Annotated in this window: 55 protein-coding genes, 1 tRNA gene and 2 riboswitches (1 of these 58 only partly in view); of the genes, 24 read left to right on the top strand and 32 right to left on the bottom strand. The window is 70.7% G+C overall.

What is annotated here, in order from left to right:
• Window positions 1-215 carry the 5' portion of a P-II family nitrogen regulator gene (locus E1267_RS06355; protein ID WP_132330737.1) on the bottom strand. 124 nt of this gene lie to the left of the window's left edge, so the window shows 215 of its 339 coding nt (coding positions 1-215); it begins with the start codon at window positions 213-215; its stop codon lies off the left edge, out of view.
• The gene (locus E1267_RS06350) at window positions 212-1525 is read right to left on the bottom strand and encodes an ammonium transporter (protein ID WP_246063535.1); all 1314 of its coding nucleotides are present in this window, start codon (window positions 1523-1525) and stop codon (window positions 212-214) included. Before E1267_RS06350 ends, E1267_RS06355 begins: the two co-directional genes overlap by 4 nt.
• A 206-nt stretch (window positions 1526-1731) precedes the next feature.
• Here E1267_RS06350 and E1267_RS06345 point away from each other — a divergent pair, with 206 nt between their 5' ends.
• Window positions 1732-2655: an ABC transporter substrate-binding protein gene (locus E1267_RS06345; RefSeq protein WP_246063533.1), complete on the top strand. Its 924-nt coding sequence runs from the start codon at window positions 1732-1734 to the stop codon at window positions 2653-2655.
• 208 nt (window positions 2656-2863) lie between these two features.
• On the opposite strand, the gene E1267_RS06340 is transcribed toward E1267_RS06345, so the two are convergent.
• The 5 genes from E1267_RS06340 to E1267_RS06320 all read right to left on the bottom strand — a co-directional run bounded on the left by E1267_RS06340 (window position 2864) and on the right by E1267_RS06320 (window position 8388).
• Complete coding sequence (locus tag E1267_RS06340) at window positions 2864-3805, bottom strand: sigma-70 family RNA polymerase sigma factor (protein WP_132330733.1); 942 nt, start codon at window positions 3803-3805, stop codon at window positions 2864-2866.
• A gap of 68 nt (window positions 3806-3873) precedes the next feature.
• Window positions 3874-5061, bottom strand: a complete 1188-nt coding sequence (gene hutI / locus E1267_RS06335) for an imidazolonepropionase (protein WP_132330731.1) — start codon at window positions 5059-5061, stop codon at window positions 3874-3876.
• A gap of 39 nt (window positions 5062-5100) precedes the next feature.
• Window positions 5101-6414 carry a formimidoylglutamate deiminase gene (locus E1267_RS06330; RefSeq protein ID WP_246063531.1) on the bottom strand — a complete coding sequence of 438 codons (1314 nt, stop codon included), beginning with the start codon at window positions 6412-6414 and terminating at the stop codon, window positions 5101-5103.
• Window positions 6415-6514: 100 nt separating this feature from the next.
• Window positions 6515-7687: an allantoate amidohydrolase gene (locus E1267_RS06325; RefSeq protein ID WP_132330727.1), complete on the bottom strand. Its 1173-nt coding sequence runs from the start codon at window positions 7685-7687 to the stop codon at window positions 6515-6517.
• Between the two features lie 26 nt (window positions 7688-7713).
• Window positions 7714-8388 (bottom strand): SDR family oxidoreductase, encoded by a 675-nt coding sequence (locus tag E1267_RS06320; RefSeq protein ID WP_132330725.1) that lies wholly within the window; start codon window positions 8386-8388, stop codon window positions 7714-7716.
• Between the two features lie 25 nt (window positions 8389-8413).
• On the opposite strand from E1267_RS06320, the gene E1267_RS06315 reads away from it, so the two are divergent.
• From E1267_RS06315 to E1267_RS06305, 3 genes are read left to right on the top strand one after another with little or no spacing between them, the layout of a single operon-like run.
• The gene (locus E1267_RS06315; RefSeq protein ID WP_220449360.1) at window positions 8414-8974 is read left to right on the top strand and encodes a PadR family transcriptional regulator; all 561 of its coding nucleotides are present in this window, start codon (window positions 8414-8416) and stop codon (window positions 8972-8974) included.
• A 17-nt stretch (window positions 8975-8991) separates the two neighbouring features.
• Window positions 8992-9945 (top strand): ATP-binding cassette domain-containing protein, encoded by a 954-nt coding sequence (locus E1267_RS06310; protein ID WP_132330721.1) that lies wholly within the window; start codon window positions 8992-8994, stop codon window positions 9943-9945.
• The gene (locus E1267_RS06305; protein WP_132330719.1) at window positions 9942-10691 is read left to right on the top strand and encodes an ABC transporter permease; all 750 of its coding nucleotides are present in this window, start codon (window positions 9942-9944) and stop codon (window positions 10689-10691) included. The genes E1267_RS06310 and E1267_RS06305 overlap by 4 nt, the downstream gene beginning before the upstream one ends.
• On the opposite strand, the gene E1267_RS06300 is transcribed toward E1267_RS06305, so the two are convergent.
• From E1267_RS06300 to E1267_RS06275, 5 genes are all read right to left on the bottom strand, one after another.
• The gene (locus E1267_RS06300) at window positions 10671-11504 is read right to left on the bottom strand and encodes a MurR/RpiR family transcriptional regulator (RefSeq protein WP_132330718.1); all 834 of its coding nucleotides are present in this window, start codon (window positions 11502-11504) and stop codon (window positions 10671-10673) included. The genes E1267_RS06305 and E1267_RS06300 overlap by 21 nt on opposite strands.
• A gap of 57 nt (window positions 11505-11561) precedes the next feature.
• Complete coding sequence (gene hutU / locus E1267_RS06295) at window positions 11562-13211, bottom strand: urocanate hydratase (RefSeq protein WP_181957749.1); 1650 nt, start codon at window positions 13209-13211, stop codon at window positions 11562-11564.
• Between the two features lie 53 nt (window positions 13212-13264).
• Window positions 13265-14977, bottom strand: coding sequence for an ABC transporter ATP-binding protein (locus E1267_RS06290; RefSeq protein ID WP_246063529.1), 1713 nt, complete (start codon window positions 14975-14977; stop codon window positions 13265-13267).
• 780 nt (window positions 14978-15757) lie between these two features.
• Window positions 15758-16513, bottom strand: coding sequence for a hypothetical protein (locus E1267_RS06280; RefSeq protein WP_132330712.1), 756 nt, complete (start codon window positions 16511-16513; stop codon window positions 15758-15760).
• A gap of 58 nt (window positions 16514-16571) precedes the next feature.
• A complete protein-coding gene (locus tag E1267_RS06275) occupies window positions 16572-17276 on the bottom strand; it encodes a FadR/GntR family transcriptional regulator (RefSeq protein WP_132330776.1) in 705 nt (234 codons plus the stop codon).
• 124 nt (window positions 17277-17400) lie between these two features.
• Between E1267_RS06275 and E1267_RS06270 the strand changes: the two genes are divergently transcribed.
• From E1267_RS06270 to E1267_RS06240, 7 genes are all read left to right on the top strand, one after another.
• Window positions 17401-18771, top strand: coding sequence for a glutamine synthetase family protein (locus tag E1267_RS06270; RefSeq protein WP_132330710.1), 1371 nt, complete (start codon window positions 17401-17403; stop codon window positions 18769-18771).
• A 10-nt stretch (window positions 18772-18781) separates the two neighbouring features.
• Window positions 18782-20125, top strand: a complete 1344-nt coding sequence (locus tag E1267_RS06265) for an aldehyde dehydrogenase family protein (protein WP_132330708.1) — start codon at window positions 18782-18784, stop codon at window positions 20123-20125.
• A gap of 19 nt (window positions 20126-20144) precedes the next feature.
• Window positions 20145-20909 carry a 3-oxoacyl-ACP reductase gene (locus E1267_RS06260; RefSeq protein ID WP_132330706.1) on the top strand — a complete coding sequence of 255 codons (765 nt, stop codon included), beginning with the start codon at window positions 20145-20147 and terminating at the stop codon, window positions 20907-20909.
• Between the two features lie 12 nt (window positions 20910-20921).
• Window positions 20922-21614 (top strand): gamma-glutamyl-gamma-aminobutyrate hydrolase family protein, encoded by a 693-nt coding sequence (locus tag E1267_RS06255; RefSeq protein WP_132330704.1) that lies wholly within the window; start codon window positions 20922-20924, stop codon window positions 21612-21614.
• 53 nt (window positions 21615-21667) lie between these two features.
• A riboswitch (glycine riboswitch) is annotated at window positions 21668-21765 on the top strand.
• 19 nt (window positions 21766-21784) lie between these two features.
• Window positions 21785-21884: riboswitch (glycine riboswitch) on the top strand.
• Window positions 21885-21918: 34 nt separating this feature from the next.
• Window positions 21919-23004, top strand: a complete 1086-nt coding sequence (gene gcvT, locus E1267_RS06250) for a glycine cleavage system aminomethyltransferase GcvT (RefSeq protein ID WP_132330702.1) — start codon at window positions 21919-21921, stop codon at window positions 23002-23004.
• Complete coding sequence (gene gcvH / locus E1267_RS06245; protein ID WP_132330700.1) at window positions 23001-23390, top strand: glycine cleavage system protein GcvH; 390 nt, start codon at window positions 23001-23003, stop codon at window positions 23388-23390. Before gcvT ends, gcvH begins: the two co-directional genes overlap by 4 nt.
• Before the next feature lie 72 nt (window positions 23391-23462).
• Window positions 23463-24839, top strand: a complete 1377-nt coding sequence (locus E1267_RS06240; protein ID WP_132330698.1) for an L-serine ammonia-lyase — start codon at window positions 23463-23465, stop codon at window positions 24837-24839.
• Between the two features lie 59 nt (window positions 24840-24898).
• Here the strand turns inward: E1267_RS06240 and E1267_RS06235 are convergent.
• Together E1267_RS06235 and bcp are read right to left on the bottom strand one after the other, a co-directional pair.
• Window positions 24899-24981 (bottom strand) — tRNA-Leu (locus E1267_RS06235).
• 118 nt (window positions 24982-25099) lie between these two features.
• Window positions 25100-25573, bottom strand: coding sequence for a thioredoxin-dependent thiol peroxidase (bcp, locus tag E1267_RS06230; protein WP_132330696.1), 474 nt, complete (start codon window positions 25571-25573; stop codon window positions 25100-25102).
• Window positions 25574-25724: 151 nt separating this feature from the next.
• On the opposite strand from bcp, the gene E1267_RS06225 reads away from it, so the two are divergent.
• Window positions 25725-26054 carry a DUF3618 domain-containing protein gene (locus tag E1267_RS06225; RefSeq protein ID WP_132330694.1) on the top strand — a complete coding sequence of 110 codons (330 nt, stop codon included), beginning with the start codon at window positions 25725-25727 and terminating at the stop codon, window positions 26052-26054.
• Window positions 26055-26080: 26 nt separating this feature from the next.
• Here E1267_RS06225 and E1267_RS06220 read toward each other — a convergent pair whose 3' ends face one another.
• The gene (locus tag E1267_RS06220; RefSeq protein ID WP_132330692.1) at window positions 26081-27274 is read right to left on the bottom strand and encodes an amino acid deaminase/aldolase; all 1194 of its coding nucleotides are present in this window, start codon (window positions 27272-27274) and stop codon (window positions 26081-26083) included.
• A 198-nt stretch (window positions 27275-27472) separates the two neighbouring features.
• Between E1267_RS06220 and E1267_RS06215 the strand changes: the two genes are divergently transcribed.
• From E1267_RS06215 to E1267_RS06180, 8 genes are all read left to right on the top strand, one after another.
• Window positions 27473-28072 (top strand): DUF6286 domain-containing protein, encoded by a 600-nt coding sequence (locus tag E1267_RS06215; RefSeq protein WP_246063541.1) that lies wholly within the window; start codon window positions 27473-27475, stop codon window positions 28070-28072.
• Window positions 28072-28566 carry a hypothetical protein gene (locus E1267_RS06210; protein WP_132330688.1) on the top strand — a complete coding sequence of 165 codons (495 nt, stop codon included), beginning with the start codon at window positions 28072-28074 and terminating at the stop codon, window positions 28564-28566. Before E1267_RS06215 ends, E1267_RS06210 begins: the two co-directional genes overlap by 1 nt.
• A 241-nt stretch (window positions 28567-28807) precedes the next feature.
• Entirely contained in the window at window positions 28808-29977 is a 1170-nt protein-coding gene (locus E1267_RS06205) for a sensor histidine kinase (RefSeq protein ID WP_132330686.1), read from the top strand.
• A 13-nt stretch (window positions 29978-29990) separates the two neighbouring features.
• Window positions 29991-30641 carry a response regulator gene (locus tag E1267_RS06200; protein WP_212746131.1) on the top strand — a complete coding sequence of 217 codons (651 nt, stop codon included), beginning with the start codon at window positions 29991-29993 and terminating at the stop codon, window positions 30639-30641.
• A gap of 112 nt (window positions 30642-30753) precedes the next feature.
• Complete coding sequence (locus E1267_RS06195) at window positions 30754-31503, top strand: ABC transporter ATP-binding protein (protein WP_132330684.1); 750 nt, start codon at window positions 30754-30756, stop codon at window positions 31501-31503.
• 1 nt (window position 31504) lies between these two features.
• A complete protein-coding gene (locus tag E1267_RS06190) occupies window positions 31505-33994 on the top strand; it encodes an ABC transporter permease (RefSeq protein ID WP_132330682.1) in 2490 nt (829 codons plus the stop codon).
• 196 nt (window positions 33995-34190) lie between these two features.
• Window positions 34191-35153 carry an ATP-binding cassette domain-containing protein gene (locus E1267_RS06185; protein ID WP_132330680.1) on the top strand — a complete coding sequence of 321 codons (963 nt, stop codon included), beginning with the start codon at window positions 34191-34193 and terminating at the stop codon, window positions 35151-35153.
• Window positions 35150-37390: an alpha/beta fold hydrolase gene (locus E1267_RS06180; RefSeq protein WP_132330678.1), complete on the top strand. Its 2241-nt coding sequence runs from the start codon at window positions 35150-35152 to the stop codon at window positions 37388-37390. Before E1267_RS06185 ends, E1267_RS06180 begins: the two co-directional genes overlap by 4 nt.
• A 14-nt stretch (window positions 37391-37404) precedes the next feature.
• Here E1267_RS06180 and E1267_RS06175 read toward each other — a convergent pair whose 3' ends face one another.
• From E1267_RS06175 to rph, 5 genes are all read right to left on the bottom strand, one after another.
• Complete coding sequence (locus E1267_RS06175) at window positions 37405-37674, bottom strand: hypothetical protein (RefSeq protein ID WP_132330676.1); 270 nt, start codon at window positions 37672-37674, stop codon at window positions 37405-37407.
• On the bottom strand, window positions 37671-38642 hold the full coding sequence (locus tag E1267_RS06170) for a toxin glutamine deamidase domain-containing protein (protein WP_246063527.1): 972 nt from the start codon (window positions 38640-38642) through the stop codon (window positions 37671-37673). Before E1267_RS06170 ends, E1267_RS06175 begins: the two co-directional genes overlap by 4 nt.
• Window positions 38643-38725: 83 nt before the next feature.
• Window positions 38726-40441: a molybdopterin-dependent oxidoreductase gene (locus E1267_RS06165; protein WP_246063525.1), complete on the bottom strand. Its 1716-nt coding sequence runs from the start codon at window positions 40439-40441 to the stop codon at window positions 38726-38728.
• A gap of 46 nt (window positions 40442-40487) precedes the next feature.
• Complete coding sequence (gene rdgB, locus E1267_RS06160; RefSeq protein WP_132330674.1) at window positions 40488-41078, bottom strand: RdgB/HAM1 family non-canonical purine NTP pyrophosphatase; 591 nt, start codon at window positions 41076-41078, stop codon at window positions 40488-40490.
• Window positions 41075-41794 (bottom strand): ribonuclease PH, encoded by a 720-nt coding sequence (rph, locus tag E1267_RS06155; protein ID WP_132330672.1) that lies wholly within the window; start codon window positions 41792-41794, stop codon window positions 41075-41077. The genes rdgB and rph overlap by 4 nt, the downstream gene beginning before the upstream one ends.
• 53 nt (window positions 41795-41847) lie before the next feature.
• Between rph and E1267_RS06150 the strand changes: the two genes are divergently transcribed.
• Window positions 41848-43101 (top strand): MFS transporter, encoded by a 1254-nt coding sequence (locus tag E1267_RS06150; protein ID WP_132330670.1) that lies wholly within the window; start codon window positions 41848-41850, stop codon window positions 43099-43101.
• On the opposite strand, the gene E1267_RS06145 is transcribed toward E1267_RS06150, so the two are convergent.
• From E1267_RS06145 to E1267_RS46190, 4 genes are all read right to left on the bottom strand, one after another.
• The gene (locus E1267_RS06145; RefSeq protein ID WP_132330668.1) at window positions 43086-43838 is read right to left on the bottom strand and encodes an MBL fold metallo-hydrolase; all 753 of its coding nucleotides are present in this window, start codon (window positions 43836-43838) and stop codon (window positions 43086-43088) included. The genes E1267_RS06150 and E1267_RS06145 overlap by 16 nt on opposite strands.
• Window positions 43839-43986: 148 nt before the next feature.
• Window positions 43987-44910 carry a glutamate racemase gene (murI, locus tag E1267_RS06140; RefSeq protein ID WP_132330666.1) on the bottom strand — a complete coding sequence of 308 codons (924 nt, stop codon included), beginning with the start codon at window positions 44908-44910 and terminating at the stop codon, window positions 43987-43989.
• A gap of 123 nt (window positions 44911-45033) precedes the next feature.
• A complete protein-coding gene (locus E1267_RS06135) occupies window positions 45034-45825 on the bottom strand; it encodes a thioesterase family protein (RefSeq protein ID WP_132330664.1) in 792 nt (263 codons plus the stop codon).
• A 282-nt stretch (window positions 45826-46107) separates the two neighbouring features.
• Window positions 46108-46392, bottom strand: coding sequence for a hypothetical protein (locus tag E1267_RS46190; protein ID WP_246063524.1), 285 nt, complete (start codon window positions 46390-46392; stop codon window positions 46108-46110).
• 15 nt (window positions 46393-46407) lie between these two features.
• Between E1267_RS46190 and E1267_RS06130 the strand changes: the two genes are divergently transcribed.
• Window positions 46408-47805 (top strand): DUF3352 domain-containing protein, encoded by a 1398-nt coding sequence (locus E1267_RS06130; protein WP_246063522.1) that lies wholly within the window; start codon window positions 46408-46410, stop codon window positions 47803-47805.
• A gap of 86 nt (window positions 47806-47891) precedes the next feature.
• Here the strand turns inward: E1267_RS06130 and E1267_RS06125 are convergent, their stop codons facing one another.
• The 5 genes from E1267_RS06125 to clpS all read right to left on the bottom strand — a co-directional run bounded on the left by E1267_RS06125 (window position 47892) and on the right by clpS (window position 50567).
• Window positions 47892-48839: a PLP-dependent cysteine synthase family protein gene (locus E1267_RS06125; protein ID WP_132330662.1), complete on the bottom strand. Its 948-nt coding sequence runs from the start codon at window positions 48837-48839 to the stop codon at window positions 47892-47894.
• Between the two features lies 1 nt (window position 48840).
• Entirely contained in the window at window positions 48841-49113 is a 273-nt protein-coding gene (locus E1267_RS06120) for a MoaD/ThiS family protein (protein ID WP_132330660.1), read from the bottom strand.
• Window positions 49114-49326: 213 nt separating this feature from the next.
• A complete protein-coding gene (locus tag E1267_RS06115; protein ID WP_132330658.1) occupies window positions 49327-49728 on the bottom strand; it encodes a M67 family metallopeptidase in 402 nt (133 codons plus the stop codon).
• A gap of 10 nt (window positions 49729-49738) precedes the next feature.
• Window positions 49739-50263, bottom strand: coding sequence for a DUF2017 domain-containing protein (locus E1267_RS06110; RefSeq protein ID WP_132330656.1), 525 nt, complete (start codon window positions 50261-50263; stop codon window positions 49739-49741).
• 10 nt (window positions 50264-50273) lie between these two features.
• Window positions 50274-50567 (bottom strand): ATP-dependent Clp protease adapter ClpS, encoded by a 294-nt coding sequence (gene clpS, locus E1267_RS06105; protein ID WP_132330654.1) that lies wholly within the window; start codon window positions 50565-50567, stop codon window positions 50274-50276.
• Between the two features lie 46 nt (window positions 50568-50613).
• Here clpS and E1267_RS06100 point away from each other — a divergent pair, with 46 nt between their 5' ends.
• Together E1267_RS06100 and E1267_RS06095 are read left to right on the top strand one after the other, a co-directional pair.
• Window positions 50614-51897 carry a nicotinate phosphoribosyltransferase gene (locus E1267_RS06100; RefSeq protein ID WP_181957748.1) on the top strand — a complete coding sequence of 428 codons (1284 nt, stop codon included), beginning with the start codon at window positions 50614-50616 and terminating at the stop codon, window positions 51895-51897.
• A 14-nt stretch (window positions 51898-51911) separates the two neighbouring features.
• Window positions 51912-52481, top strand: coding sequence for an isochorismatase family protein (locus tag E1267_RS06095; RefSeq protein ID WP_132330648.1), 570 nt, complete (start codon window positions 51912-51914; stop codon window positions 52479-52481).
• Between the two features lie 443 nt (window positions 52482-52924).
• On the opposite strand, the gene E1267_RS06090 is transcribed toward E1267_RS06095, so the two are convergent.
• The 3 genes from E1267_RS06090 to E1267_RS44100 form a co-directional block, all read right to left on the bottom strand.
• Window positions 52925-53296: an STAS domain-containing protein gene (locus tag E1267_RS06090; RefSeq protein ID WP_132330646.1), complete on the bottom strand. Its 372-nt coding sequence runs from the start codon at window positions 53294-53296 to the stop codon at window positions 52925-52927.
• A 315-nt stretch (window positions 53297-53611) separates the two neighbouring features.
• Window positions 53612-55363 (bottom strand): DEAD/DEAH box helicase, encoded by a 1752-nt coding sequence (locus tag E1267_RS06085; RefSeq protein ID WP_171055285.1) that lies wholly within the window; start codon window positions 55361-55363, stop codon window positions 53612-53614.
• A 134-nt stretch (window positions 55364-55497) separates the two neighbouring features.
• Window positions 55498-55983, bottom strand: a 486-nt coding sequence (locus E1267_RS44100; RefSeq protein ID WP_165959479.1) for a hypothetical protein, incomplete at its 5' end; no start/stop codon positions are given.

Genomic DNA, 55983 nt, shown 5'->3' with positions numbered 1-55983 from the left:
TCCTCGGTGTCGTCCTCTTCGGCGAGGACCTCGATCCTGACCTTCGGCACCAGGTCGACCTGGTACTCGGCGCCGCGGTAGACCTCGGTGTGGCCGCGCTGCCGGCCGTAGCCGCTCGCCTCGCTGACCGTCATGCCCTTGATGCCGAACTGCTCGAGCGCCGCCTTGACGTCATCCAGCTTGAAGGGCTTGACGATCGCCGTGATGAGCCTCATGCGTCCACCTTCTTCGTGACAGGAGCGGTGACGGGGCCGTTGGACGAGCTCACGCCGGAGGCGTGAACGGTGCCGAGGTCGTAGCCCGTCTCGGCGTGGGTGGTGATGTCGACGCCGGTGACCTCGTCCTCGGAGGAGATGCGGAAGCCGAGGGTCTTGTGGATGATCGTGCCGATGATCCACGTGATGACGAAGGAGTAGGCGCCGACCGCGACCGGGCCGAGCACCTGCAGGCCGAGCTGCCCGAAGCCGCCTCCGTAGAACAGGCCCTCGCTCTGCTGGTCCGTGGCGGGGTAGGCGGCCAAAAAGCCGAGGGCGACGGCGCCGACCACGCCGCCCACCAGGTGCACGCCGACCACGTCGAGCGAGTCGTCGTAGCCGAGCCGGTACTTCAGGCCGACCGCGTAGGCGCAGGCCGCGCCGGCCAGCAGGCCGATCACCATCGCGGCCCAGGGGTCGACGAAACCACAGGCCGGGGTGATGGCGACCAGACCGGCGACCGCGCCGGAGGCGGCGCCCAGGCTGGTGGCGTGCCCGTCGCGCAGCTTCTCCACGAGGAGCCAGGCGCCTACGGCGACCGCGGTGGCGACCTGCGTGTTGATGAAGGCCAGACCGGTGATGCCGTCCACGGCGAGCTCGGAGCCGGCGTTGAAGCCGAACCAGCCGAACCACAGCAGGGCCGCGCCGAGCAGCACCAGCGTCAGGTTGTGCGGCCGCATCGGCTCCTTGCGCCAGCCCTGCCGCCTGCCGAGCACCAGGGCGAGCGCGAGCGCCGCCGCTCCTGCGTTGATGTGCACGACGGTGCCGCCGGCGAAGTCCTCGATGCCCATGGTGTTGAGCCAGCCGGTGCCCCACACCCAGTGCGCGACCGGGAAGTAGACGACCGTGGCCCAGATGACGGTGAAGAGCATCCACGCCCCGAACTTCGCCCGATCCGCGATCGCGCCGCTGATCAGCGCGACCGTGATGATGGCGAAGGTCATCTGGAACATGGAGAAGACGAGGCTCGGCATGCCGGTGCCGTCGTCCGCGGTGGCGGTGTCGACCAGGCCCTGCAGGCCCAGGGCGTCGAAACCGCCGACGAAGGTGTTGAGGGCCAAACTGGGGTTGTCGGTGAAGGCCAGCGAGTGCCCGAAGAGCATCCAGGTGATGGTGACGGTGACGATGGCGCCGAACGACATCATCATCATGTTCAGGACGCTCTTGGCCCTGGTCATGCCTCCGTAAAAGAACGCGAGGCCCGGAGTCATCAACAGCACCAGTGCGGCGGCCGTGAGCATCCAGGCAGTCGTGCCGCTATCGATCTCCACGACGCGACCCTCCTTACATGTGACGTGTGGCCACAGCGTGTTCGGCCGGGGTTTCGTGGCTCGACCAGGTGTGTTTCACATTCGTGAATCTCGCCGTACGGGTGTTTCGGGCGAGTTTCGGCCTTTTCACGGCAACGGTTACGGCACGGCACTATTGAGGCGTGGAATACTTAGGCTTGCCTTACCTAATCGATCAAGGAATGCCCATGCGTCTTCGCCTGGCCCTCGCCGCCACGCTCTCCTTCGCCCTCGTCGCCTGCGGTAGTTCCACCTCCTCCCAGGAGGCCGGTCCCACGCGGACCGTCAAGCACGCCATGGGCGAGACCGCCGTGCCCATGAACCCCAAGCGGGTGGTGGTGCTCGACACCGACAAGCTCGACACCATGGTCTCGCTCGGCCTCACGCCCGTGGGGGCCGCGCAGGCCTCCCAGAACCAGACCTGGCCCGACTACCTCGGCCCCACGCTCAACACCACCAAGGCCGTGGGCACCCTCCAGGAGCTGAACCTCGAAGCCATCATGGCGCTCCGGCCCGACCTCATCCTCGGCTCCAAGTTCCGGCAGGCCCCCTTCTACGACAAGCTCAGCAAGATCGCACCCACCGTCTTCACCGAGCGCGTCGGCATCACCTGGAAGGACAACTTCCTGCTCGACGCCGAAGCGCTCGGCAAGAAGGAACAGGCCGCGCGGCTGCTGTCGGACTACGAGAAGCGGGCCAAGGACGTCGGCGCCAAGTTCGCCAAACTCAAGGTGAGCATCGTGCGCTTCATGCCCACCGAGATCCGCATGTACGGGCCCGAGTCCTTCAGCGGCATCGTGCTGGGCGACGCCGCCATCCCGCGGCCCGAGACGCAACTGCTGAAGGACCAGGACGACAAACGGTTCGGCAAGCTCAGCCAGGAGAACATCGCCAGGGCCGACGGCGACGCGATCTTCTACAGCGCGTACGGCGAGGCCGCCGCCAAGTCACAGGCCACGGTCACCGCCGGCCCCCTGTGGAAGAACCTCAAGGCCGTCACCTCGGGCAACGCCCACAACGTGGACGACGAGGTCTGGATGACCGGCATCGGCGTCACCGCCGCCGGCAAGATCCTCGACGACCTCGACGAACACCTCACCCCGCTGGTGTGACCCGATCGCCCTTCCTTGACCGGACCGGGCCGCAGCACCCGCGCGCCAACCCCGACCTCACGATCTGCTGGGTGCGCGGGTGTCTGCCCGGCGTGCGGCGGTCTCTGAGACAAGCCTTCCGGGAATCCCCTCGGGCTGAGCGCCGCACTGCGTGCCCACGGCCCGCTCGACCCGCCGTGGACCACGTGGCCTGTCCACGGTGGGGACATCAGGCGGCGGCGGTGGCCATCTTGCGGAGGCGGGCCAGGGCGTCGCGCTCGATGCGGCGGGCGCGGTCGCGGCCGATGCCGTAACGTTCGCCGACCTCCGTGAGCGTGTGCTCGCGCCCGTCGAGCAGACCGTAGCGCCAGCGCAGCATCTCGCTCGTGACGCCCTCCAGCCCGGTCAGCCATTCGTCCAGCCGCTCGCGCTCCAGGATGTCGATGGCCTGCTGCTCCGGGTCGGCCCACGTCTCGTCGGCGATCATGTCACCCAGCTCGGTCTCGTCCTCGTCTCCCACCCCGAGCTGCAGCGAGACCGGGTCGGACGCCCACCGCCGCAGCTCACGCACCCGCTCGATCGGCAGGTCGAGAATCTCGGCCAGCTCGGCGTCGGTCGGCTCGGCGTCGAACTCCGCCAGGATGTCGCGCCGCACGCGCATCAACCGGGTCATCTGCTCGCCCGCGTGCGTGGGCAGCCGCACCGGCCGCGCCTGCTCGTGGATCGCCCGCCCCACCGACTGCCTGATCCACCACGTCGCGTAGGTGGAGAACTTGTAGCCCCGCCGGTAGTCGAACTTCTCCACGGCGCGGACCAGGCCGAGATTGCCCTCCTGCACCAGGTCGATGAGCGGCATCCCCCGGCCTGAGTATTTCCTGGCCACCGCCACCACCAGGCGCAGGTTGGCCTGGATGAACTCGTCTTTGGCCCGTTGGCCGGAAATGGCCAGGCGCTCCAGCTCCTCGTCCGCCGCGTCCCCGATGCGCGGCTCCGAGCCCCCGCTGTCGAGCAACTGCTCGGCGAAGAGACCCGCCTCTATCCGCTTGGCGAGCTCCACCTCTTCCTCCGCCGTGAGCAGGGGGACCCGGCCGATCTCGGCCAGATAGGTCCCCAGCAGGTCGCGATCGGCGACATGCTGCTCCTGCGTGCGACTCCCCGTAGGCCTTGCCATCCCCAGGCACCTCGTTCCCGCAGCTGCGTTCCCTACCGGGCCAACGTCCGGCCAGAAGCAAAGATTCCCTAAAGCACTACGTCGGAGGGAGGGTTCTGGATGTCCTCCTCAAGGAGGAGGCCACCGTGAAACACCTGGTGGACAAGGGGAACGCCAGGTCGGTAGGCCAGATGCACATAGGAGGGGGCGTCGAGGACGACGATGTCCGCGCGGGCTCCGCGCCGCAACCAGCCTACGTCCGTACGCCGCAACGCGCGCGCCCCGCCGTACGTGGCCGCCCTGATGGCCTCCAGCGGCGTCATCCGCATCTCGCGCACGGCCAGCGCCACGCAGAACGCCATCGACGACGTGAACGACGACCCCGGGTTGCAGTCGGTCGCCAGCGCCACCGTCGCGCCCGCGTCGAGCAGCCGCCGCGCGTCCGGGTACGGCAAGCGCGTGGAGAACTCCGCCCCCGGCAGCAGCGTCGCCACGGTGCCCGAGGAGGCCAACGCGTCCACGTCGGCCGCCGTGAGGTGGGTGCAGTGGTCGGCGGAGGCGGCCCCGAGCTCGCAGGCGATCCGCACGCCCGGCCCCTCGGTCAGCTGGTTGGCGTGCACCCGCGCCCCGAGCCCCGCTTTCACCCCCGCCGTGAGGATCTCCCGGGTCTGGTCGCCGTCGAAGGCCCCGCGCTCGCAGAACACGTCCACCCACTTCGCGTAGGGGGCGCACGCCTCGAGCATCTCCCCGGCGACCAGCCGCACGTACGCGTCGGCGTCCACGCCGGAAGGCACCACGTGCGCCCCGAGGAAGGTGGTCTCGTCGGTCAGCACGGTGGCGATCTCCAGACACCGGCGCTCGTCCCCGACGGACAGCCCGTAGCCGCTCTTGATCTCCACGGTGGTCGTGCCCTGCGCGAGCATCTCGTTGACCAGGCCGAAGGCGTGGGTGGCCAGCTCGGCGTCCCCCGCGTCGCGCGTGGCGGCGACCGTGGTCCTGATGCCGCCTCCCGTGTAGGGCTCGCCGGACATGCGGGCCTGGAACTCCGCGGTCCTGTCGCCGGCGAAGATCAGGTGGGCGTGGCTGTCGACGAAGCCGGGGATGACGGCCCTGCCTCCGGCGTCCACACGCGCGTCGGCGTCCGGCGCCCGGCTCGCGGGCCCGGCCCAGGCGACCAGGCCGTCCTCGATGACGAGCGCCGCGTCGGGAATCTCCTCGCGTTCCGGGTCGCCGGTGTACAGGAGCCCGATCCCGTCGATCAGCGTCGTGCCCGTCATGGGTTCCTCCTGGGTGTCGGTTGTCGCCGGCCCGAGCGGTCAGCGCAGGGCGGCGATCGCCTCGATGAGCATGGGACCGACGTCGCCGAGCACGTGGCGGCCCTCGGTGACCACGCGCCGGCCGCCGGAGACGACCGCGTGCACGTCGGCCGCCGTGGCCGCGTACACCACGGCCTCCAGCCCCCGCGCGCCCGCCGTGCGCACGGAGTCGAGGCGTACGGACACGAGGTCGGCCCACGCGCCCGGCACGAGCAGGCCCGCGCCGGGGAAGCCGAGCGAGGTGTGGCCCGTGACGGTGGCGGCGGTGAGCAGCTCGTCCGCGCGCCAGTGGCCGCGCGTGTGGGTGGCCAGCCGCTCGTCCAGCTCGACCGCCCTGGCCTCCTCGAACAGGTCGATCACGGCGTGGCTGTCGGAGCCGAGCGTGATCGAGGCTCCCCGGTCGGCCGCCGCCCTGGCCGGTCCGACGCCGTCGGCGAGGTCGCGTTCGGTGGTGGGGCACATGCAGACGTATGAGCCTGACTGGCCGAGCAGCTCGATGTCCACGTCGGTCAGGTGGGTGGCGTGCACGGCGGTCGAGCGCGGCCCCAGCACGCCCCGCTCGTGCAGCACCTGGACGGGCGTGGCCGCGTACATCTCGATGCAGGCCGTGTTCTCCGCCTGCTGCTCGGAGACGTGCACGTGCAGCGGCGCCGCGTTGCGGTGGGAGAACTCCGCCACGACCGGCATCTGCTCGGGCGGCACCGCGCGCACCGAGTGGATGGCCGCGCCGATCTCCACGTCTGGCTGCCCGTCGTACGCCGCCACCAGCTCCTCCGCCCTGGTCTCCCAGCCTTCGGCGTCGCCGTCGGTGAAGCGCCTCTGCGTGTCCGTCAGCGGCGCGCCGATGCCTCCCGACAGGTAGCAGGTGTCGAGCAGCGCGATGCGCAGACCGGCGTCGCGGGCCGCCTGGATCAGGGCGTGGCCCATCGCGTTCGGGTCGTCGTAGGGCCGGCCGTCCTCGCCGTGGTGCAGGTAGTGGAACTCGCCCACGCACGTCACCCCGGCCAGCGCCATCTCCGCGTATACGGCCCTCGCCAGGCGCAGGTAGGAGCCGGGGTCCAGCTTGCCGGCCACCGCGTACATCCGCTCGCGCCAGGTCCAGAAGTCGCCCTGGCCCTCCTGGGTGCTGCCGCGCAGCGCGCGGTGGAAGGCGTGGGAGTGGGCGTTGGCCAGGCCGGGGACGGTGAGCCCTGCCAGCCGCTCCGCCGATCCCGGCGGGCCCTGGCTGATGCGCGCGATCCTCCCACCCTCGATCTCGACGAGCACGCCGTCGGTGACGCCTTCGGGCAGCCAGGCCTGCTCACACCAGTACACGTGGGAGGCTCCGCCCCCCGCGACCCCCCTGAAAGCCTCCGTGGTCTTCCCGGAAGGCCCTCCGCTCCCCGCCCTCATCAGGACCTCGGCTTCGTCTCGGTCAGCGACACAGATCCTCCAGCACGTTCGCGAGTGCCTCGACTCCCGCCTCGCAGTCTGCCTGTTCGGCGTACTCGTCGGGCGAGTGGGACACGCCGGTGGGGTTCCTGACGAACACCATGGCGCTCGGGACGCCCGCCGTCGCGAGGATTCCCGCGTCGTGCCCGGCTCCTGTCGCCAGGATCGGCGCGGGCGTGTCGCCTCCGGCGGTCCTGGCCAGCCGGTCGCGCAGGGCCGCGTCGAAGTCGACGACCGGCGTCCACGACTCCTCCCGTACGTCGGCCGCGGCCTCGGCCGTCAGGTCCGCGACGAGGGCGCGTACGGCCCTCTCGTCGGCGCCGCGCGCGTCGAGCCAGGCCGAGACGAGACCGGGGATGGCGTTGGCGTTGCCGGGCGAGACGCGGACCTTGCCCACCGTGGCCACCACGCCGTGCCGCGCCGCCAGCTCGCGCGCGGCCAGCACCATGCGGGCGAACGGCAGCATCGGATCGTCGCGGTCGGCCAGCCGGGTGGTGCCCGCGTGGTCGGCCCGGCCGCGGAAGTCGAAGCGCCAGCGGCCGTGCGGCCAGATCGCCCCGGCCACGCCCACGGGGCGGCCCTCGGTGACGAGAGCGCGGCCCTGCTCCACGTGGAGCTCGACGAACGTGCCGATCATGGCGAGCGTCTCGTCGTCACGCCCCGCGGCGTGGGGTTCGCGGCCGGCCCTGGTCATGACGTCGGCCAGCGTGTCGCCGTCGTCGTCCTTGAGCGAGAGCGCCCGCTCGGGGTCGAGCAGGCCGGTGAGCAGCCGCGACCCCATGCAGGGGACGCCGAACCTCGCGCCCTCCTCGTCGGTGAAGCAGGCGACCCCGACGGGCACGGCCGGGGTGAGGCCGCGCGCTCTCAGCAGGTCGAGCGCGGCGAAGGCCGAGACGACGCCGAGCGGCCCGTCGTACGCGCCGCCCTGGCGCACCGAGTCGAGGTGGCTGCCCGTGACCACGCCGGGCCGCCGCGGCGAGGGGTCGCCCCACCATCCCCACAGGTTGCCGTTGCGGTCCTCCCGCAGGGCGAGGCCCCTTCGCCGCGCCTCGCCCGCGAACCATTCGCGGAGTTCGAGGTCCGCGGACGACCACGCGTCCCTGACGTAGCCGCCGGTCGCCGGATCGCGTCCTACGTGAGCGAGTGGTTCGAGCATGACCCCACTGTAGTGAATGGCTCCATTCAGGCCCGCGGGCGGATGGTCAGCTCGGTGAGGTGGGCGTCGGGACCAGCGGTGACGGCGGCCAGCACGGCCCGCGCCACGCTCGCCGGCGTCAGATATCGCTCCGGCTCGAACTCCCCGCCCTCGAACTCGCGCACGCCGCGCTGCATGTCGGTGGCCGTCCGGCCGGGATAGACCGTGGTGACCCGAAGCCCGGGCTCCTCCAGGCGCAGCGCGTCGGCGAGGGCCTTCAACGCGAACTTGCTGGCGGAGTAGGAGCCCCAGCTCGGGTTGACCCGCTGGCCGGAGCCCGAGTTGACACAGACGACGTGGCCGCCGGCCCGCCGGAGCGCGGGCAGGAGCAGCCTGGTCAGCTCGGCGACGGCGACGACGTTGACGTCCATCGTCCTGCGCCATACGTCGGCGGGCTGGTCGGCGATCCGGCCGAGCTCGCTGATCCCCGCGCTGTGCACGAGCACGTCGAGCCGCTCGACGTGCTCGACGTCGACCTGCGTGACACGGGTCAGCTCGACCGGCCACGGCCGCGCGCCTGGCAGCTCGGCCGCCATCGCGGCGAGCGCCGCCTCGTCACGGCCGCCCAGCATGACGTCGTGCGTCGGGGCCAGGGCTTCGGCGACGGCCGCGCCGACACCCCGGGAAGCGCCGGTGACCAGCGCCGTTGGTCGTTCACTCATGAGCCCAGCTTATTGACCTTGACGGATGCTCAAGTTTGTACTCAAATTTGACTGCATGTCCTCCACCCGCATCCTCATCCTCGGCGCGCTGCTCGACGAACCCATGAACGGTTACGGCGTGCGCCGGCGACTGGAAACCATGAACGTCGACCGCTGGGCCAACGTGGCCTTCGGCTCGATCTACCACGGACTGGCCAAGATGGCCGACGAGGGCCTGCTGGAGGTCGTCGAGGCCGGCAAGGGCGGCAAGGGCGTCTACGCGATCACCGATGTCGGCCGCGCGGAGTTCCACCGCCTGTTGCTGCATGCCTGGCACGAGGTGCGACCGATCATCGACCCCTTCCAGGTCGCGCTGACATTCATGGACCGGCTGGAAAAGCAGGAGATTCTGGACGCCCTGTATGGCAGGATGCGTCAGCTCACAACGAGCGTGGAAACCTTCGGACACATCTTCGGCTCCAAACAGCGTTTCTTCACCCCCCGGCATGTGGACGAGAACCTCCGCCTGACCCAAGCCATGCTGCAGACCCAGCTCGACTGGGTGGAGCAGGCGATCGGGCGGGTCGAGGCGGACGAGTTGCCCTAGAAAGAGCGGGAATTCTCATGATCATCCAGGCAGACGACCTGCGCAAAAGCTTCACCACCAAGAGCAGGAAGGGCACACAGACCGTCGAGGCCGTACGCGGCGTCGGTCTCGAGGTGGAGAAGGGCGAGATCTTCGGCGTGCTCGGCCCCAACGGCGCCGGCAAGACCACGACGATCCGCATGCTCTCCACGTTGATCGCCCCTGACGCGGGCACGGCCGTCATCGCGGGCCACGACCTGCTCAAGCACCCCGCCGCCGTACGCCGCAACCTCGGCTACGTGAGCCAGGCCGGCGGCGTGGAGGACACCACGAGCGCCAGGGCCCAGGTCGTGATGGCCGCCAGGATCCACGACGTGGCCGACCCGAAGCAGGCGGCCGCCGAGGTGCTGGAACGTTTCGATCTGACCGAGATGGCCGACCGCCCGGGCCGTACGCTCTCCGGCGGGCAGAAGCGGCGGGTGGCCATCGCGATCGGGCTGGTGCACAGCCCACCGCTGCTCTTTCTCGACGAGCCCACCACCGGCCTCGACCCGCAGAACCGCGCCAACCTGTGGGAGCGCATCAGGCAACTACGCGAGGCGGGCACGAGCGTGCTGCTCAGCACGCACTACCTCGACGAGGCCGACGCGCTGTGCGACCGGCTGATGATCGTCGACCACGGCGAGGTCGTGGCGGAGGGAACCCCCGGCGACCTCAAGCGGCAGGTGTCCGGCGACGTGATCACGCTCAGGGCCGACGACCTGGAGAAGGCCGCCGGCACACTCAAGCCGCTGGCCCGCGAGATCCGTGTCGACGAGGACGTGCTGCGCGTCTACGTCGACGACGGCGAGCACACGCTGCCCGCGCTGCTGCGGGCGCTGGAGGGGCAGGGCGTCGGGCTGAGCTCGATCGCGCTCGACAGATCCACCCTCGACGACGTGTTCCTGGCCAAGACCGGCCGCACCCTTCGTGACGCCGGAGCCGAATCATGATCCGCCACACCGTCCTGTTCACCGGCTACGAGTTGAAGAAGTCGTTCAGCAACCCCATCTGGCCGCTGTTCGGCATGATCCAGCCGGTGCTCTACCTCCTGATGTTCGCGCCGCTGCTCAAAACCATGACGCCGGGCGGCACGACCACCGACGCGCTGCGCATGTTCACCCCGGCGGCGATGATGATGATCGCGGTGTTCGGGTCGTTGTTCTCCGGGTTCGGCCTGATCGCCGAACTGCGCAACGGCTCGCTCGAACGTTACGCCGTCAGCCCCGCGTGGCGGCCGGCCATCGTGCTCGGCCGGGTGGCCAAGGACATGGTCGTGCTGGTGTGCCAGGCGATCCTGGTGCTGGTCGTGGCGATGGCGATGGGCGTGCGCATCGGGGCCGTCGAGCTGGTGCTGGTGTTGCTGCTCATGGCGGCCACGGGGTTGTTCGCCTCGGGGTTGTCGCAGGGGCTGGCGCTGACCGTTCGCGACGAGAACGGCATGTCGCAGACGCTCAATCTGTTCATGTTGCCGATCATGCTGCTGGCCGGGTTGTTCGTGCCGATCTCTTTCGCGCCCGACTGGATGAAGACGCTGGCCCCGGTCAACCCGCTCTATCACGCGGTCGAGGCGGGGCGTGCGTTGTTCGCGGGCCGGCTGTCCGACTCGTCGATCCCGGTCGCGTTCGGGCTGTTCCTCGTGCTGGCGGTGCTCACCACGATCTGGTCGATGCGCTCGCTACGCAGGATCGCCGGCTAGGAACGTGCCGGTCTCGTCGGTCATCCGCTCATATTCCTCCAGCCGCGCCTGGGTGCGCAGCGGCGCCGCGTCGGCGATGGCCTCCACCAGGGCCATCGCCAGGGCGAGCGGCGCCGCGTGGGAGTCGAACACGAGGCGGTCGCCGACGGGGGCGTCCAGCACGACCTCCGCCGGGAAGGTGGTCCTGTCGGTGATGGCGGCCACCCGCAGGCCCAGCTTCTCGGCGTACTCCAGCGCCTGGACCGCTTCGACGGGATATCTCGGCAGCACCACGGCCACCACCCACTCGGCCCCCGCCCGGCGGGCCGCGTGCAGCCCGTCGGCCAGCTCCGACCCGCCGTGCGTGAGCAGCCGCACGTCGGGGTGGATGCGGCGGGCGTAGTAGGCGAAGGTGGTGGCCAGCCCGCAGGAGACCCGCAGCCCGACCACCGGCAGCGGCTCGGTGGCGGCCAGTTGCTCGCCCAGCTCCTTCAGGGGGAAGGCCGGCAGCCGCTCCCTGACGAGCGCGAGGTTGCGGATCTCGGCGTCGATGGCGCCGCGCAGCAGGCTCTCCTGCGGCGCGTGCGGCCCGCCGCCCAGCACCAGCGGCCGCAGCGCCTGCCGCAGCTCGGGATATCCGGCGAACCCCAGCACCATCGCGAACCTCGTCACCGAGGGCTGGCTCACCCCGGCCCGCTCGGCCAGCTCGACGCTGGACAGGAAGATCGCCTCGTCGAGGTGCTCACTGAGGTAGTGGGCGATCCTGCGCTGCACGGGCGACAACCGCCGGCCGTCCAGCAGCACGCTCAGCCCACCGTGATATCCGTCCGCCACGCCACCTCCAACGTCACCGGCCCCGCGTTCTCATCCCTCACCCTGGTCACAGAGGGGTCAGGACTCCCGCATCGGGACGCGCACGCCGCGGTCGGCGGCCACCTGGGCGGCCTCCTCGTAGCCGGCGTCCACGTGCCGCATGACGCCGGTGCCCGGGTCGTTGGTCAGCACGCGGTCGAGCTTCTCCGCCGCCAGCGCGGTGCCGTCGGCCACCGTGACCTGGCCGGCGTGGATCGAACGCCCGATGCCGACCCCGCCGCCGTGGTGGATGGACACCCAGGCGGCCCCCGAGGCGGTGTTGAGCATGGCGTTGAGCAGCGGCCAGTCGGCGATCGCGTCGGACCCGTCGGCCATGGCCTCCGTCTCGCGGTAGGGGGAGGCCACCGATCCGCTGTCCAGGTGGTCACGCCCGATCACGACGGGCGCCTTGAGCTCGCCCGAGGCCACCATGTCGTTGAACCGCTCGCCCGCGACGTTGCGCTCGCCGTAGCCCAGCCAGCAGATGCGCGCGGGCAGGCCCTGGAAGTGCACCTTCTCGCCGGCCTTGCTGATCCACCTGGCCAGCGCCTCGTTCTCGGGGAAGAGCTCCAGGATCGCCCGGTCGGTCGCGGCGATGTCGGCCGGATCGCCGCTCAGCGCCGCCCACCGGAACGGGCCCTTTCCCGCGCAGAACAGCGGCCGGATGTACGCCGGCACGAACCCGGGGAAGTCGAACGCCCGCTCATAGCCGGCCAGCCTGGCCTCGCCGCGGATGGAGTTGCCGTAGTCGAACACCTCCGCGCCGGCGTCCTTGAAGCCCACCATGGCCGTGACGTGCCGGGCCATCGAGGCCCGCGCCCGCTCGGTGAACCCGGCCGGGTCCTTGTCACGCTCGGCCGCCATGTCCTCGAAGGCGACCCCCTCCGGGAGGTACATCAGCGGGTCGTGGGCCGAGGTCTGGTCCGTGACGATGTCGATCTCCGCGCCACGCGCCAGCAGGTCGGGCACGGCCTCCGCGGCGTTGGCCACCACCCCGATCGACAGCGGCCCGCGGGCGTCGCGCGCCTCGTAGGCCAGCCGCAGCGCCTCGTCCAGCGACTCCGCGGCCACGTCGAGGTAGCGGTGCTCGATGCGGCGGGTGACCGAGCGCGGGTCGCAGTCGACGCAGATGGCGACGCCGCCGTTCATGGTGACGGCGAGCGGCTGGGCGCCGCCCATCCCGCCGAGCCCGGCCGTCAGCGTGATCGTCCCGGCCAGCGAGCCGCCGAAGCGCTTGTCGGCGACCGCCGCGAACGTCTCGTACGTGCCCTGGAGAATGCCCTGCGTGCCGATGTAGATCCACGAGCCGGCGGTCATCTGCCCGTACATGGTGAGCCCGGCCGCCTCCAGCCGCCGGAACTCCTCCCAGCTCGCCCAGCCGGGCACCAGGTTGGAGTTGGCGATGAGCACGCGGGGCGCCCACTCGTGGGTGCGGAACACGCCCACGGGGCGCCCCGACTGCACCAGCAGGGTCTCGTCGCCCTCGAGCGTCGTCAGCGTCCTGACCAGCGCGTCGAACGACGGCCAGTCACGTGCGGCGCGGCCCGAGCCGCCGTAGACGACCAGTTGCTCGGGGTGCTCGGCGACCTCCGGGTCCAGGTTGTTCTGGAGCATGCGGAGCGCCGCCTCCTGCGGCCACCCCTTGGCGGTGATCGTCGTGCCTCGCGGCGCGCGCACGCTGCGGCTCATGGTGACCCTCCTGAATGAGAGCATTCATCTATGTCACCCGCAGACTACATCGCTCAACTCACCAGGAACTGGGTGGCGGCCAGCTCGCGATAGAGGTCGTCCAGGCCGACCAGCTCGTCGTGCGTGCCGACCGCGCGCACGCCCCCGCTCTCCATGACCACGATCCGGTCGGCGTTGGTCACCGTGGACAGGCGGTGCGCGATGACCAGCACCGTGGTCTCCGCGGCCACCTCGGCGATGACCTCGCGCAGCCGCAGCTCGTTGACCGCGTCGAGCTGGGAGGTGGCCTCGTCGAGCAGCAGCAGCCTGGGCTTGCGCAGCAGCGCCCTGGCGATGGCGACGCGCTGCCGCTCGCCGCCCGACAGCAGCACGCCGCGGTGCCCGACCGCCGTCTCCAGCCCTTCGGGCAGCCTGGCCACCAGGTCGTCGAGCCGGGTGCGGGCGAGCGCGCGGCGCAGTTCCTCGTCGGTGGCGTCCATGGCGGCGAACAGCAGGTTCTCCCGCAGCGTGCCGGCCAGTACGGGGGCGTCCTGCTCGACGTAGCCGAGCGCGGCGCGCAGCTCGCCGAGCGGCCAGTCGCGGATGTCGCGCCCGCCGATCCTGATGGTCCCGCCCTGGTGGTCGTAGAAGCGTTCGAGCAGGGCGAACACCGTCGACTTCCCCGCTCCCGACGGCCCCACCAGCGCGGTCAGGCCGCCGGGCGGCACCTCGAAGGTGACGCCGTCGTGCACGATCGGCCGGTCGTCGCCGTAGCGGAAGACCACGTCCTCGAACGTCACCCCGACCGGCTCCACGCTGCCCTGGGCGACACGGACCGGCTCGGTCGGCTCCGCCGGCAGCTCCTCGATCTCCCTGATCCGCTTGAGCGCGGCGAGCCCCTGCTGGAGCTGCACCCCGCCCTGGACGAGCTGCCCGATCGGCGGCACGAGGTAGAACAGGTACAGCAGGAACGCGATCAGCGACGACACCTCCAGCGCGCCGGAGGCCACCCGCGAGCCGCCGACGCCCAGCACGCACAGGAACGCGATCTGCACCGCCATCCACGTCGCGACACCCGCGAGCGAGGTCCACCCGGCGACCTGCAACCCCCTGTCGCGGGCGCGCACCGCCGCCTCGCCGACCTCGGCGATCTCGCGCTCCTCTGCGCCGCTCGCCTTCACCGTCCGGTACGCCTGCAACGCCCGGTCCAGCACGGCCCCCATTTCTCCCACGGCCTCCTGGGCGTGCGTCTGGGCCCGCCGGATCTTCGGCATGATCAACGCGACCAGCGCGCCGATCACGACCACCACGAGCAGCGTGATCAGCAGCAGCACGCCGTCCATGGCCGCCATCATGACGATGGCCCCGACCAGCATGAAAGCCGCGCTCACCGACTCGACGATGCCGTTGGTCAGCACGGCGCGCAGCAGCGTCGTGTCGCTGGTCACCCGTGACATCAGGTCGCCGGGCTTGAGCCGGTCGACGTCGGCGACCTTGAGCCGCAACATCCGGTCCACGAGGCCGCGCCTGGCGCCGAGCACGATGCCCTCGCCCGTGCGTTCCATCAGGTAGCTGCCTCCGGCCGACACCACCGCGCCCACCAGCACCGCGACGGTGAGCCCTAACAGCGGTCCGGCCATCGACGTGTTCTCGCCGAAGGCGTCGACGACGTACTTGGCCAACAACGGCATCGCCAGGCCCGCGGCCGAGCCGATCAGCCCCAGCAGGCCGCCCACGATCAGGATCTTCCTGTGCGGGCGTACGTAGGCGAGCAACTCCTTGATCACCGCAACCCCTTTCACGACATTTCTCGACTTTGCTCCAACGAACGGAAGCCCCCGTTCGGCACCGATCCGCCAGGGTCAACCTAAATTGACGACTTAAGTATGTCAACCTTGGTTGACTTATCCTTCTTGAGGAGGAGAGGACATCCAGGAGCGGCCCCCATACGAATAGGGCGTCGAGGAACCCGGCCGGACCATCGGCACGTCGCGAGCACCGACCCTCGTGACCGGCGGCTCACACCCGGAGCCGTCCGGTCCGTCCGGCGGCGGGCCGGCCGTCTCCACCGCCTGCCGCCACGCCGGCCGGCCGTGCCCCCCGTCACGGCCGGCCGGCCACCTCTTCCGCCGCACCCGGCCCGTCCGTCCCGGGGACGGCCGACACGCCGGGTCGCGCCACCCCCGACCCGTTTCCGGCCGGTGGCCGCCCCGTCAATCCCGAGAATCAGTCGATGTCCGGAAACCCGTCGTTGTGCGCCCTCCCCGGCCTTCTAGCTCACGGAAGGCGTAGAGGTGCCCCACCGAGGCGACGTCGAAGATGTCGCGCGCGTGGCCCCGGTCGTGCAGGGCCCGCATCGTGAGCCCGGTCGTGTCCTCCACACTCGGCACCGGCCGGGGGGAACTCGGCGGCCGTGGCGGGGTCGAGGTCGCCGCTCGGCCGATCGGTGAACCCATACGCCTTCCTCGCATGGCCGCCCGCGAGGACGAGGCCGTACCGGTCGAAGACGGGCAGCACCGCGTGCAGCAGCCGTTCGTGAAAGGGGGCGAGACGCACCGCCGGCGACCTCACGTGTGCCGGCGCTGGCGGCGCGTGGACGGCAGGTCGTGCCGCCCTGAGAGGAACTCCTGGAAGGCGATCTTGACCCGGATCACCGGCCGCCGCCACCGTTCCTCGCGGTGGATCGCCTTGGCCATCTTCCGCGGCGACTGCTTGGTGAAGAACCAGTGGGCCCAGGGCGAGCCGGGCCGCGCCAGGCGGATCGCGCCCACCAGCAGCATGGGCGGGACGAACAGCCCCGCCATCCCCGTCCAGATCTTGCCCTTGAGCAGGGTGACGACGGCCAGCGCCAGGTTGGCGATGATGAGCATGGCGGGGTTGACGGGGGTGCCGTAGTCCCAGGTGAGCGGGCGCAGCCCCATGAGGAGCAGACCGGTGACGGCGACCGCGATGAAGACGGCGTCGACCGAGGTGCGCCCCTCCTCCTCCCAGTAGACGTCGTGCAGGTGCAGGATCAGCGCGAACTCGTCCAGCACGAGCGCCGACCCGATGCCGAACACGCACGCGGCGGCCGCCGTGCCCACCTGCGAGCCGGGAGAGACGATGAGGCCGGCGACCCCGCCGACCATCATCAGCACGACGCCGAACACGACGTGGTGGATGTGCATCTCCCCCACGCTGACGTTGCGGAACCAGCCGATCTTCGCCCTGATCAGGCGTACGTTGATGCGCGTGGCGATGAAGGCGACGATGAGCGCGACGAAGTAGCAGAACAGCGGCAGCCGTCCTGTGGCGATGATGGTGTGCTGGAACCAGTTCCCCATGATGCTGGAACTGATGCTACGAGCCGATGAGCCCTTTATGCGCGCAACCGGGTGGCTCTCAGGCCAGGAACGCGCGCAGGAGGGCCGCCGTGCCCTCCAGGTGCTCGGCCACCGCCCGGCGGGCCGCGTCGGGGTCGCCGGCCAGGATGGCGTCCACGATGGCCTGGTGCTGCACGGCGGCGTGGTCGAGGTTGACCTGGAGCATGGGGATGGCGTTGAGCAGGTCGCTGACCCGCGAGCGCGCGTCCGCGCAGGTCGTGGCGAGCAGCGGCGAGCCCGTCAGCTCGGCGATCGACAGGTGGAAGGCGGTGTCGAGCCGGCGGTAGTCCTCCAGGCCGGCCTCGTTCACGTCGGCGAGCCTGCGGACGAGCACCGCCCGCTGCTCCTGCCCGGGCCGGGACATCGCCAGCACCTGGGCGGCGCCGCACTCCACCGCCAGGCGGAACGTGAGGGCGTCGGACAGGTCGGCCATGCCCATCTCGTTGACTGCCTCGCGCAGGTGGCCGGCGTCCGGCTCGGGCGGCGCGTACGTGACGAAAGCGCCGCCGTAACGGCCCCTGCGCACGTCGAGGTAGCCCGCGTCGGACAACGCGCGGATGGCCTCGCGCAGCGTCACCCTGCTGATGCCGAGCCTGACGGCCAGCTCGCGCTCGGGAGGAAGCTTCTCGCCCTGCGCGACCAGGCCGAGCTTGATCGCCTGGAGCAGGCGTTCCACGGTCTCCTCGAAGGCGTTGCCGGCTCTGACCGGGCGCAGCACCGTCATCAAACGCGCCGACTCGTCCAAGGTGTCCTCAGGTCTTGACAAGCGATCCCGCCATACACATCAATGGTCTAAGACTAGCCCAATCAATGGGGAAGCGTGTCAGCGCAGATCGGAGCGGCGCAGCGTGAGCGATGGAGCGAACACCGGATACCTTTCCGTCAGCGAGCTACGCGACGAGGTGGCGTCCGGGCGGATCGACACCGTGCTCCTCGCGATCGCCGACATGCAGGGCAGACTGCAGGGCAAGAGACTGTCCGCACGCTATTTTCTCGACGAGGTGCTGCACCACGGCTCCGAGGGGTGCAACTACCTGCTCGCGGTCGACGTGGACATGAACACCGTGGCCGGCTACGCGATGTCGTCGTGGGAGCGCGGCTACGGCGATTTCGTGATGAAACCCGACCTGACGACGTTGCGCCGGGTGCCGTGGCAGGAGGGCACGGCCCTGCTGATGGCCGACCTGGCCTGGGAGAACGGCGGCGACGTGCCTCCCTCCCCTCGCCAGATCCTGCGCAGGCAGCTCGCCCGGCTCTCGGAGCGGGGGCTGACCGCGTACGTCGGCACCGAGCTGGAGTTCTGCGTCTACGAGGACACCTACGAGCAGGCGTGGCAGCGCGGCTACCGCGACATGTCGCCCGCCAACCTCTACAACGTCGACTACTCGCTGCTGGGCACCGCCCGCATCGAGCCCCTCCTGCGGCGGATCAGGCGCGACATGGAGGGCGCGGGGCTCTACGTCGAGTCCGCCAAGGGCGAGTGCAACCTGGGCCAGCACGAGATCGCCTTCCGCTACGCCGAGGCGCTGCGGACCTGTGACAACCACGCCATCTACAAGAACGGCGCCAAGGAGATCGCCGCCCAGGAGGGCAAGTCGATCACCTTCATGGCCAAGCCGAACGAGCGTGAGGGCAACTCCTGCCACATCCACATCTCGCTCAGGAGCCTTGACGGGGACCCCGTGATGGCGGGGCCGGGGCCGTACGGGCTCTCGCAGCTCGGCGCCCACTTCATCGCCGGTCAGCAGGCCTGCCTGCGCGAGCTCACCCTTCTGTACGCCCCCAACATCAACTCCTACAAGCGCTACATGCCCGGCAGCTTCGCCCCCACGGCGATCAAATGGGGCGTCGACAATCGCACCTGCGCGCTCAGGCTCGTCGGTCACGGGCTGTCGCTGCGGATCGAGAACCGCGTGCCGGGCGGCGACGTCAACCCCTACCTCGCGGTGGCCGGGCTGGTGGCGGCCGGGCTGCACGGCATCGACAACGAGCTGCCGCTGGAGGACGCGTTCGAGGGCAACGCCTACGACTCGGGCGCGGAGACCGTGCCGCACACGCTGCGTGACGCGCTGCCCCTGTTCGAGGGGTCGAAGCTGGCACGCGAGGCGTTCGGCGAGGACGTCGTCGAGCACTACGCGAACAACGCGCGCGTGGAGCTGGCGGCGTTCGACGCGGCGGTGACGGACTGGGAGATGTTCCGTGGTTTCGAGCGAATGTGACGGGTGACCGATGAAGATCGTCAATCCGGCGACGGAGGACGTCATCGCCGACGTCGAACTCGCCGACGCGGCCGAGGTGGACCGGGCGGTGGAGCGTGCCAGGACGGCGTACGCCGCCTGGCGGCGGGTCGCGCCGGGCGACCGGGCGCGGCTGCTGCGCAGGTTCGCCGATCTGGTGGACGAGCACGGCGAGGAGCTGGCGCGGCTGGAACTCGCCAACGCCGGGCATCCGATCGGCAACGCCCGCTGGGAGGCGGGCGCCGTACGCGACGTGCTGCACTTCTACGCCGGGGCGCCCGAGCGCGACCACGGCAAGCAGATCCCGGTGCCCGGCGGCGTGGACGTCACCTTCCAGGAGCCGCTGGGCGTGGTGGGCGTCATCGTGCCGTGGAACTTCCCGATGTTGATCATGTCGTGGGGGGTGGCCCCCGCGCTGGCGGCCGGTAACACGGTGATCGTCAAACCGGCCGAGTGGACCCCGCTGACCGCGCTGAGGCTGGCCGAGCTGGCCCTGGCGGCGGGCCTCCCCGAGGGGGTGCTCCAGGTGCTGCCCGGAGCGGGGGAGGTCGCGGGCGCCCGGCTGGTGGAGCACCCCGGCGTGGCCAAGATCGTGTTCACCGGCTCGACCGAGGTGGGCAAGGAGATCGCAGCCAAGGCGGCGGCCCAGGTCAAGCGGGTCACGCTGGAACTAGGCGGCAAATCCGCAAATATCATTTTTGCGGATGCCGATCTCGACAAAGCAGCGCAAGCCGCCCCCTACGCGGTGTTCGACAACGCCGGACAGGACTGCTGCGCCAGGTCCCGGCTGCTCGTCCAGGCCGGCGTGTACGACGCCTTCATGGAGCGCCTCACCGAGGCCGTACGCGGCGTCGTCGTCGGCGACCCCCTCGACGAACGCACCGAGATGGGCCCGCTGATCAGCGCCGAGCAGCTCGACCGCGTACGCGGCTTCGTCCAGGGCGCTCCCTACCTCCAGGGGTCCTGTCCGGCCGGCAAGGGCTACTGGTTCCCGCCGACCGTACTCACCCCGGACGTCACCGACCGCGCGTTCACCGAAGAGATCTTCGGGCCGGTCGTGTCGGTGGCGCCCTTCGAGGAAGAGGCGGACGCCGTACGCATCGCCAACGACACCCCGTACGGGCTGAGCGGCTCCGTCTGGACCCGCGACGTGGGGCGCGCGCTCCGCGTGTCCAGGGCGGTCGAGGCGGGCGCGTTGTCGGTGAACTCCAACGCGGCGGTCCGCTACTGGACCCCGTTCGGCGGTTTCAAGCAGTCAGGGCTGGGCCGGGAGCTCGGGCCGGACGCCCTGGCGGCGTTCACGGAGACCAAGAACGTCTTCATCTCCTGGGAGTGAGGTAGAAAGCGACGTGTACATGAAGCGGTTGCAGGACCGGGTGGCGGTGGTCACGGGCGCGGGCGGCGGCATCGGGCTGGCCACCGCGCGCAGGTTCGCCGACGAGGGCGCGAAGGTGGTCTGCGCCGACCTGGACGAGGAGGCGGGCGTCAAGGCCGCGAACGAGGTCGGAGGCCTGTTCGTACGGGTCGACGTGGCCGACGAGGACGACGTCGTCCGGATGTTCCGTACGGCGTTCGACACCTACGGCAGCGTGGACATCGCCTTCAACAACGCCGGCATCTCGCCGCCCGACGACGACTCGATCCTGGAGACCGGCATCGACGCCTGGCGCCGCGTTCAGGACGTCAACCTGACCAGCGTCTACCTGTGCTGCAAGCACGCCATCCCCTACATGCGGCGCCAGGGCAAGGGCTCGATCGTCAACACCGCGTCGTTCGTGGCGGTCATGGGCTCGGCGACCTCGCAGATCTCCTACACGGCGTCCAAGGGCGGGGTGCTGGCGATGTCGCGCGAGCTGGGCGTGCAGTTCGCAAGGGAGGGCATCCGGGTGAACGCGCTGTGTCCCGGCCCCGTGAACACGCCGCTGCTGCGGGAGTTGTTCGCGAAGGATCCCGAGCGGGCGCAGCGGCGGCTGGTGCACGTCCCGCTCGGGCGCTTCGCGGAGGCGTCGGAGATCGCGGCGGCGGTGGCGTTCCTGGCCAGCGACGACGCGTCGTTCATCACGGGCAGCGAGTTCCTGGTGGACGGCGGCATCTCCGGCGCCTATGTCACGCCGCTCTAGGGGGTTTTCATCGTGCGACGTCCCGTCATCGGGGTCACGTGTTACGTGGAGCCGGCGACGTTCACGGTCTGGCAGGACATGCCGGTCGCGCTGCTGCCGTACATGTACGTGGAGCAGGTCGTCCGCGCCGGCGGGCAGCCGGTCGTGCTGCCGCCGGCCGGGGAGGCCGCGCGGGTGGTGGACCGGCTGGACGGGCTCGTGCTGGCCGGGGGCGGCGACATCGATCCGGCGAGGTACGGGGAGACGCCGGAGGAACGTACCGGCTATATCCGCAGATTTCGTGACCAGGCCGAGTTCGCCCTGCTGGCCGCGGCCCTCGACGCCGAGCTGCCCTTCCTCGGCATCTGCCGGGGCCTCCAGGTGCTCAACGTCGCCCTAGGCGGCAGCCTCCACCAGCACCTGCCCGACGTGGTCGGCCACACGGAGCACTCCCCCGCGCCCGGCCGGTTCGGCCACCTGCCCGTCACCGCCGTCCCCGGCACCCGCCTGGCCAAGGCGCTGGGCACGGCGCCCGTGACGGTGCCGCACTACCACCACCAGGCCGTCGACCGCCTGGCCCCGGGCCTCACCGTGACCGCGACGTCCGCCGACGGCACCGTCGAGGGCGTGGAGCTGGACTCGGGGCCGTTCACCGTGGCGGCGCAGTGGCATCCGGAGGCGGCCGAGGACCACGCCCTCTTCGAAGCCCTGGTCGCGGCCTGCTGAGGGGCGAACGCGACAAGACCCCCAAATCACTACTAGGCTGGCGGGACACACCAGCAAACCGTGCGGGAGAGCACCCTGACAGCCGGTCAGGGTCCCTGAAGGAGCAAGCCCTCCCCGCAAACCTCTCAAGGCAAAGGACCGCACGGCTGACCGGGAGCACGTCTCCTCGGAAGGTGACCTCTGGAAAGCAGGCCCACGGGGCCTCGCCGAAGGTGAAAGTCCGGCAAAACTCGGACGAAGCTCTCAGGCATCGATGACAGAGGGGGAGGATGCTGGCATCCAATCCTGTCCTGAGGTGCGATAAATGTCCCGACCTACTCCGCTACGAGACGTGCACGAAAGCCTCGGCGCGACGCTGACCGACTTCGCAGGGTGGCTCATGCCGCTCCGGTACGGAAGCGAGTCCGCGGAGCACAGGGCCGTCCGTGAGGCCGCCGGACTGTTCGACCTCTCGCACATGGGCGAGATCTTCGTGACCGGGCCGCAGGCCGCACAGGCGCTGGACTACGCGCTGGTCGGTCACCTGTCGGCCGTGACGCCGGGACGAGCCCGCTACACCATGATCGTCAACGAGCAGGGCGGGGTGCTGGACGACCTCATCGTCTACCGACTCGCCGACGAGGAGTTCATGGTCGTCGCGAACGCCTCGAACGCCGAGAAGGTCGCCGGCGAGCTGGAGAGCCGTTGCAAGGCGTTCGACGCCGTGGTGGACGACCGTTCGCCGCAGTACGCGCTGATCGCCGTCCAGGGGCCCCGCGCCCAGGAGATCCTCGCCACGCTCACCGACGCCGACCTTGCCGGGCTCAAGTACTACGCGGGCCTGCCGGGACAGGTCGACGGGCGGCAGGCGCTCATCGCCCGTACCGGCTACACCGGCGAGGACGGGTTCGAGCTGTTCGTGGCCGACCAGGACGCGGCGCCGCTCTGGCACGCGCTCATGGCCGCGGGCGAGCCGTACGGGCTCAGGCCCGCCGGCCTGTCCAGCCGCGACACCCTCAGGCTCGAAGCCGGCATGCCCCTGTACGGCAACGAACTGAGCGCCGAGCTGACCCCGTTCGACGCGGGGCTGGGCAGGGTGGTGAAATTCGACAAGCCGGGAGACTTCGTCGGCCGGTCGGCGCTGGAGGCGGTCAAGGACGACCCGCCGCGGCGCCGGCTCGTCGGTCTGGTCGCCCGGGGCCGCCGGGTGCCGCGCCACGGCTACCCGGTCACCAAGGACGGCGCCGTCGTCGGCGAGGTCACCAGCGGTGCTCCCTCCCAGACCCTGGGCAAGCCCATCGCGCTGGCCTACGTGGACACCGGCGCCGTCTCAGGCCTGGCTGTGGACATCCGGGGCAGCCATGAACCCATGGACCTGGTCGAGCTGCCCTTTTACAGGAGGAACAAGTGAGCAACATCCCTGACGACCTGAGCTACACCAAGGAACACGAGTGGGTTTCCGGGGTCGAGGACGGCCTCACCGTGACCGTCGGCATCACGGCCTACGCCGCCGACGCCCTTGGTGACGTCGTCTTCGTGCAGCTGCCCGAGGTCGGTTCGATCGCCGAGCCGGGCGACTCCGTCGGCGAGGTCGAGTCGACCAAGTCGGTCAGCGAGATCTACACGCCCGTCGGCGGCGAGATCGTCGAGGTCAACCAGGCCATCGTGGACGACCCTAGCCTGGCCAACAGCGACCCGTACGGCGAGGGCTGGATGTTCCGGGTGCGCATGGAGGGCGACCCCGAGGATCTGCTGTCCGCCGAGGAGTACGCCGCGCTCACCTCGGGCGAGTCCTGACCCTGCCAGGCCTCATCGGCCGACGCCGGGGCTCGCGGCCGGGCCCCGGCACTCATGAAGGGCGCATCATCAATGGCGATCAGCGTCTTCGACCTTTTCAAGATCGGCATCGGCCCGTCGAGCTCCCACACGGGAGGCCCGATGGCCGCCGCACACAAGTTCGCCTGCGGGCTGCACCATGACGGCCTGCTGCCGCGCGTGGCCCGCGTCGAGGCCATCCTGTACGGCTCGCTCGGCCTGACCGGCAAGGGCCACGGCAGCGACAAGGCGGTCCTGCTCGGCCTGTCCGGGGAGAAGCCCGAACTGGTCGACGTCGACACCATCGACGACCGTCTGGCCGAGATGCGCGAGTCGGGCACCGTCCGGCTGTACGGCAGCCACGGGATCCCGTTCGTCGTCGGCCAGGACCTCGTCTTCGAACGCAGGATCACGCTGCCCGAGCACCCGAACGGCATGCGCTTCACCGCCTACGACGCGGCGGGCGAGGGGCTCAGGGAGAAGGTCTACTTCTCCGTCGGCGGCGGCTTCGTCGTGGACGAGAAGGCCACCGGCGCCGACCGCATCAAGCCGGACGACACCGTCGTGCCCTATCCCTTCACGACCGGCGAGGAGCTGCTCAAACACTGCACGAACACCGGCCTGTCGATGTCCGGGATCATGCTGGAGAACGAGAAGGCGTTCGGGCGCACCGAGGAGGAGGTCCGCGCGGAGCTGCTGCGCCTCTGGCAGGTCATGTCGGAGTGCGTGCGCCGCGGCATCTCCAAGGAGGGCGTCCTGCCCGGCGGGCTCAAGGTCAAGCGCCGCGCCAACCAGCTGCACCGCCGCCTGCAGTCGGAGCCGGCCGAGAAGGACCCGCTGCAGGCCATGGACTGGGTGACGTTGTTCGCGCTGGCGGTCAACGAGGAGAACGCCGCGGGCGGCCGCATCGTCACCGCCCCCACCAACGGCGCCGCCGGCATCATCCCGGCGGTCCTGACGTACTACACCCGCTTCGTCCCCCACGCGGACGAGGACGGCGTGGTGCGTTTCCTGCTCACGGCCGGCGCGATCGGCGTGCTGTTCAAGGAGAACGCCTCGATCTCGGGCGCCGAGGTGGGCTGTCAGGGCGAGGTCGGCTCCGCCTGCTCCATGGCCTCGGCGGGCCTCACGGAGGCGCTCGGCGGCACGCCGGAGCAGGTCGAGAACGCCGCCGAGATCGGCATCGAGCACAACCTGGGGCTGACCTGCGACCCGATCGGCGGGCTCGTGCAGATCCCGTGCATCGAGCGGAACGCGGTCGCCTCGAACAAGGCCATCACCGCGGCCAGGATCGCCCTGCGCGGCGACGGCCGCCATTTCGTCGCCCTGGACAAGGCGATCAAGACCATGCGCGACACCGGCCGCGACATGCTCGACAAGTACAAGGAGACCTCACGCGGCGGCCTGGCCGTCAACGTGATCGAATGCTGACGTGGTGCCGAGTCGGGTTGAAAATGCCCGGCCTATGACAAAGGCCGGGCGCTCAATTGTGCGGGCGGGGGGATTCGAACCCCCACGGTGTCACCACCAACAAGACCTAAACCTGCCGCGTATGCCATTTCGCCACGCCCGCGCAGTCCCCGCCTTAAGCGGGCTCGTGACAGTTTAGCGCTCTGGGTGGGGCGGGGCGCATCCGTTGATGACCCCGGCATTGAAGGCACGGGCCATTTCGCCGGGGCCTGCGAACCGGCTCAGGCCAGGCCCAGCTTCTTCTTCAGCGAGGCCACGTGTCCCGTCGCCTTCACGTTGTAGAGGGCCTGCTCAACCTTGCCGTCGCCGTCGATGACGAACGTCGAGCGGATGACTCCCACGATCTCCCTGCCGTACGACTTCTTCGGCCCATAGGCGGCGTACGCCTTGTGGACCACGAGGTCGGGGTCGGACAGCAGCGGGAACGTCAGGGCGTCACGCTCGACAAACTTGGCCAGCTTTTCCGGTTTGTCCTTCGACACGCCGAGGACCGCGAAACCTTCGGCGGTCAACTGGCTGAGGTTGTCACGGAAATCGCAGGCCTGCTTGGTGCAGCCGGGCGTCATCGCGGCGGGGTAGAAATAGAGGATCACCCGCTTGCCGCGCTGGTCGCCGAGGGAAACGGGGGTTCCGTCGGCGGCGGGTAGCGTGAACTCGGGCGCGGCGTCGCCTGGCGCCAGCTTGGTCTCTGTCATGGGCCCTCCTCAGTGCTTCCCGCAAACCTACCGGCCCGGCCGCCGTGCCGTACGGCCTGCCGACCTGACAGACTGATCACGACCACAACGGACGGAGCTCGCACGGCACACGAAGCGGGCGCGGCCACGCGTACGGTCGAGAGGAGACGCCATGGCTGACACCGATCCCGACGAGTTGGAGCGGCGGATCGCGCGGACACGCGCCGAGTTGGCGCAGACGGTCGACGCCATTGCCGACCGGGTGAGCCCCAAGCGGGTCGCCGAGCGCACGGTGACCGACGTCAAGAGCAGGGCGGGGCAGTTCGTGGCGTCCGTGGGCGACGCGCTCGGGGTGGCGCCGCGGCCGGTCGCCTACGACGACGATCCCGAGCGGTTGTGGGAGGACGAGCGGCCCGACCTGGGTCCCGTCCTGATCGGGGCCGGGGCGCTGCTGATCGTGGGGGCGGCCATCGTGCTCTGGCGCCGCCGCAGGCGCGGCTGACGCCTCCGCGCCGCATCCGGCGCTGGTCAGAGGAAGGCCCTGCCCTCGCCTCTGTACGTCGGCGCCGCCCCGGCCAGGGTGTCGCCGTCCACGAGGTGGAGTGTGTCGAAGCGCTCGCACAACTCGCCCGCCTTGGCGTGCCTGAACCACACGCGGTCGCCGATCCGCAGGTCCTCGGCGGCCTGGCCGAGCAGCGGCGTCTGCACCTCGCCTGCGCCCTCGTCCGGGGAGTAGCGCAGCCCGGCCGGCAGGTACGGCTGGGGCAGGCGGCTGCTGCCGGGCTCGCCCGAGGCCGGATAGCCGCCCCCGAGCACGGTCGCGATGTCCGGGGCCGGGCGGCGTACGACCGGCAGGGCGAAGAGCGCGGCCGGACGGCCGGTGAAGCCGCGGTAGAAGTCGAACAACCTCGGGTGGAAGAGCCCAGATCCGGCCGCCACCTCCGTGACGGCCTTCTCGCGTACGGTGCGCTCGACGCAGCCGGTGCCGCCGCCGTTGACGAACTCGAGGTCGGCGACCCGGCGGACGGCGTTCACGACGCGGCCGCGCCGCACGATGAGCTCGCGGGCGGAGCGTGCCTGCATGAGCCTGATGGCGCGGGTGAGGAGGGCGTTGCCGGGAGGGTCGTCGCCGACTCCGGCGATCTGGGCCTCGTACGCCAGCAGCCCGGTCAGGCGCAGCCCGGGGCGTTTGGCGACGGCGGCGGCGAGGTCGGCGGCGTCCTCGGGCTCGCGGATCGGAGAGCGGAGAGCTCCCGCCCGAAATTTCCCACCGAAAGCGACATATCCGGCGTCGATGTCGATGCAGATCCGCAGCTCCGCCCGCGGATGCACACCTGCCACGGCCGCCTCGATGAAGTCGAGGTGCGCGAGCGAGTCGACGGTCACGGTGACGCGCCCGGCCGCGACCGCGTCACCGGCCAGCGCGGCCAGCGCCTGCCGGTCGGCCGTCGGATAGGCGACCAGGACGTCCTCGAAGCCGTGCCCCGCCAGCCACAGCGCCTCGGGCAGCGTGAACGCCATCACGCCCTGGAAACCGTCCATGGCCAGGATGTGTTCGAGCAGCGGCCGGCTGCGCACCGACTTGCTCGCCACCCGGATCGGCTTGCCCGCCGCCCGGCGTACTAGCTCGGCCGCGTTGGCCCGCATGGCCGCCAGGTCGAGGATCGCGAACGGAGGCTCGATCGCCGCGGTGGCGCGATCATAGCGCTGGCGGGCATCCATACCAGCAGCGTAACGGCTGGTCGGCGCCGAACCCAGGGGCCGGACGCGCGGACCAGGCACAGCGGCCAGCACCGGCACGGAGGGTGAGAGCGGTGACCGGGCTTCCCCCGGCGAGCCCTGGTCCCCGTAATGATCGGGCAAATCGGCGGCGAGGGTGCGGTACAGAGCAGGCGGCCCCCCTGTACGTGTGTCCCTGTGATGACCACGCTTCAGCAGATACTGCCCGGCGCCGCCGCCACCCCACGGCTCACCGGACTGCGCAGGGCGAACAAGGCGCTCAGACCGGCACGTACCGTCCCGGGGGCCGTCGTGGCGACCGTGCTGACCGCCGGGATGGGCCTGACCGCGGCGGAGCTGGTGTCGGGGCTGCTCGGCACGCCGCTCGGCTGGGTGCCGGTGAACGAGGTGGTCGAGCTCGCGGGCAGGACGGCGTGGCCGAAGGTGTCCACCGCCGCCCTCGTCGTGGCGGGCATCGGCGTGCTGATGGTGCTGCTGGCCGTCGTGCCGGGCAGGTCCAGGCTGGTCGCGGTGGAGACGTCGGACCCGCTGATCGTCATCGGCATCACCCGCTCGGGCCTGCGCCGTACGCTCGCCGCCGCGGCCCAGCAGGTGGCGGGCGTGGACAGGGCCCGGGTACGCCTGCGCCTGCGCACCATCGAGGTCACCGTCGTGACGGACGCGGAGAGCACCGGCGCGATGCTCAGGCAGGTCGGCACCGCGGTGGGCGACCGGCTGGCGGGCGTGGGCACGCTCGGCACGGGCGAGGTCGTCGTCCGGCTGCGCAGGAAGGCGCTGTGATGCGGCAGTACGCCGGCAACCGGATCGGGCTGGCCGTCGTGGGCGCGGTGCTGGCGGCGCTGGGGACGTACGCGTGGTTGCGCGGCGAGGACCGCCTGTCCGGCCTGCCGGCCAAGGGCAGGGTGCTTCCGGCGCAGTTGCACCGGACGCTCGCGGAGGAGCCGTGGAGCCTGTGGCTGCTGGCCTTCGCCCTGGTGCTCCTGTCACTGGTCTCACTGCGCTGGCTGCTGCTCTGTCTGGGCTGGGGCCGGCGCGGCACGCCCAACGGCACGGGCACCGCCATGTTGTTCGTGGGGCTGAAGAACGTGGAGGGCCTGGGGAAGGCGAGGGTGCGAGTCGGCGACGACGGGCTGCGGATCAGCGTGACCTGCCCGTCGGAGGCGGACATGGGCGCGGTGGTGGGCAAGCTCGACCAGGACATCGTGGGGCGCATCCGGCGCGAGATCCGCGACGACGAGATGAGCACCGTGGTCAGTCTGCACGTCCGACGTTAGGCGCGGGACGACCCTACTGGGTCGCGCGGCGCTTCGTCATCGCCGCGCGACCCGGGCGTCATGATCATGATCCACCATCACGATCTCCCTTTACTCACCCACGAGGGGCGCTCCCGAGCACCCAGCATGCCCGAGCGTGCGTAAGCCGAGCGTAAGCGCCCGTGACGTCAGACCTGGGTCGTACTCGCACTTCACCCTTCAGGCTGACCAAGCCCCCACTATAGGTACATATCGTGAGGACGTGTTCGGTAGCGTACAGGCGTGGTCGAGGCGCCACGAGAAGGTGGCCGCCGTCCTGCGGGTGGCGCCGCTCGGCGCGCTCTGTCTGCTGACGACGGTGCTGTACGCGGGCAGCGGCGCACCGGACGGCGGCGTCCACCCCGGCGTGATCTGGTACGTGGGCGTCTCCGCGGCACTGGTCGTACCGCTCGTGTGGCGCGAAAGGCCACGCCTGTCCTTCGCCGTCATCGCCCTCGTCAGCTTCGTCCAGTGGCTGGCGGACGTCGGCCCGGTGCCCGCCAACGTGGCGGTGCTGATCGCCCTGTGGGGCGTGGCCTACCGGTGCGCGTTCCGCTGGGCGCTGGCGGCCCTCCTCGTGACCGAGGTCGGGGTGTTGCTGCTGCTGATCGACCGGCTGGTGCCCACGTTCGGCATGTTCTCCACCGGCTCGATCCTCGTGGTGACGATCTGGCTGACCGGCCTGTACGCCAGGACGCGCAGGCACTATCTCGAAGGGCTGGAGGAGCGGGCCGAACGGGCCGAGCGCGAGCGCGACCAGCAGGCCAGGATGGCGGCCGCCGCCGAGCGCGCGAGGATCGCCAGGGAGTTGCACGACGTCGTGGCCCACAACGTCAGCGTGATGGTGGTGCAGGCCGACGGCGCCGGCTACGCCCTCGACCACGATCCCGAGCAGGCCCGCCAGGCCGTCACGACCATCTCCAGGACCGGCAGGGCCGCGCTCGCCGAGATGCGCAGGCTCGTCGGGGTCCTGCGTGAGAACGAGAACGCGGACCCCGACTACACCCCCCAGCCCGGCCTGGACCAGCTGGAGAAGATGGTGCGGGAATCGGCGGTGCCCGCCCGGTTCCGCGTCGGCGGGACGCCCACCGACCTGCCCGAGGGCCAGCAGCTCGCGGTCTACCGCATCGTGCAGGAGGCGCTGACGAACGCCCTCAAGCACGGCGGCCCCGGCGTTCGGGCGGACGTGGAGATCGACTTCACCGGCCCCGACGTGCTCGTACGGGTGAGCGACGACGGCCGGGGCGCGGCGGCGCCCAGGAGCGCCGACGGGCACGGCCTGATCGGCATGCGCGAGCGCGTCGGCATGTACGGCGGCGACGTCTCGGCCGGCCCTCTGCGGGGCGGCGGCTTCGAGGTGCTGGCCCGGTTGCCCATGGCGGAAGCAACGTAGAGGAGGCGGCCGGGTGATACGCGTGATGCTCGTCGACGACCAGGAGTTGTTGCGGGCCGGGTTCAGGATGGTGCTGGACGCTCAGCCCGACATCGAGGTCGTGGCCGAGGCGGGCGACGGGGTCACCGCCCTGGAGGTCCTCAAGGACACCGAGGTCGACGTCGTGCTCATGGACGTGCGCATGCCCCGCATGGACGGCGTCGAGGCCACCCGCCTCATCGAAGGGGCGAAGGTGCTGATCCTCACCACGTTCGACCTCGACGAGTACGTGTTCGCGGCGGTCAAGGCGGGCGCGGCCGGGTTCCTGCTGAAGGACGTGCCCCCGGCCGACCTGGTCAACGCCATCAGGCTCGTGCACGCGGGCGACGCCGCGATGTCGCCGCGCACGTTGCGGCGGATGCTGGAGACGTTCGCCGCGCAGCTCCCGAACGAGGAGCCGACGGCGGCGGACGACCTGACGCCGCGCGAGCGCGAGGTGCTGCTCATGGTGGCGCGCGGCCTGTCCAACGGGGAGATCGCGGCCCGGCTGGCGGTCGCGGAGGCGACGGTGAAAACCCACCTGGGCCGGGTGCTGGCCAAGCTGGGCCTGCGCGACCGGGTGCAGGTGGTGGTGTACGCGTACGAGGCCGGGCTGGTCGTGCCGTCCCATCGGCCGAAAGGCTGACCGGGGTCGTCTGCGGGCGCACCCGAAGTCCCTCCTCAGGGCCCATGGATCGCCGAACCTTCACACCTAGCGTGGGTCGGGTCGAAACCCGCCCCCGCAGGGAGAAGGAGTGATGGTGACCCTCACCGAACGCCGAACCGCGCCCGCTGTCGTGGCCACGGATCTGACCAAGGTATACGGCCAGGGCGACGCCCGGGTGCACGCCCTGCGCGCGGTGAACGTGGCCTTCGCCACCGGCGCCTTCACCGCCATCATGGGCCCGTCCGGCTCCGGCAAGTCCACGCTGATGCACTGCCTGGCCGGCCTCGACACGGCCACGTCGGGCACCGTGCACCTCGGCGACGTGGAGCTGACCGGACTGTCCGACCGGCAGCTCACCCTGCTGCGCCGCGAGCGGATCGGGTTCGTCTTCCAGGCGTTCAACCTGCTGCCCACGCTGACCGCCGAGCAGAACATCCGCCTTCCCCTGGAGATCGCCGCCCGCCAGGCCGACCAGGCGCTGTTCGACCGCGTCATCTCGACCGTCGGGCTGACGGACCGGCTCTCGCACCGGCCGACCGAGCTGTCCGGCGGCCAGCAGCAGCGCGTGGCCGTGGCCAGGGCGCTCATCAGCAAGCCGCAGGTGATCTTCGCCGACGAGCCGACCGGCAACCTGGACTCCCGCAGCGGCGCCGAGGTCCTGTCGTTCCTGCGCGTGTCGGTGCGCGAGCTGGGCCAGACCATCGTCATGGTCACGCACGACCCGGTCGCGGCGTCGTACGCCGACCGCGTGGTGTTCCTGCGCGACGGCGAGCTGGTCACCGAGCTCGCCACGCCGACGCCGCAGAGCGTGCTGGACACGCTCGTGAAGCTGGAGGCGTGAGGTGCTGAAGACGGCTCTGGCCGGGCTGCGCGCCCACATGTTCCGGCTGCTGCTGACCTCGCTGGCGATCATGCTGGGCGTGGGGTTCATCGCGGGCACGTTCGTGCTGAACGACACCGTACAGGCCGGTTTCGACCAGCGGGTCAGCGCCGACGCGGGCAAGGTGGACGTCGCCGTCCTGCCCAAGGGCTCCGGTGCCGTGCTGTCCGAGCGGGTGCTGGAGCGCATCCGCGGCCTGGACGGCGTGACGGAGGCGCAGGGTCTCGTACGCGGCGCCGCGCCGCTGATCGGCAAGGACGGCAAGACCGTCGGAAACCTTCCCACCACGGCCGTCTCGATCGTCACCGGCCCGCTCGACCGCGCCGACATCGTCGCCGGCACCGGACCGGGCACCGACGACCGGGCAGCCGTGCTCGACGACAACACCGCCAAGGCCCAGGGCATGCGGCTCGGCGACACCATCACCGTGCTCGACGCCGGCAAGGCCGAGCACCGGTTCAAGCTCGTCGGTCTTCTCGACACCGGCGTCGACCAGGAACTCTCGTTCACCGGCGCGGTCGGCTTCACCACGGCCACCGCGAAGCGCATGACGGACTTCAAGGGGTACCGCGAGATCGACGTCGCCGGCACCGCCCCGGGCCTGAAGCAGGCCGTCGCGGCGGCCGTCGGCGACGCGTACACCGTCAAGACCGGCCACGAGCTGGCCTCCGACCTGGCGAGAGCGGCCGGGGTCGAGACGCAGATGTTCACGCTCGGCCTGCTGCTGTTCGGCGTCGTGGCCATGATGGTGGCCGCCCTGGTCATCTACAACACCTTCAACATCCTCGTCGCCCAGCGCACCAGGGAGATGGCGCTGCTGCGGTGCATCGGCGCCACCCGAGGGCAGGTGTTCGGCTCGATCCTGCTGGAGTCGGCCGTCGTGGGCGTGCTCGCCTCCGCGCTCGGCCTGCTGCTCGGGTACGGCCTGGCCACGCTCACGCTGACGGTGCTCGGCGCGGTCGACGCCCCGCTGCCCACCGACGCCGGCGCCGCGCTCTCACCCGTCACGATCGCGACCGGGATGGCCGTGGGCCTGGTGGTCACGGTGTGCGCGGCCCTGCTGCCCGCCAGGTCCGCCACCCGCGTCCTGCCGGTCGCGGCGCTGCGTACCCACGCCGAGGAGCAGACGTTCCGCGCGGGCCTGCTGCGCGGGCTGTTCGCCGCCCTCTTCCTGGTGGCCGGATCCGGCGTCACCGCCGTCGGCGTGTTCGTGCTCGAACCCGGCCGGAACGAGTCGCTGCTCGCCGTGATGGCCGGGGGCTCGCTGACGTTCCTGGCCGTGCTGATCCTCGGGCCGGTGCTCGTCAGGCCGCTGAGCGTGCTGGTCGGCTGGATCCCCGGCAGGGTGTTCGGGGTGCCGGGCCGCCTGGCCGTCGGCAACTCCGGGCGCAACCCCAAGCGGGCCGCGACCACCACGGTCGCGCTGACGATCGGGGTGACGCTCATGACGCTGATCTCGGTGGTCACCGCCTCCACCCGGCTGACGATGACGGCCAAGCTCGACGAGCAGTTCCCCGTCGACTACGCCGTGATGGACCAGGAGCGCGACTCCGTCGTCCCGAGATCCGTCGCCGAGCGCCTCCGGCGCGCGCCGGAGCTGGCCTCGGTGGTGCAGATCCGGCAGGCGGACGCCACGATCGACGGCCGGCACGTGTCCGCCGGCACGTTCCGGGGGCCCGTCGAGCCGTACGTGACCGCCGGCTCCATGGCGGGCTTCGGTCCCGGCCAGGTCGCGCTGCGGGACAGCGACGCCGAGAGACTGGGCGTCCAAGTCGGCGACTCGGTGCGGCTGCGGACCGAGAGGGCCGGGACGGTGCCGCTCAAGGTGGTCGCCCTGGTCGACGGGAACCAGGGGACGCTGCCGTCGGTCACCGTGGCGGAGGCGGCCTTCGAGACGTACTTCGGCGCGGTGCCCGACGCGCGGTTGATGATCCGCATCGCGGACGGCGTGCCGCGAGAACGGGCGCGCGAGGTCGTCGACGCGGCCGCGGCGCCCTATCCGAACGTGAAGGTGTCGAGCGCGGCGGAGACCCGCGGTCAGTTCGACGAGACGCTGGACATGCTCCTCATGATCATCACAGGGCTGCTGGGGCTGGCCATCCTGATCTCGCTGCTGGGCATCGCCAACACGCTCTCGCTGTCGGTGCACGAGCGCACCAGGGAGTCGGCGCTGCTGCGGGCACTGGGCCTGACGCGGCGGCAACTGCGCGCGATGTTGTCGGTCGAGGCTCTGGTGCTCGGTCTGATCGGAGCGCTGGTGGGGGCCGTGCTCGGCGGCGTCTTCGGCTGGGCCGCGATCATGGCCATGCTGGACGGCGCCCTGCTCTCGCTGCCGGTGGGACAGATCGCGTTGTTCGTGGCGCTCTCCGGCGTGGCCGGGGTGCTGGCCGCCGTGCTGCCGGCCCGCCGCGCCGCACGGGCGTCGATCACCGGAGCCCTCGCCGCCGGCTGACCCCGGGGCTTTCGACGCCCCGGGCGGAACCCTGGTCCTCTCGCAGGCGGTAGTGCTGGGTCCACCTCTCAGGTGGCGATTTCCTACCACGCGGGGTGGGCCGGCTTCCATGGAGGCCGGCCCTCCGGACCGCGAAGCTGGGCAGGTCCGATCGGAACTTGCCGATCGTTGCCCGGCAAGCCAAGGAGAGCGCGACGTGATCGAAGTGAGGGGACTGAGCATGCGGTACGGCCGCACGCTCGCCGTCGACGACCTGACCTGCACGGTGAAACCGGGGCTGGTGACCGGGTTCTTGGGACCGAACGGCGCCGGCAAGTCCACCACCATGCGGGCCGTACTCGGACTGGAGGTCCCCGCTTCGGGTGAGGCGCTGGTGGACGGGCGACCGTACGCGTCGCTGCGCCGGCCCATGCGCACGATGGGGGCGCTGCTGGACGCCGGGGCCGTGCACGGCGGCCGGTCGGCCCGCGACCATCTCGGCTGCCTGGCGCGCAGCAACGGCATCGACCGGGCCCGCGTGACCGCCGTCCTCGATCAGGTCGGCCTGACGGACGTCGCGGGCAAGAGGATCGGCGGATTCTCCCTCGGCATGAAGCAGCGGCTGGGCATGGCGGCTGCGCTGCTCGGAGACCCGGCCGTGCTGATGTTCGACGAGCCGCTGAACGGACTGGACCCTGAGGGCATCCGCTGGCTGCGCGGCCTGCTGCGTTCGCTGGCGGACGAGGGCCGTACCGTGCTGTTGTCCAGCCACCTGATGAACGAGATGGCGCTCACCGCGGACCACGTCATCGTCATCGGACGCGGCCGGCTGATCGCTGACGCCGCCATGAACGCCCTGGCCGCGCACTTCCAGGGCGACGTGCTGGTCCGCACGCGTCACCCCGAGCGGCTCACCGCCATCATGCGCGCCCACGGCGGGACGGTGGTGGCCGCGGACGACGGCGCCCGCGTTGCCCGGTCCGCTGCCCTGTCCGCTGCCCTGTCCGTCCGTGGACTGGACGCGTCCGAGATCGGCGTACTGGCGCTGTCCCAGGGAATCGCGCTGGTGGAGCTGACTCCGCGCGCCGCGTCCCTGGAGGAGGCCTTCATGCGGCTCACGGAGGACAGCACCGAGTACAGAAGCGAGAGCGGGACCACTCCGAAGGAGACCGTGCGATGATCGACGTCATCGCTTCCGAGTGGATGAAGCTCCGCACACTCCGCTCGAATCTCCACGTGCTGGCCTGCTCGGTGACGGCCGTCCTCGCCTGCGCCGGGATCGCGTTCATGATCGGCCGCGGGTTCGACGGCAAGACGTTGGACGAGAAGATGGCCTTCCCCGGCAACGGGGACGGCCTCGGCAACGGGATCGCGGTCGCCTACTTCGTGTTCGCCGTGCTGGGCGCGCTGGCGATCACCTCGGAACACAGCACCGGGATGATCCAGACGAGCCTGGTGGCCGTGCCCCGCAGGCGGGTGCTCCTGCTGGCCAAGATCCCCGGCCTGGCCGCGGTGGCTCTGGTGGCCGGTCAGGTTCTGGCGTTCATCATGCACGCGGCCTCCATGGCGGCGCTCGGCGACCGGGCCGGGCAACTGCTCCGCGAAGGGGTGACGCTGGGCACGCCGCTGTCAGAGCCGGGCGTGCTCGCCTCGGTGATCGTCGCCGGGCTGTCGATGGCCGCGGTCGCGCTGATCGGCCTCGGCGTCGGGGCGGCCGTCCGCTCCACCCCGGGCGCGCTGGTCGTGCTGACCGTGCTCATCGTGGTGCTGCCGGTGGTGGCCAAGACGCTGCCCATGCCGCTGCGCGCGCAGGCCGGCTCCTTCATGATCGAAAAACTGCCGCTCCAGATCGCGGGGGTCGGGGGCGGGATCCTGCCCCCCGCCGCGGCTGCGGGGCTGCTGGTCGCGTACGTGCTCGCCGCGTTGACCGCGGGCGCCACGATGATCACGCCGGCCGGGCGCCGGATCAAGGTGCTGGCGATCGGCGCTGCCGCGGCCCTCCTGGTCTCGGCTGTGCCTGCCGCCGCGGCAGGTTCGCCGGGCCCCTCACCGACGCCGGCCTGGGCGGACTGCGCGGACAAGACCCTCGTCAAGGAGATGCGCTGCGCCACGATCAAGGTGCCCGTGAACTGGGCCGAGCGGTCCGGACGGAGTATCGATCTGGCCGTCGGCCTGCTCCCGGCCACCGGCGCCCAACGCAGGATGGGCACGGTGTTCGCGATCCCCGGCGGGCCGGGCGGCTCGGGCGTGGAGGACCTGAGCAAGAACGCGGGCAGCTTCACCGAACTGCGCGATCGTTTCGACGTGGTCAGCGTCGAGCCCCGCAACACCGTCGACAAGGGCGTGCTGTCGTTCGACTGTCTGTTCTCCGGCCCGTGGATCAGCTTGCCCGAAACCCCCGCCGAGTACGCCGAGCTGGGCAGACGCAACCGGGCGGCGGCTCAGCGATGCCGCAGCGCCGACCCCGAGTTCTTCGACCACATGGATTCCGCCTCCGTGGCGCGGGACATGGAGGCGATCCGCGTCGCTCTGGGGGAGGAGAAGCTGAGCTTCATCGCCAACTCCTACGGCGGCAGACCCGGGATCGAATACTCCCGGCTGTTCCCCGGCCGGGTGCGCGCGATGGTGTTCGACGGCTCGGTCAACCCGTACCTGCACGGTGCGCACAACAGGCTCGCCCACGAGAAGTCCTTCACCCGCTTCGCCGCCTGGTGCGCGGCGACCACCACCTGCGCGCTGCACGGCCAGGACGTCGGCGAGGTCTGGAGGGCGCTGGTGGCGCGGGCCGACCGTGTCCCGGTGCCGGTCAGAGGCGAATCGCCGGCGGCCGCCTACAGTGGGTTGGACATCAAGGAGGCCGCCGCCCCCAGCATCATCTCGCCGGGTGAGGAGCCCGGCCTCCCCCGATGGACGGAGCTTGCGGAGGCGATCAAGCGGGCCGCCGACGGCGACGCCTCAGGGTTCGCCGACTACGTCCGGCAGGCCACGAAAAGCCCGAAGGTTCCCTCGTCCACGGGGATGAACATGACCCACTGCCTCGACGGCCTCGTATTCCGCGACTACGAGGAATACCGGAGGAGGCGCCGCGAAGGTGAGCGCCTGCTGCCGAACATCGCCGGGACCGAGCTCTGGCACCCGCTCGGCTGTGTCGGCTGGCCGACCTCCGTCACCAATCCGCCCGGACCACTGCCGGCCAGAGGTCTGCCGCCCTACCTGGGCGTCGGCTCCTGGACGGACTTCGACAGGAGCGCGGACATCGTACGGCGGGTACCCGGCTCTGCCGCGGTCCAGTACCAGGGATACGGCCACGGCCTCTACAACGCCGGGAACTCCTGCGTCATCGGCCACGTCAACCGCTATCTGATCAGTCTGCGCCTCCCCGCATCCGGCACCGTGTGCCCCAAGAGCGGCACCTGACGGCCGACCGGGTCTCAGCGAGGTGTGCGGCCGGGCCACAACTCGGCCACCGTCTCGGGGTCGAGAAGCGGCCGGGCCACCACCTCGCCCGTGGCCCGGTCGATCACGATGCACCCGCCGCCCACGACGTCCGGCAGCCTGGCGGGATCGTCGGGGTCCAGCTCCCGCACCCAGGCGACATAACCCGCGTCGAACCCGTACACCCCCACCGGCAGTGCCTCGTCGGGCAGGCGCACCCCGTTGAAGTACTCCTCGGCCACGGCCCTGGCCTGATCCAGGTTCATCGCGGCCGTCCCCGCCGGTCGAGCATCAGGCAGAACACCCCGGTCACCGTCGTGTACGGCGGCTCGACGGACATGTGCCCCCGTTGCGCGTCGATCCAGATCACCTCGCCGTCCGCGTTGACCGCGTTCCAGGCGTGGGAGCCGCCGCCGGGCCAGCGCACCACGATGACGGCGCTCGCCCCGTGCCCGGCGTCGATCAGCCGCCGCGCGATCAGGGGGTAGGCGTGCCGCCCCTGCCCCGCGTACTGCAGGCGGTGGCCCGCCCACCGCTCGATCCTGGCCAGGCTGCCCCGCTCGCCGGTCAGCACCGGCCGGCCCATCCTGTCGTACTCGGGCAGCCGCGGCGCGGCCGTCGCGGGCTCGCCGTGCCAGGTGGACAGCACGGCCAGCGCGCAGTCGGCGGCGTTGGAGGCCCTGAACGGGTCGTCGGCGGGCCCGCCGCCGTTGATCAGCCGCACCCAGGTGCCACGCGGGTCGGGAAAGCGGGTGCCTGGCGTCATCGACTCCGCCAGGTCCCGCTCGACCTGCGGGTCCGGCCGGGCCAGCCCGCCGGGCACGCCGTACGGACGGGAGTCGGCGAGCCTGGGCGGCCGCCGCGGCCCGTCGAACCAGTCATGTTCCACCGGCTCGGCGACCTCCGCGTCCCCCGCCCATTGCTCAGGCTCCCCGGACTTCCCGAGCTCGGTGTCTTCCTCGCAGGCCGGCCACTCCCAGGGCTCAGCACGTCCGGTGCGCCCGGCGGGGTCGGCGGCGGGGTGCTCGCGCACCGAGGCGGCGGCCTGGTTCGCCGAGGTGGAGCCGCTGTCAGGGGGCACCTCGGCGGCCCGCTCGTAGTCGAGCCATCGCACCCCTTCGGCCACGACAGGGTCGTAACGCTCATCTTGAAGGACCCACCGGACACTCGGCTTGCGCTCGCGGAACACGGCCTGCCTCCTGTCATGCTCGACGACCGATCGTAGAGGCGTCACCGTGCCAGGGAGGTGAAGTCAGGCAGATTGACCGCCAGAGTTCCCCTCCCTACCTGGGCAAACAGAGCAAACCATGACAGGGATCAGACGACGTTCACCGTGATCGTGTGCCGGCCCGTCGCACCGTCAGGCGCTGACGGCGCGAGCCGGTCGGTCTGGGTGTAGCCGGACGCGTCCGTCGCGCGCACCTCGATGCGGTGCTCGCCCGGCCTGGCGTCCCAGTCGATGGACCACTGCCGCCAGGTGTCGGGCCCGGGCACCTCGGCCAGCTTCGCCTGCGTCCACTCGCCGCCGTCGAAGCGCACCTCCACGGCGTCCACCCCCTTGTGCTGCGCCCACGCCACCCCGGCGACCGTGTTGCGCCCAGGCTTCAGCGTGTCCGCCGCCTTCGGGACGTCGATGCGCGACTGCGTCTTGATCGGGCCCTTGGCCGACCAGCCCCGGGGCGTCCAGTACGCCTGGTCCCTGTCGAACCGGGTCACCTTGATGTCCACGACCCATTTGGTGGCCGAGACGTACCCGTACAGGCCCGGCACCACCTGGCGCACGGGGAAGCCGTGGTCGACGGGGAGCACCTCGCCGTTCATCGCGACCGCGAACAGCGCGTCGCGCCCGTCCATCACCACGTCCACCGGGGTGCCGCAGGTGAAGCCGTCGGCGGAGGTGGACAGCAGCATGTCGGCGCCGGACTGCAGCCCGGCCCGGCGCAGCACCTCGGCCATGCGCACGCCCAGCCACCGGGCGTTGCCGGCCAGCGGACCGCCGACCTCGTTGGAGACACAGGTGAGCGTGACGTCCGCCTCGGTGAGCGGCATCCTCAGCAGGTCGGCGTACGTGATCTCGACGGGCCGGTCGACCATGCCGTGGATGCGCAACGTCCAGTCGTCCGGGTTGACCTGGGGGACGATGAGCGCGGTGTCGACCCGGTAGAAGTCCTTGTTGGGCGTGACGAACGGCGACAGCCCGCCGATGCGCAGGTCCGCGCCGGCCGGAATCGGCTTTGCGGGGGTCGCGGGTTTGGGCAGCGCCACCCCGGCCCGCGCGACGCCGACGCTCTGCCTGCCGCCGATTGTCTGCCCGAGCAGGTAGACGGCCCCGGCTGCGGCCACGCCGCCGGCCGCGCCGGTCAGCAACCGCCTCCGGTCGAACACCCGCGGCTCCCCCGCCACCCACATCACGGCGGGCCGCTCCACGACACCCCCGCCGCCACCACTTGCGGCCCCGCTCCCGGCGCTGCTCACCGAGGCGCCCTCCTCACCGCTGCGCGCACCGCTCGTGGAGGAGCTCGTCGGCGCGCCGGCCTCGGCGGCGTGCAGGGGCGGCCGGGCCTCGATCCCGTGGGCGGGGTCGCCGTCGCCGGTCGCCCGCCGCACGAGCCAGGCCAGCACCCAGGCGCCCACGCCCACGCCGGCCAGGGTCGGGAGCGCGTCCAGCAGCCCCGCCTCCGGCCGGGTCAGCACCGCCAGCAGGCCCACCACGCCGAAGGCGGCCAGCCCCGCGAAGCCGTGGGCGAGCCGGCGCAGGGCCAGCATCCCGATGAGCGGCGCGATCCCGAACAGCACGACCACCAGCACGCCACCGACGAGGACGGCCTTGTCGCTCTCACCGAACGTCCTGATCGCGAAGTCCTTGACCGGCGCGGGCGTCAGGTCGACCGTCGCATCGCCCACGGCGAGCACGGGAAACGTCTCAGGCCCGACGAACGCGGACACGAGCTGCGCCGTCCCGAGAGCCGCGCACCCGGCGACCAGTCCCGGCAAAGCCCTGGCCCAGGCGGGCACCACCGATTTACTCTGCACGTCTCGACGGTACGCCGGCCCGTGCCCAGCGGTTCTTACGCGGTGGTTACGAGCCGAGCAGCTCGCGCACGATCGGCGTCAGCGCGCGGAAGGCCCGCCCACGGTGGCTGATCGCGTCTTTCTCGTCGGGCGACATCTCAGCCGTCGTGCGGTCGTAGCCGTCGGGCACCAGGATCGGGTCGTAACCGAACCCGTTGGTGCCGCGCGGGGTCTTGACGAGCCTGCCCGGCAGGACGCCCTCGACCGCCCGCGACTCCCCCGACGGCACGGCCAGCGCGGCGGTGCAGGCGAAGTGGGCGCTCAGCCGGTCGGCGGGCACGTCGGACAGCTGGGCCAGCAGCAGGTCGAGGTTGGCCTGGTCGTCGCCGTGCCTGCCCGACCAGCGGGCGGAGAAGACGCCGGGCATGCCGTTGAGCACGTCGACGCAGAGCCCCGAGTCGTCGGCGACCGCGGGCAGCCCGGAGCCCTGGGCGACGGCGTGCGCCTTGAGCAGGGCGTTCTCCTCGAACGTGACGCCGGTCTCGGCGACCTCGCCGATCTCGGGGAACTCCTCCAGCCCGACGATCTCGAACCCGGCCAGGATGCGGCGCAGCTCCGCGATCTTTCCCGCGTTGCGGGTGGCCAGCACGATCTTCATGACCCCAGAGCCTCCTGTTGAACGAGCGTGAGCTCCTCGCACCCCTGCACGGCGAGGTCGAGCAGCCGGTCAAGCGCCGAACGGTCGAACGGCGCACCCTCGGCGGTGCCCTGCACCTCGACGAAGCTGCCCTCGCCGGTCATCACGACGTTCATGTCGGTCTCGGCGGCGACGTCCTCGGTGTAGCAGAGGTCGAGCATCGGCACCGAGCCGACCACGCCGACGGACACGGCCGCGACGGAGCCGATCAGCGGGTCGCCCGGGCACATCTTGCGCCCGCGCATCCACGCGACCGCGTCCGCCAGCGCGACGTAGGCGCCGGTGATGGCGGCGGTGCGGGTGCCGCCGTCGGCCTGCAGGACGTCACAGTCGAGCACAATGGAGTTTTCCCCCAACGCTTTGTAATCGACGCAGGCGCGCAGGGAACGGCCGATCAACCGCGATATCTCATGGGTCCTGCCACCGATTTTTCCCCGAACCGATTCACGATCGTTACGAGTATTGGTCGCGCGGGGCAACATGGCATATTCGGCGGTAACCCAACCCTGGCCGCTGCCGCGGCGCCACCGGGGCACGCTGTCCTGGACCGAGGCCGCGCACAACACCCTGGTGCCGCCGAATTCGACGAGCACGGATCCTTCGGCATGGGTGAGCCATTGCCTCGTGATGGTTATGGGACGAAGCTGGTCAGGGCTGCGGCCATCCTGTCGCGACATGCAGATCACCCTATCTCCGCGCCACGACACCCTTGACCAAATGTGTCCGACACATGGATCCTTACGCAATGACAACGGGGGTGTTGCGAAACCCTGACTTCCTACGGTTCCTCAGTTCTCACGTCGCCAACGAACTCGGCGCGAATATCTCGCGAGTGGCGCTGCCGCTGGTGGCCGTGCTGGTATTACACGCCGGCCCCACAGAGGTCGGCCTGCTGTCGGCGCTGCAGACGACGGCGCTGCTGCTGATCGGCCTGCCCGCGGGGGTGTGGGTCGACCGGATGCGCAGGCGCCGCGTGCTCATGGTCTCCGACCTGGCCAGGTTCCTGCTGCTGGGCAGCATTCCCGTCGCGGCCGAGCTGGGCGTGCTGACCATCGAGATGATGTTCCTCGTGGCGCTGCTGGTGGGCGCGGCGCAGGTCTTCAACGACGTGGCCGACCGCACCTACCTGCCCGATCTGATCACCACGGGGCAGCTCGCCGACGCCAACTCCAAGCTGGAGGTCGTACGCTCCAGCGGGTCGTTGTCGGGGCCCGCCATCGGCGGCGCGCTCGTGCAACTGCTGGGGGCCTCGCGCACGCTGGTCGCAACGGCGCTCGGCGCGCTCGCCTCGGTGCTCGTCCTGAGCAGGATCAAGGCGCCGGACAAACCGCCGGCCGCCGCCGAGCCCACGCCGCTGATACGCGGCATCCGCGAAGGGCTCGCACACGTCTGGCAGGACAGCCTGATGCGCACGTTCGTGATCACGTCGGCGGCGATGAACCTCTTCGTGAGCGCCGTACTCGGACAGTCGGTGTTGTTCCTGGCCGACGAGGTCATGCTCACGCCCGGCCTCATCGGCGTGCTGCTCATGTCGGGCGGCATCGGCGGCCTGATGGGCGGCCTGACCGGCGGCTGGCTGTCCAGGAAGTACGGCACCGCGCGGATGACCTGGCTGGCCGTCACCGTCGGCTCGCCCTTCGGCCTGCTGCTGCCGATGACGGAGCCCGACTGGCGGGCGGTGTTCTTCGCGATCACCTCGATCGGCCTGTCGTGGAGCTCCGTCCTGCTGAACGTGGGGCAGGTCACCTACCGGCAGACCGTGACCCCCGAGCACGTGCTCGGCCGGGTCAACGCGTCGGTGCGGTTCATGACCTGGGGCATGATGCCCCTGGGCGCGCTGCTCGGCGGTCTGGTGGCCCAGCAGATCGGCGTACGGCAGGCCTTGTGGGTGTTCATGGGGGGCAGGCTGCTGGCGTTCCTGCCGCTGTTGTTCTCGCCGCTGCCCCGCATGCGCGACTTCGGCGAGGTTCAGGCCAGGTCGTAGACGGCGCCACTGCGGGCCAGTTCGATCGGGCCGCCGTAGCCGCCTTCCGAGGCCTCCCCGAGCACCGTCGCCTCGTCGTTCCAGGGGACGAGGTGGGTGAGCACGAGCCGGCCCACGTCGGCCATGGCGGCGTGCTCGGCGGCCTGGCGGCCGGTCAGGTGCAGGCCGGACGGCAGGTCAGGGCGGTCGACGAAAGACGCCTCGCACAGCAGCAGGTCGGCGCCCGCGGCCAGCTTCACCAGCTCGTTGGACTCGCCGGTGTCGCCGCTGTAGGCCACGGACCTACCGCCGCCGCCCACCCGGAAGCCGTACGCCTCCACCGGGTGGTTGACCAGGCCGGCGGTGACCGTGAACGGCCCGATCTCGTACGAGCCGGGCTCCAGCGGCACGAAGTCGAACGCCGTCTCCAGGCCGGGCTCGTCCGGCATGCCGTACGCCGCCGCCAGCCGTCGCGGCGCATCCGCGGGCGCGTAGACGGGCACCAGCGGGTACGGAGCCGCCGGCCCGTACGTGCGGGCGACGTGATAGCCGCAGATGTCGAGGCAGTGGTCGGCGTGCAGGTGCGTCAGGCAGATGGCGTCCACGTCGTAAAGGCCGATGTGGCGCTGGAGCGCGCCGAGCGAGCCGCTGCCGAGGTCGAGCACCATCCTGAACCCGTCCGCCTCGATGAGGTAGCAGGACGCGGGGCTGTCGGGGCCGGGGTAGCTCCCCGAGCATCCGACGATGGTCACCTTCAACGGTTTCTCCTTCGCTGGGGACCCCGGGCTTCGACCCTGGGGAGGAGAGCGAACACGCCGCGGAGCGGCGCCGTGCACGTCGGTTCGCCGTCCGGGCGGAACGACGTCGAGCAGGACCGGTGTCGGTGCCACCGGACAGGGACCCGAGTCAAGTGGGCTCCTTCCCGGTACGACGCTCCGCGTCGCTGGGCCCCTCGATCCCGGTGTGCTCCCTTGTCGCGCCGCCGTTCCAAGCCCCGGAAACGGGTGCGGCCGAGTGCCCGTTCCAGGTGGTGCCCCCCAGCGGTGCGACCTCGACCGCGTCGATCTCCGGCCCCAGGAAGCGCCGCCCGAGCCGGGCGAACAGCAGGGAGTCGCCGGTGGCGCGGAAGCGGTGCCGGGGGGCGGCCTCGCCTCCTGCCGCCAGACCGCGGTCGTGCAGGATGCGGTAGACGTCCTTGGCCGTCTCCTCAGCGCTGGAGACCAGCGTCACGCCGTCGCCGGCGACGTAGGAGATGGCGCCGGTGAGCAGCGGGTAGTGGGTGCAGCCGAGGATGAGCGTGTCGCACCCGGCGGCCCTGATGGGCTCCAGGTAGTCGCGGACGACCTCGATGAGCTCGTCGCTCATCGTCTCCCCTCGTTCGACGTACTCCACCAGGCGTGGGGCGGCCACGCCGGTGAGCCGCACGTCGGGCGCCGCGGTGAAGGCGTCGTGGTAGGCCATCGAGTCGATGGTGGCCCTGGTGGCGATCACGCCCACCCTGCCGGTGCGGGTGGCGCGCACCGCCCGCCTGGTGGCGGGCTGGATCACTTCGACGACCGGCACGTCATAGCGCTCGCGGGCGTCGCGCAGCACGGCGGCGCTCGCGCTGTTGCACGCGATCACGAGCATCTTGACGTCGTGCTCGACGAGATGGTCCATCACCTCCAGGGCGTAGGCGCGGACCTGCGCGATGCTCTTCGGCCCGTACGGCTGGCGGGCCGTGTCGGCCACGTACGTGATCGACTCGCAGGGCAGCTGGTCGATGATCGCGCGGGCGACCGTCAGGCCGCCGACCCCGCTGTCGAAGATCCCAATACTCGCGTCCGGCACGCCTTCGAGGGTAGGCGACCTGCCCGATCAACTCTGCGTAAGAATGCTCACAGTCGCGCGCCGCGCTCGCTCATTAGTGAAACATGGTGGTGATGTGGTGGCGCCTTGGCCGCCACCACACTTTCATCCCCTGCCGACGCGGGCCAGCTGGCGCGACTGGGCCACGAGCCTGCCGGTCGAGTCGCGTACCTCCGCCTCCTCGTCGAACCAGCCGTCCGAGACGAGCCGGCCGCCGCAGAGCACGGTGAGCCAGCCGGGTGCGGGCAGGGCTCGCAGGTGCAGGGTGAGGTCCACGGTCGGCGCCCAGCCGCGCGCGCCCGCGGAGAACACCACGGGCGGCAGCGCGTCCACGGCCAGGGCCAGCACGTACGGGTCGGGGTCCTGCGGCTCCGCCATCCGGAAGTAGGCGCGCGACTCCGGCCTGCCGCTGGGCTCGCCCTTCAGCCAGCCGATCGTGGGCGGGTCGAACAGCACCTCCATCTGGGCGTTCAGCATCATGCCCGACTCGGGCTTGGGGTGGGGCAGCGGGACGCAGTCGTCCATGCCGGGCATGGCGAAGGGCGCTTCGGCGGCGTAGACCGGCTCGGCCCCGTGCAGGGTGGCGGTCGTGACCGAGCTCGCGATCTGCGCCACGCCGTCCTGCACGAGCGTGGCCCTGGCGAACGCGGCCGTCCTGCCCACTTTGAGCGGCTCGATGACGATCTGGGCGGGGCCGGGGACCGGCGCCTTCAGGAACTGCGCGCTCGTGGTCACGGGATGGTCGAACGGCGAGGCCTGCGCGGCCGCACGCATGATCACGGCCAGCAGGTAGCCGCCGTTGAGCGGTCCGCCGATGCCGTATCCCGGGTCGAGGCACACATCATAAGTGTTGTCGTCGACCCTGATCGCCTGTGTCGCCTCGTCGAACTTCGTCATCCGCACCCACCTCGTCTGGAACTTAGTTCTAGTGCCCCCTTACTGTAGCCGCGTGACGGCAGGCGTACCGCCACGAGTGGGACTCCTGGTGGGAAGTCGTACTTCAGCGCATTGCAAGCGGTGGTCTACCAACATCAGCTACCTTCACTGTGGCCATAAGTCCACATTGTGAGTTGAGTGATGTCTGTGAATAATCCCCCGTCCGGTCAGGACCCTGACCGGACCACGGCATACAACTGGAACCAGGGGCAGCAGCCGGAGAACCCCCCGACGATGCCGATGTCATCGGGTGGCCCGTACCCGCCGCAGCAGCCTTACGGCCAGCAGGCCCAGGGGGGCTATGGCCAGCAGCCGCCGCCGCAGCAGCCGTACGGCCAGCAGCCTCCCTACGGGCAGCAGCCACAGCAGCAGTGGCAGCAGGGCGGCTGGCAACAGCAGCAGCCCCAGCAGGGCTGGCAGCAGGAGCAGGGCTGGCAGCAGCAGGGCCAGTACGCGCAGGGCGGCGGCTGGCAGCAGCAGGGCCCTGACGGCGCCGGCCCGCCGCAGCCGCCCAGGAAGGGCCCCCAAACGTGGATCATCGCCGTGGCGGCCGCGCTGGCCGTGGTGCTGCTCGGCGGCGGCGCCGTGTGGGCCGTGGGCGCCATCGGCGGCGGCGCGCAGCCGCACGAGGTGCTGCCCGCCGACAGCCTCGCCTACGCCCGGCTCGACCTCGACCCGGCCGCCAACCAGAAGGTGGCGCTGTTCCAGCTGGCCGGGAAGTTCACGGCCACCAAGGACACCTTCTCCGGCGAGGACCCGCGCAAGGCGCTGTTCGACACCATCACCCAGGGCGACGACTCGCAGGTCGACTTCGCTCAGGACGTCGACCCGTGGCTGGGCAGCAGGATCGGCTTCGCCGCCGTCCCCTCCGGCAAGGACGAGCCCGACTTCGCCGTGGCCGTGCAGGTCACGGACGAGGAGCTGGCCAAGGCCGGCATCGCCAAGCTCATGGACGGCGACAGGTACGGCATCGCCTTCCGCGATGACTACGCGCTCCTCGCCGCCTCGCAGGAACTCGCCGACAAGTACGCGCAGGCAGAAGGCAGCCTGGGTGACAACGCCGACTTCAACGACGACATCGCCGCGCTCGGTGAGCAGGGCGTGTTGTCGTTCTGGGCCCACGTCGGCAGCATCGCCGAGGCGACCAAGAAGGCGATGACACCCGAGCAGGCCGCGGGCCTCCAGCAGGTCAAGGACGCCAGGTTCGCCGGCGCGCTCCGCTTCGACAGCGCCTACGTCGAGCTGGCCGGCGTCGTCAACGGCGCCAAGGGCATGACCCCCCAGGGCGACCTGCCTCCGGCCAACCTGGGTGTCCTGCCCGCGAGCACGGCCGGCGCCCTGTCGATCTCCGGCCTCGACCAGGTCCTCACCAAGAACTGGGCCGACATCGAGAAGCAGGCCACGGCCACCGGCTCCGCCGACGTCCAGCAGATGCTCGCGCAGATCAAGACCCGCTACGGGCTGGAGCTGCCGGGCGACCTCGCGACGCTCTTCGGCAAGAACTTCACGTTCGCGGTCGACAGCGAGGGCCTGAGCGACAACCAGTTCAGGGCCGGCGCGCGCATCGCCACCGACCCGGCCAGGGCACAGGCCGTCCTGGACAAGATCCAGCAGGCGATGGCCAACGGCGGGCAGGGCGCTCCGCAGATCGCCAAGGTCGCCGGTGACGGCGTCTTCACCGTGGCGACGACGGACGACTACGCCAAGAAGCTTGCCGAAACGGGAACGCTGGCCGACTCGGAGACGTTCAAGACGGCGATCGCCGACCCGGACGAGGCCAACATGGCGCTCTTCGTCGACCTCGACAAGATCGAGAGCCTGTACCTGAACTCCATGCAGGGCGACGAGAAGGCCAACGCGCAGGTGCTCAAGGCCGTCGGCATGAGCACGTCGATGACCGACAGCTCGGCGACGTTCTCGCTGAGGGTGCTGGTCAACTAGACGGGGCCCGAGACAGCCGTACACGCGACGAGGGCGGCCGGTTCAGCGAACCGGCCGCCCTCGTGCCGTCCTTGGTCCGGGAGCCGTCAGGCCCAGAGCTGGCCTTCGAGGCGGTCCTCCGCCTCCTCGAGCGTGCCTTCGTACGCGCCCGTGGACAGGTATTTCCAGCCGCCGTCGGCCACCACGAAGGCGATGTCGGCGCGCTCGCCCGCCTTGACCGACTTCCTGGCCACGCCCAGGGCCGCGTGCAGCGCCGCTCCGGTCGACACCCCGGCGAAGATGCCCTCGGCGGCCAGCAGCTCGCGGGTGCGCCGCAGCGCGTCGGCCGAGCCGACCGAGAAGCGCGTGGTCAGCACGGACTCGTCGTAGAGCTCGGGGATGAAGCCCTCGTCCACGTTGCGCAGCCCGTAGACCAGCTCGCCGTAGCGCGGCTCGGCGGCGACGATCTGCACGTCCGGCACCCGCTCGCGCAGGAACCGCCCGACCCCCATCAGCGTGCCCGTCGTGCCGAGCCCGGCCACGAAGTGCGTGACGGTGGGCAGGTCCTCCAGGATCTCCGGGCCCGTTGAGTCGTAGTGGGAGCGCCAGTTGGCGGGATTGCCGTACTGGTAGAGCATCACCCACGACGGGTTCTTCTCGGCCAGCTCCTTGGCCACACGCACGGCCTCGTTGGAGCCGCCCGCGGCCGGCGAGGAGATGATCTCGGCGCCCCACATGCGCAGCAGCTGGCGGCGCTCCTCCGACGTGTTCTCCGGCATCACGCAGATCAGGTTGTAGCCCTTGAGCTTGGCCGACATGGCCAGCGAGATGCCGGTGTTGCCGCTGGTGGGCTCGAGGATGGTGCAACCGGGAGTGAGCCGCCCGTCCTTCTCGGCCTCCTGGATCATCCACAGCGCCGGACGGTCCTTGACCGACCCGGTCGGGTTGCGGTCTTCGAGCTTGGCCCAGATCCGCACCTCCGCGGAAGGGGACAACCTCGGCAGCCCCACCAGAGGCGTGCGCCCGACCGAGTCGATCAACGAGTCGAAACGCATGTCAGCCACCGGCGACGGCGGGAAGCACGGTCACCGTGTCGCCGTCGGACAGCGGCGTGCCAAGCCCGCCCAGGAAACGCACGTCCTCGTCGTTGAGGTAGACGTTGACGAATCGGCGCAGATTACCCTGGTCGACCAGGCGGTCCTTGATGCCGGGGTGGCGCGACTCGAGATTGCTGATCAGCTCGTCGAGGGTGGCGCCCTCGGCGTCGACGGCCTTCGCGCCGTCAGTGTAGTTGCGCAGAATGGTCGGAATGCGAACCTCGATGGCCATCGCGGTCAGTCTCCTCAGGTCAGTCGTCGTCCCATCGGCAGCAACGCCGACGGCAGGATGCGGATTCCGGGGAAGTTTCACCAGGGATCTGCTCGCCGGGCGCCGCGCCCTCAGGGGCGTGACGGCAGCCCGCGCAGCGGCTCTCTCACGGACAGTCGTAGACGACGACAGCCGGGGTGTGCGCGAAAAGGAAGCTCTGCACCTGCCGGACCATCATGGGATGAACCTTACCTCTTCCTCCGTGATGACGCCTTCGAGGATGCGGTAGGAGCGGAACTCCACCTCGGTGTCGTCCTTGGTGGAGACCAGGACGTAGTGGGCGTCCGGCTCGGAGGCGTAGGACACGTCAGTGCGCGACGGGTAGGCCTCGGTGGCAGTGTGGGAGTGATAGATGACGACGGGCTCCTCGTCGCGCTCGTCCATCTCCTTCCAGACCCTGAACTGCTCCATCGAGTCGAAGCGGTAGAAGGTCGGCGAGCGCTCGGCGTTCTCCATCGGGATGAACCGCTCGGGCACGCCGCCCCGGCCCGCGATGATGCCACACGCCTCGTCGGGGTGATCGGCCCGGGCGTGTGCGACGATCCTGTCGGCGAGTTCCTGCGAGATCGACAGCATGACCCGGAAGCTACCAGAGTGCCCGCACCAGACTGTCCTGCAGGTAGGTCAGCCAGTCGTAGGTGACGTAGGCCGGGTAGCGGGGGTCGTCCTCCGACATCATCGCGATCTCGTCGTGGATCTCCTCCGTCACCTCGAGCTTGACTCCGAGCGTCAGGCGCACGTCGTTGAGCGAGCGCAGCCAGGCCTGGGCCTGCTCGGGCGTGAGCTCCGCATGGCCGGGAGCGGCGGTGTCGAAGACGGTCTGCGCGTCGGCCCGCTTGCCGTCGCGCAGCGTCGCCTCGGTGTAGCGGCGGAACTCGGCGGAGTCCTTCTCGTCCTTGTACGCCGAGGGGAACAACCTGGCCAGCACCGGATCGGACGGCACCGCCGTGTCACCGATCCCGAGCGCCCGCTCCAGCGGGTCGTCGCTCGTCTGGCCCGGAGAGACGATGCCGAGCATCATCGACACGAGCGAGCGCAGCAGCGAGACCTCCGCGGCCTCGAAGACCGCGATGACGCCGCCGTTCCTGCCCGGCTTGAACCCCGAACTCACCCGTGCCGCCTCACTTGACCGAATCCGGCTGGACCGTCGCCCACAGGCCGTAGGAGTGGAGAATCTGCACATCGCGTTCCATCTCTTCACGCGTGCCACTGGACACGACAGCCTTGCCCTTGTGGTGGACGTCCAGCATGAGTTTCTCGGCCTTCTCCCTGGTATAGCCGAAGACCGTTTGGAAGACATAGGTCACGTAGGACATGAGGTTGACCGGGTCGTTCCAGACGATGGTCACCCAAGGCAGATCGGGTCGGACGTCCGATGACGGACGCTCAACGGCGATTGGAGCGGTGCTACCCACATCCCCGAGTCTGCCCTATCTGGGCCGTAGTCTTCGACTCGTGACAATGACCATAAGCACTGCGTTGCTCACAGATCACTATGAGCTGACGATGCTGCAGGCGGCCCTGCGGAGCGGCGCGGCGCACAGGCGCGCCGTCTTCGAGGTGTTCGCCAGGCACCTGCCGGGCGGGCGGCGTTACGGGGTTGTCGCCGGGACGGGACGTGTCCTGGACGAGCTTGAACGCTTCCGATTCGGTGACGAAGAACTCACCTACCTGCGCGAGCACCGGGCCGCCGACGAGTCCACTCTGGCGTTTCTGGCCGATTACCGATTCTCGGGTGACATCTACGGCTATCGCGAGGGCGAGCTCTACTTCCCCGCCTCCCCCATCATGATCGTGGAGGGCACCTTCGCCGAGGCCGTGCTCCTGGAGACGATCACGCTGTCGATCCTCAACCACGACTGCGCCATCGCCTCCGCCGCCTCCCGCATGGCCAACGCCGCCGGCAAGCGCCCCCTCATCGAGATGGGCTCGCGCCGTACGCACGAGAGAGCCGCGGTGGCCTCCGCACGGGCCGCGTACATCGCGGGGTTCGCCTCGACCTCCAACCTGATGGCCGGACGCGTGTACGGGGTCCCCACGGCCGGCACGGCCGCCCACGCGTTCACCCTGCTGCACGACTCGGAACGTGACGCGTTCGAGGCCCAGATCGCTTCCCTGGGGGCGGAGACGACGCTGCTGGTGGACACGTACGACGTGGCCGAGGCGGTCCGCACGGCCGTCGAGCTGGCCGGACCCAAGCTGGGGGCCGTCCGCATCGACTCAGGCGACCTCGCGGCGGCCGCGCAGGAGGTGCGTGAGCAGTTGGACGCGCTCGGGGCGTTCAACACCCGCATCCTCGTCACCTCCGACCTCGACGAGTACGCCATCGCCGCGCTGGCGGCCGCCCCCGTGGACGGCTACGGCGTGGGCACCTCCCTGGTGACCGGGTCGGGCGTGCCCACGGCGGCGCTGGTGTACAAGCTGGTGGCGCGGGAGACGGCCACGGGCAAGCTGGAGGCCGTGGCCAAACGCTCGGTCGGCAAACCGTCGCGCGGGGGGCGCAAGGAGGCGTACCGGCTGTACGACGAGAGCGGCCACTGCGACACCGAGCTGATCACGACGGGCGGGCTCGCCCCGGAGGGCGGCATCCCCCTGCTGCACGAGCTCGTACGAGACGGCGAGGTCGTCGGCAGGGAGCCCCTGTCCGCCGCCCGCGAACGTCACGCCAAGGCCGTCACCAGTCTCCCCCAGGACGCCCTCCACCTCGGCCGGGGCTATGCGGCGATCCCCACCGAGTTCGCCTGACGTATCGTGGCACCATGGGCAGCGCGCTGATCATCGTCGACGTGCAGAACGACTTCTGCGAGGGCGGCAGCCTCGCCGTCGCCGGCGGCTCGCAGGTGGCGGAGGCGATCACCCGTCACGTGGCCGACCACGACTACGACCACGTGGTGGCCACCCGCGACCACCACATCTCGCCGGGCGAGCACTTCTCCGAGACCCCCGACTACGCCTCCACCTGGCCCGCCCACTGCGTCGCCGGCACGCCCGGCGCCGACTTCCACCCCGCCTTCGACCTGTCGGCGGTGCAGGAGGTGTTCAGCAAGGGCGCCTACGACGCGGCGTACAGCGGGTTCGAGGGCACCTCGCGCGAGGGGGAGCCGCTGCACGAGTGGCTGAAGGAACGCGGGGTGAGCCAGGTCGACGTGGCCGGCATCGCCACCGACCACTGCGTGCGCGCCACCGCCCTCGACGCGCTCAAGCACGGGTTCGAGGTGCGGGTGCTGCTCGACCTTACGGCGGGCGTGGCACCGGCGACCACGGAGGCGGCGCTGGCGGAGCTCAAGGCCGCCGGCGCCGCCCTGCGCGGCACGCCCGTGCTGGGCTGATCGGTTGGCATCGGAGGGAAGCGCCGTGAAGGCGTCGCCCCAGAGCGGCTTCGCCGCCCGGAAGAGCCTCTGATCGCGCGTCAGCACCCTGATAGCGTTCGGCGATGTGCGCCGCCCGTCGGACGTCGGCGGCCGTCATGGAGACCATCTCGTAGCTCCCGTCGCCGACGTCGTGCAGGAACGGAAGCTCCCCGCGCTCCCCGGCGAGTTCCGGGAACATGTAGTCCACCTCGGCGAGCACGTAGGGGGACAGCAGGAGCGGCCCTGGGCCGGACAAGGGGACGTTCGCCGACGACCTCTTCGGCGAGAGCGCGTGTGACCGCTTCGCGGATGTAGTCCCCTTCGGACATCTCGTGGCAACCCTGCGGTCATGAGGAGGTCAACATCGGCACGCGGCAACCTCATGCGAGGAGTGGGAGATCTTCACCCGGGCGACAGGACCTTCAGCCCTGGGCCAGCCGCAGGGCGTCGTCGGCCTGGTCGAAGACCTCGAAGGCGTGCCGGAGCCCGGTGATCGACAACACGCGCTCCATCACCCCCTGCACGCCTCCGAGCAGCAGCCTGGTGTCCCTGGTCTCACAGCGCTGCAGAATCTCGACGAGTTCGTTCACGCCCATGGAGTCGCAGAACCAGACGGCGCTCAGGTCGATGACGAGGAACGGCGTCGGCGGCACGTCCCACACGCGCTGCAGGTGCTCCCTCAGCACCGGCAGCCCGTTGACGTCGAGTTCGCCTTCGAGCCGGATGATGACGGCGTTCTGAGAGAGGCCGGAAGTGACGATCAGCGTCGACCTACCGGTGGCCTCAGACGACATGGGTGGAGTCCTTCTGCATATCTCGAGACAGCCAATCGTGGTTGTTGCCGCTTGGGTCGAGCTTCTAACAGAAGGTCACTGCTCTGTGTCCAAACACACATAGTCACTCAGCGCGACCGCGCCTGGTGGCGAAGAACCCGGCGTACTTCTCGAGGCGGTGCAAGGGCGGGATCTCGATCTGGCGCCTCCGCCGAGAGGCCGCCACCACCGAGGTCGCCTACCGCCCCGACGGCAGGCACGAACGCCGGCCCGAACGATGCCTCATCATGGTCAGGCACCTCGCCCCCACCCGCGAACCCTCACCGGCCCAGGGCGCTAGCGTCGCTGGGTGGCCCAGCGGCGGATGGTGGCGATGCGTTCCTGGATCTGCTCGGCGGTCGCCTGCGCGATCGGCGGCCCGCCGCAGGCGCGGCGTAGCTCGGAGTGGATGACCCCGTGCGGCTGGCCCGTGCGGTGGTTCCAGGCGCCGACCAGGCCGTTGAGCTCGCGCCGCAGCTCGGCGATCTGCTCGTGCGGCGCCAGGGTCTGCCGCGGCTCGGCGTCCGGCTGCTTGCGCTTCGCGGCCTGCTGGTCGGACTGGCGTTTGCGCAGGAGCGTGGCCACCTGGTCGGGCTCCAGCAGGCCGGGCAGGCCGATGAAGTCCTCTTCCTCGGCCGAGCCGAGCTCGGCCCCCGTGCCGAACTCACCCCCGTCGAACAGCACGCGGTCGAACGTGGCCGACGTCTCCATCGTCTCGAACGGCAGCTCGTCGCCCAGGACGTCGGGGTTGTCCTTCTCGCGGTTGGCCTGTTCGAGGAGGGTGTCGTCGAGGCCGTCCTCCGGGGGCCGCTTGTTGAGGACGTGGTCGCGCTCGGCCTCCATCTCGTTGGCCAGGCCCATGAGCGTGGGGACCGAGGGCAGGAAGACGGACGCGGTCTCGCCGCGCTTGCGGGCGCGGACGAACCGGCCCACGGCCTGGGCGAAGAAGAGCGGGGTCGAGGTCGAGGTGGCGTAGACGCCCACGCACAGCCGGGGGATGTCGACGCCCTCGGACACCATGCGCACGGCCACCAGCCAGCGGTCCTCGGACGCCGCGAACTGCTTGATCTTCTTCGAGGCGCCGGGGTCGTCGGAGAGCACCACGGTTGCGCCCTCGCCGCTGATGTTGCGCAGGTGGCGGGCGTAGGCGCGGGCGGTCTCGTGATCGGTGGCGATCACCAGGCCTCCGGCGTCGGGGACGCCCCTGCGCACCTCGGTGAGCCGGCGGTCGGCGGCCTGCATGACCTGCCGGATCCAGTCGCCCTTCGGGTCGAGCGCGGCCCGCCAGGCCTGGGAGAGCTGGTCCTTGGTGAGCGGGGTGCCCAGGGTCGCGGCGATCTCGTCGCCGGCCCGCGTGCGCCACTTCATCTCGCCGGAGTAGGCCAGGAAGATGACCGGGCGCACGACCCCGTCGTCGAGGGCGGGGCCGTAGCCGTAGGAGTAGTCGGCGACGCTGCGTTTGAAGCCCTCGGCGTCCTCCTCGTAACCGACGAACGGGATGGGGTTGTCGTCGGACCTGAACGGGGTGCCGGTGAGCTGGAGCCGCCGCGTGGCGGGCTCGAACGCCTCGCGCACGCCGTCGCCCCACGACTTGGCGTCGCCGGCGTGGTGGATCTCGTCGAAGACGACCAGGGTCTTGCGCGCCTCGGTGCGCGCCCGGTGCAGCGCCGGGTGCATGGCGACCTGCGCGTAGGTCACCGCGACCCCGGTGTAGTCGCGGGACGTGGCGCCCTGGCTGTTCTTGAACTCGGGGTCGATGTTGATGCCCACCCGCCCGGCCGCGTCGGCCCACTGGCGCTTGAGGTGCTCGGTGGGCGTCACGATGGTGACCGCCCTGATCACTCCCTTGGCGAGCAGCTCGCTGGCGATGCGCAGGGCGTAGGTGGTCTTGCCCGCGCCCGGGGTCGCCACGGTGAGGAAGTCGCGCGGCTCGCGCCTGAAGTAGAGGTCGAACGCCTCCTGCTGCCACGCGCGCAGCTTCTGGGCGGTGCCCCAGGCTGCTCGGTCGGGATAGGAAGGCGAAAGGTGGGACGCGGCGAAGGTGCTCACCGCATCACCTCTGGGGTTGGTGTGCTTCGCTTTCTCACAGTGACCCTAGAGTAATCGGGCCCACCGACAAGACGTGCCGTGAGCCGAGGATTCTGGCCAAGGTGGTCCTCACGTGTTAGGGGGGCGGGGGCTTCTCATCCCGGCCGGATGCTCGTCATGACCATGTCGAGCTCCTGCCTGCGATCGGTGTCGGCGGGCTGGAGCAGCCCGACGAGCAGCACGGTCCTGGCGCCACGGGTGAGCAGCATCACGCGCAGGAACGCCGGCCGGTTGACCACGTCCCGATATTCCGCGCGCAGTGCCCGCGTGTGGCCGTCCGGGAGCTTCTTGTCCTCGACGACGGTCACGCGGTCCCCTTTGAGCAGGAGCCTGGAGTAGAGCTCCGCCGCCTCCTTGGCGGCCTTGCCCGCGTCCTTCGCCGGCGGCATCGGCCTGGCCATGACGAGCGCTCCCGCGTCGTCCCTGATGACCGAGGTGAACCCGGTCACCGGCGGCACCGGCCCCTCACGCCACCCCTGCGGCAGGGCCACCGACACTCCCGCCGGCGGCTCGCTCGACCGGCCGTTGTCCGCCGGCGGCGCGGTGGACCGCAGCACCACGGCGGCCACCACGATCAGCCC

This window comes from Nonomuraea longispora (assembly GCF_004348345.1).
Classification (GTDB): domain Bacteria; phylum Actinomycetota; class Actinomycetes; order Streptosporangiales; family Streptosporangiaceae; genus Nonomuraea; species Nonomuraea longispora.
Note: the sequence above shows the minus strand (reverse complement) of the source record. Positions and strands in the feature narration are given on the sequence as shown.

Bases quoted from the DNA above. Each gene is read 5' to 3' on its own strand.
- E1267_RS06305 (WP_132330719.1), top strand. From the start codon at position 9,942: ATGATCCGCCACACCGTCCTGTTCACCGGCTACGAGTTGAAGAAGTCG.
- E1267_RS06265 (WP_132330708.1), top strand. From the start codon at position 18,782: ATGAAGATCGTCAATCCGGCGACGGAGGACGTCATCGCCGACGTCGAA.
- E1267_RS06240 (WP_132330698.1), top strand. From the start codon at position 23,463: ATGGCGATCAGCGTCTTCGACCTTTTCAAGATCGGCATCGGCCCGTCG.
- E1267_RS06180 (WP_132330678.1), top strand. From the start codon at position 35,150: ATGATCGACGTCATCGCTTCCGAGTGGATGAAGCTCCGCACACTCCGC.
- E1267_RS06275 (WP_132330776.1), bottom strand. From the start codon at position 17,276: ATGACGGTGCTGCGCCCGGTCAGAGCCGGCAACGCCTTCGAGGAGACC.
- E1267_RS06100 (WP_181957748.1), top strand. From the start codon at position 50,614: ATGACCATAAGCACTGCGTTGCTCACAGATCACTATGAGCTGACGATG.
- E1267_RS06315 (WP_220449360.1), top strand. From the start codon at position 8,414: ATGCTCAAGTTTGTACTCAAATTTGACTGCATGTCCTCCACCCGCATC.
- E1267_RS06120 (WP_132330660.1), bottom strand. From the start codon at position 49,113: ATGGCCATCGAGGTTCGCATTCCGACCATTCTGCGCAACTACACTGAC.
- E1267_RS06125 (WP_132330662.1), bottom strand. From the start codon at position 48,839: ATGCGTTTCGACTCGTTGATCGACTCGGTCGGGCGCACGCCTCTGGTG.
- E1267_RS06215 (WP_246063541.1), top strand. From the start codon at position 27,473: ATGACCACGCTTCAGCAGATACTGCCCGGCGCCGCCGCCACCCCACGG.
- E1267_RS06345 (WP_246063533.1), top strand. From the start codon at position 1,732: ATGCGTCTTCGCCTGGCCCTCGCCGCCACGCTCTCCTTCGCCCTCGTC.
- E1267_RS06150 (WP_132330670.1), top strand. From the start codon at position 41,848: ATGGATCCTTACGCAATGACAACGGGGGTGTTGCGAAACCCTGACTTC.
- E1267_RS06310 (WP_132330721.1), top strand. From the start codon at position 8,992: ATGATCATCCAGGCAGACGACCTGCGCAAAAGCTTCACCACCAAGAGC.
- hutU (WP_181957749.1), bottom strand. From the start codon at position 13,211: ATGAGCCGCAGCGTGCGCGCGCCGCGAGGCACGACGATCACCGCCAAG.
- gcvT (WP_132330702.1), top strand. From the start codon at position 21,919: ATGTCCCGACCTACTCCGCTACGAGACGTGCACGAAAGCCTCGGCGCG.
- E1267_RS06175 (WP_132330676.1), bottom strand. From the start codon at position 37,674: ATGAACCTGGATCAGGCCAGGGCCGTGGCCGAGGAGTACTTCAACGGG.
- E1267_RS06135 (WP_132330664.1), bottom strand. From the start codon at position 45,825: ATGACGAAGTTCGACGAGGCGACACAGGCGATCAGGGTCGACGACAAC.
- bcp (WP_132330696.1), bottom strand. From the start codon at position 25,573: ATGACAGAGACCAAGCTGGCGCCAGGCGACGCCGCGCCCGAGTTCACG.
- rph (WP_132330672.1), bottom strand. From the start codon at position 41,794: ATGTCGCGACAGGATGGCCGCAGCCCTGACCAGCTTCGTCCCATAACC.
- E1267_RS06325 (WP_132330727.1), bottom strand. From the start codon at position 7,687: ATGCTCGAACCACTCGCTCACGTAGGACGCGATCCGGCGACCGGCGGC.
- E1267_RS06280 (WP_132330712.1), bottom strand. From the start codon at position 16,513: ATGGGGAACTGGTTCCAGCACACCATCATCGCCACAGGACGGCTGCCG.
- E1267_RS06115 (WP_132330658.1), bottom strand. From the start codon at position 49,728: ATGCTGTCGATCTCGCAGGAACTCGCCGACAGGATCGTCGCACACGCC.
- E1267_RS06220 (WP_132330692.1), bottom strand. From the start codon at position 27,274: ATGGATGCCCGCCAGCGCTATGATCGCGCCACCGCGGCGATCGAGCCT.
- E1267_RS06225 (WP_132330694.1), top strand. From the start codon at position 25,725: ATGGCTGACACCGATCCCGACGAGTTGGAGCGGCGGATCGCGCGGACA.
- rdgB (WP_132330674.1), bottom strand. From the start codon at position 41,078: ATGAAGATCGTGCTGGCCACCCGCAACGCGGGAAAGATCGCGGAGCTG.
- E1267_RS06340 (WP_132330733.1), bottom strand. From the start codon at position 3,805: ATGGCAAGGCCTACGGGGAGTCGCACGCAGGAGCAGCATGTCGCCGAT.
- E1267_RS06195 (WP_132330684.1), top strand. From the start codon at position 30,754: ATGGTGACCCTCACCGAACGCCGAACCGCGCCCGCTGTCGTGGCCACG.
- E1267_RS06090 (WP_132330646.1), bottom strand. From the start codon at position 53,296: ATGTCGTCTGAGGCCACCGGTAGGTCGACGCTGATCGTCACTTCCGGC.
- E1267_RS06210 (WP_132330688.1), top strand. From the start codon at position 28,072: ATGCGGCAGTACGCCGGCAACCGGATCGGGCTGGCCGTCGTGGGCGCG.
- E1267_RS06095 (WP_132330648.1), top strand. From the start codon at position 51,912: ATGGGCAGCGCGCTGATCATCGTCGACGTGCAGAACGACTTCTGCGAG.
- hutI (WP_132330731.1), bottom strand. From the start codon at position 5,061: ATGACGGGCACGACGCTGATCGACGGGATCGGGCTCCTGTACACCGGC.
- E1267_RS06320 (WP_132330725.1), bottom strand. From the start codon at position 8,388: ATGAGTGAACGACCAACGGCGCTGGTCACCGGCGCTTCCCGGGGTGTC.
- E1267_RS06260 (WP_132330706.1), top strand. From the start codon at position 20,145: ATGAAGCGGTTGCAGGACCGGGTGGCGGTGGTCACGGGCGCGGGCGGC.